Here is a 57,196-nt window from a genome sequence, read left to right as displayed (position 1 = left end):
CGACCGTGGTACCCGTGGTCGAACACGACCACGGCCTGCCTCCCGGTGTACGAACGGGCGGCCTTCACGGCGTTCTCCACCGCCTCGGCACCGCTGTTGAACAGGGCGGACTTCTTGGCGTGGTCACCCGGCGTGAGGTCCGCGAGTGCCTCGCAGACCTGCACATAGCCTTCGTACGGAGTGACGCTGAAGGCGGTGTGCGTGAACTGTGCCGCCTGCTCGGAGAGGCGGCGTACCACCGCTTCCGCGGCGTTGCCGACCACCGTGACCCCGAGACCTGAGCCGAGGTCGATCAGCCGGTTGCCGTCGACATCTTCGACGATCCCGCCACCCGCACGGGCCGCGAAAACCGGGAGGACCGTGGCGATGGCGTCCGCGACGGCGCCCTTCTTGCGCGTCATCAGTTCCTGCGACCTGGGGCCGGGGATCGCGGTGAGGAGACGGCGTTCCTGAGGAACGGCCGGACCTCCGGTCAGTACGGTCATGACGACTCCTGGAGAAGATGCACGGAAGTTTCTGTGTCGCCGCTGTGCGGCTGTCGCGCCGAGTCCGGCTCGGTCGGCGGGACTTCACGCACCCCGCGGGTACTGCCCGGTGCCCGGGACGGGTCGATCTTCGGTGCCCAGGCGGACAGCAGCTCGTAGCCGACATGGGCCGCGGCGACACCGGTGATCTCCGCGTGGTCGTACGCGGGGGCGACCTCGACGATGTCCGCACCGACCACGTTCAGACCGCTGGTGGCGCGCAGCATCATGAGCAGTTCACGAGACGTGAGTCCGCCGGACTCGGGTGTGCCGGTGCCCGGCGCGAACGCCGGGTCGAGAACGTCGATGTCGACCGAGACGTAGACGGGGCGCTCGCCGAGTCGGGCCCGCATGCGCTCGACGGTGCCGCGTACGCCGATGTCCTCGATCTCCTCGCAGCGCACGGGTACGAAGCCGAGTGCGCGGTCGTGGTCCATGTCGCCGGGCCCGTACAAGCCGCCGCGAATGCCGACGTGCATGCATCCTTCGAGGTCCAGCAGCCCTTCCTCGCTCGCGCGGCGGAAGGGTGTGCCGTGCAGGTAGGGGGAGTTGAAGTAGGTGTCCCAGGTGTCGAGGTGCGCGTCGAAGTGCAGGACGGATATCGGCCCGTGCCGGGCGTGCAGCGCGCGCAGCACCGGCAGGGCGATGGTGTGGTCGCCGCCGAGGACGAGCAGCTTGCCCGCGCGTTCCAGGATGCTGCGCGCGCCCTGCTCGATGGAGGTGATGGCGGCGGGGATGTCGTAGGGGTGGGCGGTGATGTCGCCGACGTCGACGACCTGCTGGCCGAGGAAGGGCCAGGCGTCGGCCTCGGGGTTGTAGGGGCGCAGCAGGCGGGAGGCGATACGGATGTGCTGGGGGCCGAAGCGGGCACCGGGCCGGTAGCTGACACCGGCGTCGAACGGGACACCGACTACGGCCACGTCGAGATCGCCGGTCTCGTGGGGACGCGGCAGCGAGGCGAAGGTGGTGGGTCCCGCGAAGCGGGGGACCTGGGTGAAGTCGGTCTGTCCGACCACCTGGTCGAGGCGGACCCGGGGCTGGGGAGGCAGGGGGGTGCCCATGACGGCGCCTTTCCTGGGGATGCGGAGGTGGTCACAGCAGACGGGCGAGTCCCTTGCGGACTCCTTCTGCCGGTTGATCTACAGCTCGATCACCGTGGTCTTGAGCTCGGTGTAGTGGTCGACGGCGGCCGAACCCAGCTCGCGGCCGAACCCGGACGCCTTCACACCGCCGAAGGGCAGGGTGGGGTGGAAGACCCCGTAGGTGTTGACCCACACGGTGCCCGCGCGAAGAGCCCGGGAGACGCGGTGTACGCGGGAGGCGTTCGTGGTCCACACGGAGGAGGCCAGCCCGTAGGCGGAACCGTTGGCCAGTCGGAGGGCCTCGCCCTCGTCGTCGAAGGGCAGCACGGTCAGGACCGGGCCGAAGACCTCTTCCTGTTCGATGCGCTGCCCCGGCCGGGCTCCGGTGACGACGGTCGGGGCGACGAAGTAGCCCTCCGCGTCGGGCAGTTGGGAGGTGGTCTCGACGGCGGCACCTTCCACGGCCGCCTGGTCGACTAGTGCGGTGACACGGTCGCGCTGTGCGGCCGAGACGAGCGGGCCCAGGCTGGTGGCCGGAGCCAGGCCGTGGCCGAGGGACAGCCGGCGGGTGCGGCTGACGAGTTCGGCGACGAACTCGTCATGGATACGACGGTCGATGACCAGGCGGCTGCCGGCGACGCACACCTGTCCTGCGTTGGTCCAGATGCCCCCCATCACGCCGTCGATCCCGGCGTCCAGGTCGGCGTCGGCGAAGACCAACTGGGGGCTCTTGCCGCCGAGTTCGAGGCTGACCTTGGTGAGGGTGCCGGCGGCGGCGCGCATCACGGCCTGGCCGGTGCGGGTCGATCCGGTGAACGCGATCTTGTCGATCCCCTGGACGGCCGTGAGCGCCGCGCCGGTCGCTCCGTCCCCGGGCAGGACGTTGACCACGCCGTCCGGGATGCCCGCCGTCGCGCACAGCTGCGCGAAGTACGCCGTCGACAGGACCGTCTGCTCCGACGGCTTGGCCACGAAGGTGTTGCCGAACGCGAGGGCGGGCGCCAGCTTGTACATCAGGATCGGCAGCGGGTAGTTCCACGGCGTGATGGCCGCGCACACTCCGATCGCCTCGCGCGTGCCGGTCGCGACGAAACGGCGTGGTGCGGGGATGACCGAGCCCTCGACCTTCGTGGCCCACCCCGCGTAGTAGCGCAGTACGGCAACCGCCTCTTCGATGTCGAGGCGGGCCTCGGACAGGGGCTTGCCGGTATCGAGGGCCTCCAGCTGGGCCACGACCTCGGCGTCCTTCTCCAGCAGGCCGGCGAGGTGGCGCAGCGTCTGCTCGCGTACCTCCGGGTCCAGCTCGCTCCAGCGACCGTCGTCGAAGGCCGTACGGGCGGCAGCCACGGCGTCGTTGACGTCCTCGGCCGACGAGGCGGCGTAGGCGGTGACGGGCAGGCCGGTGCCCGGGTCGATCACGTCGATGAGGGTGTCGGAGCGGGCCGTGCGCCAACTGCCGTCGATGTAGGGGCCCAGGGGCGGCTTGTCGAGCCAGCTGAGCACGCTGGACGACAGCAGGCCACGTACTCCGGGGGCCAGTTGTGCGGTCATGGGATGCTCGTTTCTGTACGTCTCTGTACGTCGCCGGTGCGGACGTGGTGCGGACGTCACCACTGGGTGGCGATGTACTTGGTCTCGAGGAACTCGTGGATGCCGTGCCGTCCGCCCTCGCGGCCGATGCCGCTCTGCTTGACGCCGCCGAACGGCGCGGCGGGGTCGGAGAACACCCCGGTGTTCAGGCCGACCATGCCGGACTCCAGTCGTTCGGCCACGCTCAGACCGCGCCGCAGGTCGCGCGTGAAGACGTAGGAGCCCAGGCCCATTTCGGTGCCGTTGGCCATCTCGATCACGGCGTCGTCGGAGTCGAAGGAGACCACCGGCGCGACGGGCCCGAACAGCTCGTGGTCGAGCACGGGGGCGGTGGGCGGGACGTCGTCGATCAGGGTGGGCGGGAAGTAGTAGCCCCTCCCCTTGAGGGGGCTGCCGCCCAGCAGCACCTTGCCGCCGGAGTCGACGGCCGACTGGACGGCCTCGGTGAGGGAGTCACGCGCGGAGGCCGAGGCCATCGGGCCGACCTGCACGGACCGCACATGGCCGGGGCCCACCTCGAGTTCGGAGAGGCCTTTGGCGAGCCGGGAGACGAACTCGTCGTGCACGGAGGCGTGGACGTAGAACCGGTTGGCGGCGGTGCACGCCTCGGCGTTGTGCCGCATCTTGGCCACCAGCGCGCCGGAGACGGCCGCGTCGAGGTCGGCGTCGGAGAAGACGATGAAGGGGGCGTTGCCGCCCAGTTCCATCGACGTCTTCAGCACCCGCGCGGCGGCCTGGCCGAGGAGGGCGCTGCCGACGCGGGTGGAGCCGGTGAAGGACAGCGCGCGTACCGGCCCGCGGGCGACGAGCTCGGCGGTGAGGGCGACATCGCGGGCCGTGGGCACCACGTTGACCACTCCGGCGGGGACGCCCGCCTCGGTGAGCAGACGGGCCAGGAACAGCGCGGTCAGTGGCGTCTGCAGGGACGGTTTGACGACGACCGTGCAGCCGGCGGCCAGCGCCGGCGCGACCTTCCGCGTGATCATCGCGGCGGGCAGGTTCCACGGGGTCAGCAGCAGGGACACCCCGACCGGCTGGGAGATCTCGATGATCCGCCGCTCGCCGGAAGGCGCCAGCCCGAGGTGGCCCGGAATGCGTACGGCTTCCTCGCTGTACCAGCGGAAGAACTCGGCCGCGTAGGCGACCTCGGCCTCGGCGTCCGTGCGCGCCTTGCCGTTCTCGGCGGTGATCAGAGCGGCGAGTTCGTCCTTCGCCGCGATGATGAGTTCGAAGGCACGGCGCAGGATCTCGGCGCGCTCCCGCGGCGCGCGCCGGCTCCATTCGGGCAGCGCGGCGGCAGCGGCAGCGGCAGCGTCCTTGCCGTCCTCGACGGTGGCGTCCGCCACGCTCGTGAGAATCTGCTCGGTGGCGGGGTCCTCCACGGGGAACGTGCCGCCGTCAGCGGCGGGACGGAAGGCGCCGTCGATGAACAGCTCGGTGGGGGCGGAGGGGATCACTGGGGCACCTCACTGGCGTTGGGCGTACGGAACTCGTCGTTGTCGGCGCCGAGCCGGGGAACGGGACCCGGTCGCGCGCCCCGGCCGTCGAACAGCAGAGGCAGGCGCGGCAGGCTGAGTGCGGTGCCGTCGGCGCGGCGGGCCCGCTCGTCGTCGATCGGCGCGAACAGGCCGCGGTGGGCCAGCTGTTCGCAGGCCCGGACGTCGGCGATGGTCTGCACGAGGCCGGCCGGCTGCCCTGTCTCGCGCAGCGCGGCGACCGCCTCGTGGCGGTCCTTGTCCTTGGCCCACTCCTCCAGGAGCGGCACGATCCGGTCCGCCATGTGCTCGGCACGCTTGAGGGTGGTGTCCAGCTCCGGGTCGTTCTCCAGTTCGGGCCGGCCCAGCGCGGCGCAGCAACGGCGCCACATCTCCTCGGTCGGGATCACGATGGACACCCAGCCTCCGTCGCCGGCCCGGAACGCGCCGACGGGGCTGAACCGGTCGATGCCCCGGGTGGGGATCTCGCCGGTGTACTCGTGCAGGGTCAGCGGGCGTTCCAGGAAGGCCGCGCCGATGTCGTACATGGCGGCGTCCACGTGGGAGCCCTGGCCGGTGGCGGCTCTGCCCACGAGCGCCGTGAGGATGCCGATGGTGGCGTAGACGCCCGCCATCAGGTCCATGGTCCCCATGGGGGCCAGCCCGGGCGGGCCGTCCTGCTCACCGATGAGGCTGGACAGGCCGCTCATGCCCTGGATGACGGAGTCGAACGCGGGCCACTTCGCGTAGGGGCCGCCGTTGGTCCCGAATCCGGAGATCTCGCAGATCACCAGGCGAGGGAAGCGTCGGCGCAGGTCCTCGGGGGCGAGACCCTGCCGTTCGAGAGAGCCGGGCCGCAGGTTGCTGACCAGGACGTCGGCCGTCGCGAGGAGTTCCTCGAAGACCCGGCGGTCGTCGTCGGTGGACAGGTTCAGCTCGACGGACTTCTTGCCTCGGTTGTACGAGGCGAAGCCGCCGCTGATGTAGTCGTCGTCGGGCCCGACCTTGGGGTCGTACCAGCGGCGCGGGTCGCCGGTGACGGGACGCTCCACCTTGATGATCTCGGCGCCGGCGTCGGCGAGCAGCTGGGTGCAGTAGGGCGCGGCGATGTACTGCTCCAGCGAGACGACACGGATGCCGTCGAGGAGTTCGAGGCCGTCAGCCATGGTCTTCTCCGATCGTTCCGGCAACCAGTGCCACGGGGCGGAAGTCGAGGACGTCGACCGGGTCGCTTCCCAGCCTGCGGGCCTGTCCGCGGATGCGGAAAGCGATCAGCGCCCCGTTGTCGACGGGCAGCAGCTCCTCGCAGGTGAGGCGGAAGGAGAGCAGGTCGTCCTCGAAGGACGGGGCCAGGTGGTCGCACGAGCGCCAGCCCACGACGGCGGCGAGACCGGGCACGAGCCGGGACAGGGACGCCTGGGCGAGCGCGACGACATGTCCGCCGTAGACCAGACGACGACCGTGCTGGCCGCGTGCGGGGTCGCGGTGGGCTGCGGCCTGGTTCTGGGTCAGCCGGACCAGGTCCAGGGCGCCGCTGATGGAGTCGCGCAGCGGATCGTCGGCCTGCCGGCCGACTTCGGGCAGGGGCGCCGTGGAGAGGCGGGCGAGGTCCCACCCCTTCGGTACGGCCGGCAGCAGTTCCGTCAGGCTCCGGCTGGAGTCGGCGTTGCCGATGTCCCCGGCCTCGATCAGGTTGTGCCGGCTCCGGACGGGCAGGAGGGCCAGGCGTTCCAGCGAGGCGACGAGTTCGCCGTCCTGGTCACGTGTCTCGATCGCCAGCAGCACCTTTGCCCGGCGGCCCGTGCCGTTGTCGCGGGTGAAGGCGCGGGCGACGGGGGTGACGGTCGAGGTCAGTGTCGTGCCCACCGGGATCTGCTGGTGGAGAGTCACATCGCGGTAGAACAGGTTGGCGATCACGATCCTGGTGGCGACGGTGGACTGGCCGATGGCGACCTGGAGGGCGAGGGCAGAGTTCACGACTCGGGCTGCCCGGCCGGTGGTGGCGTGCGACAGGGGAAGGCTCAGAGCCAGGCGGGCGGGGTCGCCGCTGATCGCCTGGTACTGGGCGGCGAGGCCCTCGTCGATGGTGATGGCCGGGGCGGCGGGCAGCGGCTCACCGATGGTGAAGTCGTCGCCGTAGGGGCCGTCGGAAAAGGTGGGGCTGCTCATCGGTCTGTCTCCGCGAGGATGTGCTGGGCCCGGTCGATGACGGGCCGGTCGACCATCGCCCCGTCCACGGTGATCGCGCCGGTGGCCGGGGCCTCCCGTACGGCGTCGACGACCTGGCGTGCCCAGGCGGCCATGTCCGGCGTAGGACCGAACGCGGTGGTCACGGCGTCTAGTTGGGCGGGGTGGATGCACAGCTTGCCGGTGAAGCCCAGCGCCGCCTGCAGCGTGCAGTCCGCGTGGAGCTGCTCGGGGTCGGCCACGGCTGCCGTGGGGCCGGCGATCGAGGCGATGGCGGCGCCGGCGGCGCTGTTGACGATGCGGGCCTGCGCCCAAGTGGTGTCCTGCGCGTGCAGGCCTCCGCTGCGGGCGAGTTCGCTCCGGTAGTCCAGCTCGCCGAACATCAGGGCGCGCACCGAGGGGTGGGCCGCGACGTCCCAGGCATGCTCGACGCCCTCGGCGGTCTCGATCAGCGCCACCAGAGGCAGCTCGCAGCGGCCGGCCAGGCTCTCCACTGTCGCCGGGGTGGCCTTGGGCAGCACCAGCGCCTCGATGTGTTCGGCCACCTCCTCGATCGCGGCGAGGTCCGCGTCCAGGTGGTCCGCGTCCAGGTGGGGTGAAGAGGCGGCGTTGACACGCAGCCACAGTCCGCGCGGCGCGGCGGCCAGCCCCTCCGCCGCCTGGACGAACAGCTTCCGGGCGGCGGCCTTCGCGGCCTCGGCGACCCCGTCTTCGAGATCGACCATCAGCGCGGAGGCCGTCGCCTGCCGCGCCTTGTCGAGGAACCGCTCGGAGGAGGCGGGAACCGCCAGCACGGTACGGGTGAAGGGAGTCGTCATGCCGGGGTGTACCTCACCGGGAGAGCGGCCAGCCCGTTGACGAAGTTGGAGTGCAGCCGCTCGGGATCACCGCTGACCTCGATGTCCGGCAGGCGGGCGAAGAGCTCCTCGAAGAAGACGGTCATCTCCTTGCGGGCGAGCACCGCACCCAGACAGAAGTGCGGACCGCCGCCACCGAAGGCCACATGCCGCTCCTCGGCGCGGGCGAAGTCGAGTTCCCCTGCCCGCTCGATGGCGCTCTCGTCGCGGTTGGCGGACGTGTACCACAGCACGACCTTGTCGCCCTTGGCGATGGGCCGGCCGGCGAGCACCGTGTCGCGGGTGGCGGTACGGCGGAAGTAGCGCACCGGCGTGACCCAGCGGACGATCTCCTCGACAGCGCGCGGCGCCAGCTGCTGGAAGTCGCTCTGCCAGCGGCGCCGCTGCTCGGGGTGGAGGGACAGCGCGTACATGCCCTGCCCGATGCTGGTCGCGGTGGTCTCGATGCCGGCGGTCGCCAGCAGGGCGAAGAAGACGGCGATCTCGTGGTCGCTCATGTGCTGCCCGTCGACCTGCGCGGTCAGCAGCTTGCGCAGGAACGACGCGGAGTCGGAGACCTGCGCGCGGGCCAACGCCACCAGGCCCTCGGCGTAGGCGATGATCTCCAGCATGGCGTTGTACGCCTCGGCGGTGCCGTACGCGGACAGCGCGATGCCGGTGAGGGCGACGAGGCGGGGGCGGTCGTCCACCGGGACGCCGAGCAGCTCGCAGATGATCTGCGCCGGGAAGTCGCCGACCATGTCCTGCATGAAGTCGCACCCGTCCTGAGCGGCGACCCGGTCGATACACCGGCGGGCGTGCAGGCGGATGGTGTCGCTGAGGGCTTCCACCGTCCTCGGGGTCAGGACCCGGTTGACGATGGCCCGGTGGTGGGCGTGCGCGGCACCGCTCATGTTGAGCATGCCGCCGAAGATGTGGACCATCTCCGGTGTCATGTCGACGATTTCGGTGCCGTGCTCGGAGGTGAAGGTCTCCTGGTCGCGGCTGACCTCGGCCACCTCCTCGAAGCGCACGACCGACCAGAATCCGCGGCCGCCCTCGGGGAACCAGTCGGACGGCGGCTCGTCGTGCCAGTGCACCGCCTTTTCGCGGCGCATCTCGGCGAACGCGGATTCGATGTCTGTGTCTTTCTGCAGCCAGAACTCCGGCAGGGCCGGGTTGTGGGCGTGAGCGTTGTCAACCATGGGTGCGGCCTGTTCCAGGAGTCAGAGGTCGAGGGTGAGCTTCCGGGACAGGCAGCGGCCGACGCAGATCATCATCGTCTCGTTGCTGTCCCGTTCTTCCGGGGTGAGGACCTGGTCCCGGTGATCGGGGGTGCCGTCCAGGACGCCGGTCTCACAGGAGCCGCAGTAGCCCTCCTCGCAGGAGAAGGGCACCTGGGGGACGACTTCGCGTACGACGTCGATCAGACGCCGGTCGGCCGGGACGGTCAGGGTGCGGCCCGAGCGGGCCAGTTCGACCTCGAACTCGGTGTCGGTCGCCGACTCGGCGTCGTCGGCGTCCTGCGGCTTGGCTCCGAACCGCTCCAGGTGCAGCGCCCCCGGCGGCAGCAGCAGCTCGCTGAGGGTCTCGGCCGCCTGGAGCATCGGCTCGGGGCCGCACGCGTACACCGCGGTCCCCTCGGGTGCGCCGGTGAACGCGGCAGCGAAGTCCGGGTGTCCCTGCTCGTCCTGTGCCACCAGCACCACGTCGCCGTGGGAGAGCGCGGCCAGTTCGACGAGTTCGTCGGTGTAGGCCATGGACGTGCGGGTCCGGCCTCCGTAGAGCAGCGTCCAGGGAGTGCCGGTCGCGGCGGCTTCCCGGACCATCGCCAGGATGGGAGTGACCCCGATGCCTCCCGCGAGGAAGAGATAGCGGTCGGCCGGGGCCAGCCGGAAGTGATTACGAGGCCCACGGACACCGACCGTCGTGCCTTCGGTCAGCCGGTCGTGCACTTCCGCCGACCCACCGCGCCCTTCGGGCTCGCGGAGCACGGCGACCGTGTACTCCAAGGGCCGTTCCGGATGTCCGCACAGGGAGTACTGCCGGACGGTGCCGGAAGGAAGGACGAGGTCGATGTGGGCGCCCGGCTCCCAGTCCCCGAGAAAACGGTCAGCGGGATGAACAGTCGGACGGTCAGCGGGATGAGCGGCGGCGAGGGTCAGTTCCACGACGCCTTCCGCCACCTCACGGCGCCGGGTGATCGTGACCTGCCGCTCCTCGGCCGACACCAGCTGCTCGCGCGGGGGGTCCTGTTCCGCCGCGGCCATGTTCGCTCCGGCTGTCTGAGTGCTCATGAGCCGTGCCTCGCTCTCCTTCGTGTACGGATGGGGTGTGCGTGAGTCCGAAACCGCTGCGGCGACCTCAGAAGACGTGCAGGGCGTCGAGAACATCGGCCGCCAGCCTTTCGTCGCCTCTGATGTCGAGATCCGCCTCCCGCCAGGACTGCCGGTGCGTTCCCCACAGGTGGAAGGAGTCGGCGGATGCGGTGATCCGGGCTTCGGACGCCGAAGACGCCCCCTCCTCGACGGAGATGCGTTGCCCCGCGGTCGCGGGCACGAGGGACCAGCTCCCGCCCCCGGGCCCGCTCAGCGACAGGACGACCGGGCGCGTCAATGAGGCAGCCAGTCGCGCTGGGGACATCTGCGGCAGCCCGGCAAGCAACCACGTCAGGCTGGACGACATGACCGTCTCGTCCGCCGTGACCTCCAGGGCCTCGACGGTCCCTCGTGGAGCGGCGAGATCGTGGCGGAGATGGCAGTAGTGATCGAATACGAGCGAGTCCGCGATCAGGTGAGCCGGGTAGAGCCCCGCGTCATCGAAGTCGACCACGCCGGACGCGGCCGGTTCCTTCTGCATCTCGGCGAGAGCGTCCAGGGCAGGCGGGAGCAGCCGGGCGTAGTTCTCGAGGGTGTGACCGGGCTGTTCGCTTCGGAAAGCGGCGACCGCCACATCGTTGCCGCGCTCGATACTGCCGGGGAACGGAGCGGGCAGCGAGGCCGGATCGGCGATCTCCCGGAGAGTGCATACGAGGTGCACCAGCAGATCGTGATTGCTCCAGCCCGGGCACGCGCTGGGCTGCGCCCAGCCGCTGCCGTCGAGAATTCCGCCGAGCGCGAGAACGGACCGGGACAAGCGTTCCAACGCACTGACCCCATGAGATGTCATGATTCCTCTCCCGACATCCGACATCCGACATCGACTGATACCCGCGCCCTGCGGTCAGACCGGCAGGGACTGCCCCAGCTCGAACGCCATCTCCGCACCCGCGTCGACGACGACATCCGTACCGTTGATCCAGCTGGATTCGGGCCCGGCGAGGAAGCCGACGACCGAGGCGATCTCCTCCGGGCATCCGTTGCGGCCCCCGGCCAGCTCGGTCAGGGGGTCGAGCTCCTCGTGGCCCATCGAGTCGTAGAACTCGGGCAGGAGCGGGGTCTCCACCGGACCCGGGCTCACCGTGTTGAGGCGCACATGACCGCGGTATCGCTGGGCCGCGTAGGAGGTCCACACGATGAGGGCTTCTTTGCTGCGGGTGTAGGCGTCCTTGCCGTTCGTCAGGGCCTCGGTGCCGGCCCGCACCCCCGCCTCGAAGGTCGGCGCCTGCACGAGCCGCGTGACTTCCTCAAGGTGGTCGCGCCAGTACCAGCCGGCGGTGGAAGCCACGCTGACCACGGCGCCCCCGGCGTTCATCCTGGGCGCGAGCCGGTCCGTGAGGTGCCGGAGCCCGAAGAAGTTCACACCCAGGACCAGCGGGACCGGTGAGGTCCCCGAGACTCCCGCGACGTTGCACAACACATCCACCGGTCGGCGGAGGGCTTCGACGGCGGCATCGATCGAGGAACAGTCGTTGAGGTCGGTCTCGATGTACTGAGCCGGGGCGCTGCCCGGCTTGCGGTCGAGCACGAAGATCTCGTCCCCCTGCGCCGCGAAACGCCGGACGACGGCGTCACCTATCCCCGACGCCCCACCAGTGACCACCACGGTGCGAGACCTGGTCATCTTCGGTTCCCTTCGAACACCTGCGGGCTGTTGCCGCACGACCATCGCCAGGGCAACTTCGGATGCACTCACGATGACACGGAGACCCACCTAAGACAAGGGAAAGTTTCAGAAATACGAATCTCCAGGAGATTCATTTGCATGACACGGGCCAGTCAGCGCCATTTCTGTTCATCACACACTTGCTCAGGCGTGTCCCGCGTGGAAGCCTGGAGCACATGGCTCGACGGGCTCCTGGACGCCGCAGGGGAGAAGGACATGGCCTGGATCGTTCTGGTGATCTCAGGGGTGCTGGAAGCCGTATGGGCCACGGCGCCGGGTAAGTCGGAGGGCTTCAGCCGGCCGGTGCCGACCACTGTCTTCGTGGTCGGTGGGCACGGGGTACGCCGTGTGGGTGGGCATCGGCGCGGTACTGACCGCGAGCTACGCGATGGCCTTCGACGGGGAGCCTGTCAACCTGATGAAGGTCCTCCTGCTCACCGGCATCATCGGCTGCGTGGCGGGCTTGAAGGCGGCGCACTGATCGAGCATCGAGCATCCGGGGTGCGCAGTTCGGTGAAGGAATACGGAGGCCAGGGGCCCAAAAAGCGGATACGCACGGCGGGTTGGCGTGCCTGGAGTTCGCTCAGGACTCCACCCACGGTGTCGATGTTCTCCTGCCGGGTGAGGAGGGCCGCCGACAGCACGTGTGTCTCGTCCGGGGATTGCTGGGTGCGGCCGCGGTCACGCAGGTCTTCCGCGATGGCGAGCAGTCTGCCGCGGACTTCCGCGTGCACCTCGTCGGCCAGCCGCTCGGCCGTCTGCCTGGCGGTCTGTTCCTCCTGTTTGGCGAGGAGCCGGCGCATTCCCGCCGAGCGGTGCGTCGAGGCCGCGTCTGAGTGCGGGGCCGGTGTGGCGCCGAGGGCTCCGCGGTCCAGGGCGATCTCCACGCGCAGTTCGCACCGGTCAGCCAGGGTGCGGAGCTGTTCGTCGATCTCGGCTGCCCGTTCGGTGATCCATTCCGTCAGTCGCAGGGCCGCCTTCCGCCCGCCCGCCGACCCGCCCGCCGGGGACGGCTCATCGGACGACTCAACGGACAACTCATCGGCGACCAGGACATTGAAGGTCATGGGCAGGACACTGCCGGTTCGTTCCCACACGGTGGTGACGACCTCGCTCTGCTGCCTCACCCAGCGGCGGACCTGGTCGTCACTGCCCTGGTACGGGGTGGCGGGGGCGTCGTGCACCAGGGCCGCGATGCCTGTGCCCGGGGCGTGCAAGAGCCGTGTGGGACACCCGTCGAGACCGGTGAGACCGTCGAGGCCGGTGGTGCCGGTGACCTCACAGGTGGTTGCTGTCTCCGCACGGAGTAGTGCGTACACGTACAGGGCGTGTTCCCCGCTCATGCGTCGGCCTCCTCGGCCCAGCGCCGGGGGTTGACGAGTTTGTCGACCACGTCGTCGACCACCTCGTCCAGGCCCCGGTGCAGGTCCGCGACGGAGGAAGTGATGCCGTGGTCGTCCTTGATCTGGTCCATCGCCTCATCCAGTTCCAGCAGGGCGTCGGCCAGGCGCTCGCTCTCCTCCAACGTCAGGTCGCCTCCGTTGATACGGCGCAGAGCCTGGCGTTCGAGCGCCTCCTGGATGACCTCCACCAGCGTGACCACCAGAGACAACACGCCGTGCTTGAGGCTTTTCTCGTCGACGGTCAGGGGCATGCCTGCCACCTTTCTGTGTCGCGGTTCGCCGCACGGTCGTACGACGGTCATGCGGCCGGTGGTATGGACCCCGCCGTGGTCAGCGCCCGCGTCCACGGCACCGAGTCGTCTGCGGCCAGCAGCACTTCGCCCCGCCCCAGGGCACGCAGAACGAGCACTTCGCCGTCCCCGGCGGGGCTGGTCCCGTACGCCGTACGGCGCACTCCGGTGATCTCCGCGGTGGGTACGACCAGGGCGGGCCGGGAATCCATGGGCGACTTCCAGGTCAGGGCCTCACCGGTGAGCCGTCCCTGACCGCAGCGCCACAACGGACCGCCGCGGCGCGGCTCGTGGAACCACAGCCGCCCCTCCGCCAGCGGCCGCTCCTCGACGACGGCCGGCGACGTGTGCCAGAACGCGTCGTCCAGACGGCCCGCGCACGCGTCGGTGAGATGGCCGTGCAGCCGCTCGGGGTCCTGGGCCGACAGCAGTTCCTCCGTACCGTCGGCCAACGCCACCCGCACCCGCAGGCGTTCCTCGCCGCCCACCGTGGGCTCCGGGGCGAGTCGGACACCCCGGACCACGCCGAGATCGCTCTCCCACAGGACTTCCCGGGGCTCGTCCCGCACCACGGCCAGCCGCTGGTCGGTCAACCAGACGACGCCGGGCCGCCACGTGCGGCTCGGCCCCTCTGTCAGCAGGTGTCCGCCGCTCATGCGGCTGATGACTCTTTCGCCGTCCCGCAGGTCGATCGTGCGGCGTGCGGCGGACCGTTCGGCCCAGGCCCGGGTCGCCTCGTCCCAGTTCCGCATCATGCCGTACTCGAGCATCGTCTCCATACCCGCGACGGCCGCCCGAAGACTGACCCCGATCAACGGGACGTCCGACACGGCGACAATGAGGTCCAGGTGCAGGACCGCGCCCTTGTTCAGCAGGACCTCCACCAGGTCGTCCAGCGTCACCCGGGGGTCACGCGTCGGACGCAGGGGCGATGGCTCAACCGTCACGCCGGGCCGCCTCGTCCCCGGCCTCCACGCTCGCGCGGTCGTCACCGGCTGCGGAGCCGTCGGGAGGGACGGCACCCGAGGCGGCTTGCTCCGTCATGCGGGCCTGGGCACTGCGCCAGCCGCACCAAGGGCAGTACTCCCGCAGCAGTTGCTCGACGGGAGCACGCTTGTCGCACTGGGGGCAGGTCTCCTTCGCCACCCGCGCCTGCCGCCAGGCGGCCGTATCCGTGTCCGTACCGGAGGGGAACTCCAGCCCGTAGTGGGCGGCTGTCTCGAACGAGGCCAGGGCGGCGCGCAGCCGGATACCGAGCAGTTCCACCCCCGCCACCGAGACCATGATGTCGGCGTTGAGGACAAGTCCCTTGTCCAGCAGGGTCTCCACGACATGAGCCAGACCGCCGTCGCCGTCCCGTCTGGGCTGCAGCGGAACGGCTGCCGCGCCTCGCGTTCCGGCGATCGCCCCATCGCGGCGTGTGCTCGCGGGCGGAAAGGCGGCCCGGTTGCCCACGTTGTTGTCCGGATAGCTGCTCATGCCTGTGCGCGTAACCGCCCGCACGCCGCTTACACACCCGACAGGGCGGAGATCGCCCGTCCTGCCGGGGGTATGCGGCCTGCGTGCCCTTACCGTCCTTACCGAAACAATGCCCTCGCATCCGCGCCCTGATCCCGCTCCTCGGCCGTCCCGGCCGCCGGCGCCTCGCCCACGGCCGGGCGTGAAACCGTGCCACCGCCCTGCTCTGTGGAGGGCGGTCACCGGAGCCGGTGACCTGCGCCGGCCGGCAGGTGGACAGGTGGTCGCGGCGGTTCGCACGGGACATGCGGGCGACGGCGTGCAACCGGGAGCAGGACCGGTTGTTCCTCGCGGAGCAGCGGGTTTCCGTGCGGCCGCGGTGGCCGGGCGGCGTGGGTCAGGAGGCGATCCAGATGCCGAAGTCCCGCCAGGCCGTGCCGAAGTCCTGGAAACCGATACGGGAACCCCCGCTGCGGGTCACCGTGCCCTTGGCGATGGTGCCGCCGCTCGCGGAGCCCGCGTAGAGGGGGCCGCCGCTGTCGCCGCTGCGGGCGGCTTCCTGGCCGTCCATCTGCTCGCCCTCCACCAGGTCCTCGGAGTCGTTCCAGTAGAAGAGCACCTTGATGTTGCAGACCGGGCCGCCGGTTGCCCCGGCGCTGGTGAACCCGGACTGGCAGAGGTACTCACCGGGGTACGTCCAGTCCCAGCCGTCGACCCGGACACCGACGTTGCTGCCCTGGTTCCCGGTGTACGTGTAGTTCTGCACGTCGGACGTCTGGATGAGCATGACGTCGTGGTCGTCGCGGGCCTTGACCGGCGTACCGATGTAGGCCCCCGATCCGGTGCTGAAACGTTCGCCGGCCGTGCCGCAGTGCTCCGCGGTGAGGATGTACTCCGCCCCGGAGGAGTCGGTCACACCGAAGCCCGACGTGCAGTAGACCCCGTTGTCCTTCAGGATGATCGACCCGCCCCACCAGGGCGGCGAGTCGCTCTGGCGGGAGGCTTCCTGAAGCGGCTCCTCGACGACCGTACTGACCGGGACGCCCGCGGCGTCGGAGGCGATCGCCCGGCTCTGGACGGCGCTGCGCGCGATGCTCGTCCCCTCCCTGGCCAGGACGAGACCGCTGCCGTCGGTGGGGATCTTCACCGTGTGCCCGAGCGACGGGTCCTCGGCAAGCTGCTCCTGAAGGCGCGCGGAGGCGGTCTTCAGCTCGCCGAAGGAGTAGTCGGCCTCGACGACCCGCACGGGAGCGATCCGGCGGGCCTCGCCGATCGCCTTCCGCATCGTCGCGGGTATCGCGCCCTTCCACCACAGCGCGACCCGGCCCTCTTCCAGCCCGATGCCCGTGAAGCCCGCGAACCCGGCGTTCTCCTGCGCCCATCTGATCTTGTCGGCCGCGGCCACCAGGGGCTGCTGCTCGGTCATCCTCGCCAGGTCGTCGTCGGGTACGACCTCGGAGACCGGTACGGTGTTCCGCTCCTGCTGCTCCTGCTGCTGGGCCGTTGCCCCCGTCGTGGTGCTTCCGACGAGCGCCGTCGCCGCCAAGGCCGCGGCAGCGGCCAGCACAGCTGTCCTGTTTCGCATCGATCCGCCTTCCGTCTGCGTGCGTCACGGCGGTACGCGCACCGCCGGATCAGCAGGAAACTAGGCGGTCGTGATCAGTACGTGATCAATGTGAGATCAACGCGCAGGCAACCCCGCCTGCCCCCGTCCCGTGTGGAGGAGAAGGGGGGCGAAGTACGAGCGAGCCGAACTGCCGTACACCGCAAGCGAGTTAAGGGATGCATGGCAGAGGGGATGAGGGTGGATGCCGAACCGTTTTCGCTTCGTCGTACTGGGCACGATGCACGCGTACCGGGACGGCGCCGAGGTCAGAGTGGGCCCGCCGCAGCAACAGGCCATGCTGGCGGTGCTGTTACTCCGGTCGGGACACACGGTGTCGGCCGCCCAGCTGATCGACGCCCTGTGGGGGAACGCGTCACCGCCCCGGGCGGTCACCGCGATCCGCACCTATGCCTGGCAGTTACGAAGACTCCTGGAGCAGGATCCTTCGGCGCCGGTTGTGCTGGTCTCCGCCGGGGACGGCTACCGGCTGACGGTCTCCCCGTCCACGCTGGATTCCCGGCAGGCCGAGACCCTGATCGACGAGGCGGCCCGCGCGCGCGAGGCCGGACAGTTGGCGCGGGCGAGCCGGCTGCTGGCCGACGCCCTGGCCCTGTGGCGGGGAGACTCGCTGACCGGCGTGCCGGGTCCCTTCGCCCAGCGGCAACGGGACCGGCTGGAGGAGCTGCGCACCGCGGCGCTCGAGGAGCGGTTCGATCTCGAACTGTCCCTGGGCAACCACCACTTCGCCATTCCGGGGCTGACCGAGCTCACCGCGGCGTACCCGCTGCGTGAGCGCCCCTACGGTCTGCTGATGCGCGCGCTGCAGGCGGCGGGCAGACAGGCCGACGCACTCGCGGTGTTCGCCGGTTACCGCACCCGCCTGGCACGGGAGCAGGGCATCGAACCGGGGTACGAGTTGAGCGCCGCGCACCGCAGGGTTCTCGAGGGCGACTCCGTCTCGGCGACGGCGACCGACGAGGAGTCCACGGCGCACGGATCGAAGAGGGCGTGCGACGGCGACGGGATGTGCGGCGGACGGGAGAAGCGGTGTGCGCCCCTGGCCCCCACGGCCGCGGCCACGGCGAACGCAGCGGCGGAGACGAGTGCGAGGACGAGGACGAGTGCCACGGGGACGGCGACAGCCGTACGGGAGCCCGCTCCACGGCTGTCGATTCCGGCGCAACTACCCTCCGACACCCCCGACTTCACGGGGCGTTCGGCTCAGTTGGACCAGCTGAGCGCCCTGCTGACGGCGACCGGCCGCCGGGCGCCGGCCGTCGTGGCGGTGACCGGGATGGGCGGGGTCGGCAAGACGTCCCTGGCTCTGTACGTCGCCCACCGCGTCCGGTCCGCGTACCCCGACGGACAGCTCTACGCCGACCTGCGCGGGACCGAGCGGGACCCCGCCGAGCCGGGCGCGGTTCTCGCGGGGTTCCTCACCGCGCTGGGCGTCCCGCCCGAGTCGATGCCGGAGCGGCCGGCGGAGCGCGGCGGGCTGCTGCGCTCCGTGCTGGACGGCCGACGGGTGCTGCTGGTCCTGGACGACGCGCGGGGCGCCGCCCAGATCAGGGAGCTGATCCCCGGTTCCGCCGGGTGCGGGGTCGTCATCACCAGCAGATCGCCCCTGACCGGGCTGCCGCTGACCGCCCAGATCCGCCTGGGCTCCTTCCTCCCCGACGAGGCACTCGCCCTGCTCGCCACGGTCGCCGGCCAGGAACGGCTCGCCGGAGAGCGGGCCGGCGCCCTGCGGCTGGTGGCGGCCTGCGGGTTCCTGCCGCTGGCCGTACGGATCGTGGCGGGCCGACTGGCGTCCCGCCCCGCCTGGACCATCGAGTCGATGGCCTCCCGGCTCACCGACGAGCAGCGCCTTCTCGACGAGTTACGGATGGGCGACCTGGCCGTCCAGACCACCTTCGAAGCCGGCTACCACCAGCTGACACCTCACCAGGCACACGCGTTCCGCCGGCTCGCGACCACCAGCGGCCCGGACATCGACCCGACCGGCGCCGCCACCCTGCTCACGATGGACGAGGCAACGGCGGAAACCCTGCTCGAGTCACTGGTGGACGCGGCCCTGCTGGAATCCCCCGAGCCGGGCCGCTACCAGTACCACGACCTGGTACGCGTCTTCGCCGCGCAGCCGCCCAAACATCCTGACAACGATGCCACAGGGGTCCTCACGAAGCACCCGGACCGCTCCGGCTGAACCGAAGCCGGTGGCCGTGCCCACGATCGGCACCCTCTCCAGACCTTGCCGACGCCGCGACGGAAGCCGTCTCCCTCTCTACAGCTGACGCGACCCCGCTCCCCTCGAGAGGCGGGACCGCTTTCGTGCGCCCAAGAATCAGCGGAGGCGAACTCACCCTCAGCGGATTCAGTCCCCTCAGGCGAAGTTGACGCCCCAACACCCAGAAATGAACGTTTCCGCAGCTCAAGGGGCTGCCGAAGTGGGGCGGGTGGGACTCGAACCCACGGCCGACGGATTATGAGTCCTTTGAGGATCTTGGTGGCCCTTGCCGATCAGCGCCGATTCACGCCGTTCTTGCAGGTCAGACGTGCTGATCCATGTCAGTCCCGTGCAGTGCTTGTCGGTCTGTTCCTGTCCTTGTGGCCCCTCAATGGCCCCTGGGGGTCGCCGAGTTGAACGCGTACCACAGCAGCAGCCGCGTCCGCCCAGCACAGCCGAAGGGCTGGACCCTTCGCGCAGCGGAGTCTCTCACCGACGCGGTGATGCTCCATCCCAGACCCGGGGTGGAGCATCACCCCTGACGTCAGATGCGATCCCGTCCACCTGGCTGCGCATCGACCTGGGTAGCAGCGCGTCGATCGGGTCAGCCGAGTACGTAGCTCTCATCGCCGAAGTCAGCTTCGGCAACCTGGACCTGTGTGGTGTTTTGCCGCTTCCGCAACTCGGCGAGGCGGTGCACACGGGAGGCCAGGACCATCGCCTGCGCCCCCCCCTCTGGATCTGATCCTTTTCGGCATCGGTGAAGGCGAACTCATCGGCCAGGTCTCCCCAGGAGACGGCCTGCGGGTCCTTGAGGTGATCAGTCATCGTGCCCCGCCCTCTCCATCGATTCGCTTCAGATGCTCCGCGTACGCCTGCTCCGCCTGGGGCACCGCGACGCGGTACCAGCCGGACCAGTTGCCTGCCTCGTCACCGCCGACCAGGATCACAGCCTGGCGGTCCGGGTCGAACACGAACAGCAACCGCACTTCCGAGGCCCCTGCCGAGCCGGGGCGGAGCTCCTTGAGGTCGCAGTCCGTGAAGCCACGAAAGAGCTGGCTCAACCACGACGATCTTCCGGGACGCGGTTCTCGCAGTCACCTGCGTGCTCGACGACACACCACGACGGCAGGAGTCGTCCCCGACGTTTGGCTGGGCAGTGCTGCGGTCCGGCGCGAGGGCCCTCGCGGAGACGTCGCGGGCGCGGCCGGTCAGCCGCGTTGCCGGCGGGCGCGCAGCGCCGCCCAGTGGCGCAGGCGCTCGGTGATCTGGGCTTCGTAGCCGTTGCGGGTGGGCCGGTAGTACGTCTCGCGGTCCATGTCGTCGGGGAAGTAGTCGTCACCGGAGAAGCCGTCGGCCGTGTCCGGGTCGTACTGGTAGTCCCTGCCGTAGCCAAGGTCTTTCATCAGCCGGGTCGGGGCGTTGAGGATGTGGGCGGGTGGCATGAGTGAACCGGTGTGCCGGGCTGATCGGTGTGCGGCGTTGAAGCCGCGGTAGACGGCGATGGACTTGGGGGCGGTGGCGAGGTGGACGACGGCCTGGGCGATCGCCAACTCGCCCTCGGGGGAGCCGAGTCGCTCGTACACGTCCCAGGCGGCGAGGGCCTGCTGGACGGCGTGCGGGTCGGCCGTGCCGATGTCCTCGTTCGCGAAGCGGACCAGGCGGCGGGCGACGAACAGCGGGTCTTCGCCGCCGTCGAGCATGCGGGCGAGCCAGTACAGGGCCGCGTCCGGGTCAGAGCCGCGCATCGACTTGTGCAGCGCGGAGATCAGGTTGTAGTGGCCCTCCTGCGCCTTGTCGTACAGCGGGGCGCGCCGCTGGATGTGATGAGCGAGCCCGGCGGTGTCCAGGGTGGTTTCGGTGTCCGGGAGGGCTTGGAGCTGTTCGGCCATATTGAGGAGGTAGCGGCCGTCGCCGTCGGCCATGGCGATCAGTGCTCGGCGGGCGTCGTCGTCCAGGGGCAGATGGTGGCCAGTGAGCTGTTCGGCGCGGTCGAGGAGTGTGGACAGTGCGGCTTCGTCGAGGCGTTTGAGGACGAGGACCTGGGTGCGGGAGAGAAGGGCTCCGTTGAGTTCGAAGCTCGGGTTCTCCGTGGTGGCGCCGATCAGGGTGACTGTGCCGTCCTCGACGTAGGGCAGGAAGCTGTCCTGCTGGGCGCGGTTGAAGCGGTGGATCTCGTCGACGAACAGCAGGGTGCCCTGGCCGATGCCGCGTCGTCTTCGTGCGGTGGCGAAGACCTTGCGCAGATCGGCGACGCCGGAGAAGGTGGCCGACACCGGTTCGAAGGCGAGGTTGCCGGCGTCCGCGAGGAGCCGGGCGATGGTCGTTTTCCCGACGCCGGGCGGGCCCCACAGGATGGCGGAGCCGAGGCGCTGCTGGGCGACCATGCGGCCCAGCGGGGCGTCCCGGGCAAGGAGGTGGTCCTGCCCGACGACATCTTCCAGCTGGGTGGGGCGCAGGCGGTCGGCGAGGGGCCGGGAGGGCTCCTCGCCGAAGAGCGGCAGGGTCGCTTCGGTCGGTTCCATGGGTCTCTCGGGTCGCAGGGTGACGTGTGCGGACAAGTGCGTACGTGTGCGGACATGACGAGCCTTGCACGGGGCACTGACAGGCGTCGGCTCAGCCACTAGTGGGGAAGGTCGCGGCGCTCATCGGGCACCGGGGCGGTCGCGTCGCGGCAGCCGCTCGGCGACCAGGTCGTACGAATCCTCGACCGCGTCGGTGATCAGCCGCTCGGTGATGCCGGGTCCCGGTCCCAGTGAGATCCAGTGGCGTTTGTCGAGGTAGCGGCCCGGGGTGATCGATGCGTGGCCGCGCTCCAGTGCCCGCGCGTGCTCGGGTTCGCACTTGACCGTGATGATCTGGTCGTCCGGGTCGTCGGTGACGATCAGGAACACCTTGCCCGCGACCTTGTACACGTCGAGCTCTGGGGTGAAGGGGTAGCCGTGACTGACGCCGGGGAGGGCCAGGGCCACCTGTCGGGCGGTGTCCTGGAGCCGGTCGTCGGCCGCGCTCACCGGGCCGCCCGCGTGCCGGTGCCGTAGGTGTGCGGGTCGACAGGCCGCTCGACCTTGGGCAAGTGAGCGACGACGAGCCGGTAGGAGTCGGTGACGAGCTCCCTGACGAGCTCCTCGTCGACGCCTTCTCCGCTCTCCGGCGTGATCCAGTGCCTCTTGTTCATGTGGTAGCCGGGGGTGATGTGGCTGTACTGCTCCCGCAGAGCGTGGGCCTCACCGGGGTCCGCCTTGAGGATCACCACGGGCCGCCCGGGGACGTCGGTCATCAGCGCGAACACCTTGCCGCGCACCTTGAAGACCTCCCAGTCGGGGCCGAAGGGGTGTTTCCAGCTGAGCTCCGGGGAGCTCCTCAGCGCAGTCGGCGGCGATCTTGTGCAGGGCCGATCCGTTCATGGGCGTTCCCTTCCTCAAGTGGTGACGGACTGTGGCACCGAAAGACGTGGGGGGCGCGCCGCGCGGGCGCGGCGGCACGTCCCATCCTTCCGCCGCAGCCGACCGGAAGGGCGGTAGGCTGCGGACACGTGATGGTCGACAGGCGACACCCTGACCCGAGCGGAAGCGCGGCCGGTCCGGCTGCGGTACCGCTGTTCGGTTTTCAGCCCCCGGTCGGTACCCCGTACGGCCTTGAGGTGAGTACCGTCGAGGACTTCTTCACCCACCACGACGACTGGCCGTGGAACCCACCCCGGCCGGGCCGCGCCACCTTCCATTACCTCATCGCGGTCACCGAAGGCGAACTGCGGCACGACGTCGACCACATCACGCGGTCCGTCGCCCCCGGCCAGTGGCTGTGGGTGCGTCCCGGGCACGCGCAGTGCTGGCATCCGCCCGGCGCGGCCCGCGGCCCGTTCATCCTGTTCGAACCGGACGTGCTGCGGCCCGACCTGGCCCGACTCCTGGCCCCGCTCACCGCGCACGCGGCCCCTGCCGTGCTCACTCCGCACCCCGACGACGCCGCCTGGCTCCAGCAGACGGCACTCCAACTCCTGGACGAACACCGCTCCCTGGGGCGCCGCCCCCTCGACATCCACCACGCCCTGCGCCGCAGCCTGCTCGAATCACTGCTGCTGCGCCTGGCCAACTCCCCAGGCATCGCCCTCGACGGCACGGCCGCGGCCGGCACCGGCCGCGCCGACAGCTACGGACGCTTCCTCGACGCCCTGGAGCTGCACTTTCGCGAACTGCACCACGCCGCGGACTACGCCGAGTTGCTCGGCTGCTCGGTCCGCACCCTCAGCCGTGCCGCCCGGGACGTCACCGGCAAGGGAGTACGTGAACTCATCGACGAGCGGCGCCTCCTGGAAGCCCGGCGCCTGCTGGGGGCTGCCCGGTGGGACGCCCGGACCGTGGCCGTCCACCTCGGCTTCACCGACCCCGCGAACTTCGGCCGCTTCTTCCGCGACCGCACCGGCCTCACCCCGGCCGTCTACGCGGCCCGCGAAGCGAGGACCGACGCTTGACGGAAACGCGGCGAACGCCGGGCTTGCCCGTGAGGAAGCAATGGCTGTCTTCGCAGTCTGCGCGTTGTCACACCGCTCACCTGTCAAGGGCCCGCCGGATGAACTCCTCACGGGTCGCGCTGGAAGCGCGCGACACAGCCGCATGATCCACCGTCATGTCGAACCCGTGGAAGCTCCCGCCCCACATGTGCGGATCGACGCTCACTCCCGCCTCGGACAGGCGGCCGGCGTAGCTCAGGATCTCGTCGCGGAACCCCTCGGCCGAGCCGGTGTCGATGTAGGTGCGCGGCAGCCGGCTGAGGTCCTCGGCGCGGGCCGGCGCGGCGTACTGCGACACGTCCGGGCCGCCGCACCGCTCGCCCAGTACGGAGGTCCACGCATACAGGTTGCTGTGGCGGTCCCATACGCCTTCGCGGTCCACCATGCGACTGCCGTGCGTCTCGAAGGTCGTCGAGCATAGGGCAGATCAGAATTGGTGGCTGAGCGAGGGAAAGGCGCGGTCCCGGGCGAGCAGCGCGGTCCCCGCCGCGAGGCCGCCGCCGCCACTGACTCCGGCGATCATGCGGCGCTCGGGGTCGATACCGAGCTCCGCCGCGTTCTTCGCCATCCACACCAGGCCCGCGTAACAGTCCTCGACCGGCGCGGGATCCGGGTGATCCGGCGCCAGTCGGTACTTGACCGACACGACGACCGCACTCCCCTCGATCACATGGGGAAGGAGATGACTCACGTGGTCCCGGCGTCCCCCCATGCTCATCCCGCCCCCGTGGAGGCTGAGGATGCCTCCCTTGGGGCCTCGGTCCTCGGCGGGGCTGAGGATCAGCACAGTGATGTCCGGCTCGCCTTCCGGCCCGGGTGCTTGGCGCTCCTCCACCCGCACTCTGCCGCCCGCCGTCAGAGCCTCCGAATCCAACCCGGGGGAACCGCGAGTTCCGGGTCCAACGGGGGCCGGATGGTCGTGGCACCGAAAGAGTCTGCTGCTGTCTGGTCCGTCATCTGTTCTCTCCTTCGGAAACAACGACGGGGAGCGGAGGCGCTCTCAGTCGTCCAGGACGACGACGTGCTTGCCCGGCGTGGTGCCGGACTCGATGTCGGCCTGGGCGTCACGGACCTGTTCCAGGCCCTGGTAGACCTTCGCGACCGGGACCTTGAGCCGTCCCTCCGCAATGGCCTGGAGTTGATGGGCGAAGACGTCGGCCGGGAGGTCGGCGGCCTCGCCCGCGTAACTGGTCAGCCGCACCCCGCTGGGGATCATGAACGGGGTGAAGTCGGGGATCGTCCACGCGCCGCCCAGGGCGCCGGTGAAGCAGACGGTGCCGTGCACGCGCACGCATCCGAAGGTGTCCGGCAGGGCTGTGCAGCCCACCAGTTCCAGCGCGGCGTCCACGCCCTGCGGTGCGAGGTCCCGGACCTTCTCGGCGATGTGTCCGTCGTCCACGATCGGATGGTCGACACCCATGGCCCGCAGTTCGTCGGCACGCCCGGCGTGACGCGTGGTGGAGATGACGGTGGCGCCGATGTCCTTGGCCATCGCCGCCGCGCTCAGCCCGACCGTGGAGGTGCCGCCGCGGATCAGCAGCGTCTGTCCGGCCTTGAGGTCCAGGCCACGGGTCAGGGATCCGTAGGCGGTCTGGAACATCTCGGGCAGGGCGCCGACGACGTCCCACGGAAGGGTGGTCTCGAACGGGATGACCTGTGCCGCGGGGACGGTCACGTACTGGGCGTACGCGCCGTCGTACGAGCGGCCCATGTTGCCCATCATGGTGGCCACCTGCCGGCCCGGGCGCAGCTCGCTGGTCTCGTCCGCCTCATCGACCACGCCGACTCCTTCGATGCCGGGAACCCGCGGGTAGGTGACCTCCGCGTCTGACTCTCCCTTGCGGGTGGTGACCTCGGACTCGTTGACGCCGAACGCCTTCACCTTGATCCGCACCCAGCCGGGCTTGCGTACCGGCACCGGCACGTCCTTGATCTCCAGTGCGTCGAGGCCGCCCGGCCGGGTGACGACGACGGCCCGCATCGTCGCCGGTGCGGTACCGCTGGCTGCTGTCGGTTTGCTCATACCGAGTTCCTCACTCCGTTCGTCCCCCTTGGCGTGCTGCTCCGTATCCCCCGCCGGCCGTCAGGGGCGATCGATGCCCTCCCACAGGTCGAGGGCCTGCTGGTAGTGGGCGGTGGCCTCGAAGGGAGGTTTGCCGAGGCTTGCGGAGGTGGGTCTGTCCGTGACGGCGGGCCACAGACGGGACTGCTCGCCGGTGGCAAAGTCGAGGATGATGTCGCGGATACGCGTGTCACGCTCGGCCTGCTCGGCGCTGCGGCCCGGCTGTTCCTGGCCGACCAGGGCGTACATCTCGGTGCCGTGCACCGCGGGCGCGCCCTCGGCGGGCCCGATCATCAGGAGATGGGCGTTGCCGCCCGCGGCGGCGTGCGCCAGGGCGCCGCGGGCGGCCGGGAGCGCGAAGAGGTAGTCCGCCATGACCGCGGCGCGGACCTCGGCCGGGGTACGGCGGCCCTGGTCGTAGGCGTCGACGATCTTCTTCGCGCGGGAGCGGGAAATACGCCACCCCGCGACCTCGTCGACGACGCGGTCGAGGGTGTGCGGGTCGAAACGGTCGAGGTCGTTCGCCACCCACCACCCCATGTCGTCGCTCGCCATGCTCAGCAGCACGTCGACATCGCGGTGCGCCCCCGAGGCCAGGACGTCCATGGGATGGGCGTGCACCACCCCACCGGGCTGCCCGATGTCCAGGACCACGCCGGTCGCCTTGTTGTCCACCCCGCCGCGGACTCCGAGGTCCGTCGGGGCAACCCTGCGCAGGGCGTCCCTCAGGGAGACCGCGTCGAGGTCGAGCAGCTTCTCCGGGTTGTCCGCCACGCCGAGTTCGGTGACGAACAGGTGCGCGAGCTCCTCGGCCCACCAGGCCGGGACGCTACGAGCGGGCCCCCCGGAGAACCCGGCCAGTCGCCGGTACAGGCCGTCGGCGGAGGAGGCGCCGAGCAGACCGAAGGTGGAGTAGGCGCCGGCGCTGTGGCCGTAGACCGTGACCTGGTCGGGGTCGCCGCCGAAGTGGGCGATGTTCCGCTTGACCCAGGTCAGCGCGGCGATGATGTCCTGGAGGAAAAGGTTGCCGGCCTCGGCGAGCCGTCCGCCGTACTGCGAGAGCGAGAGCGCGCCCAGGGCGCCGAGCCGGTAGTTGACCGACACACTCACCACGCGCCCCGACGCGGCGAGACCGGAGGCATTGGAGGTGATCTGGGTGTTCGCGCCGTACTCGAATCCACCGCCGTGGATGTACACGGTCACCGGGAGCGCCTTGTCGGCCGGCTGCTCAGGGGCCCACACGTTCAGGTTCAGGCAGTCCTCGCCCATCCCGCTGTCCGCTTCGAGCCAGTCACCGCTGTCGGGCTGGACAGAGACGACGCCCTTGCGGTCATAGGGTCGGTCCGGAGCGAAGTCCGCGACCACGGGGCGGCGATACCGCTCGGCGGTGGCGTACGGGATTCCCCACCAGGACCGCACCCCTGGTGCAGTCGGAGCCTTGGGCGCGGTCGTAGTCATGGCGCGAGATTCCTTCCGGAGCTTTCGGGTGTTTTGCGCGGCGCGTCGGCAGCTGATCGCTCGCGGTGGCGCTCCCCAAGCATTCCCTGGACTCCGGTAAATCGCCGGGCGGACAGCGGTCACCTGATGGTCATCAGGCGACATCTGTCTGCTCGTCCTCTTCTCCTGGCCCGTCGCCAAGCAGGCGAGGGCGACCTGAGACGCTGCCGTCAGCGGGTCCCCTGACTCGACACGCCGACTTGCCCAGGTAAGCCGGTGCAGCTCGCGGGCCCGAGCATGCCCGCTGATCATGCTGCTGCATCGGACGGTGCTCTTCCTGGCCTCGCCCAGGGATGCGAGTCGGCTACAGAAGGCGACGGGCGTGGTGGGACATGACGGGGGGGAGGGCTTCGTTGATCTTCTGAGGTTCGTTCTCGGGGGACCGGCTCTACCCAAGAGGGGCGAGCAACCCGTCCGGACGGTTTCCTCTTGGGGCAGTTTCCCCACCCCTGGACGTCATCGCAGAGGGAACACAGCGAGGGCGACAGTGTCTACACAGCGCGATGGCAGCCCTGCCGCACACCGACCAATGGGACAACGAATCGCCCCGTAGACACCGTCGACCGGACACGACCGCGCCGCCCCGGCCCCTGTACGGCCCCTGGGGCTTGGCATCGCCCCTCAGAGCGGCGGCCCGAACGACGATCGGTAACCGCGAGCACCTACTCCGCCGCAGGTCAGAGGGGTTGAAACTCCCCCGACCTCCGCCGGACTCCAAACCCACGCGCAGCGGATTCAGTCCGTTCAAGCAAAGTTGACGATCCAACACCCGAAAAAATGAACGTTTCCGCAGGTCAGGTGCTGCCGAAGTGGGGCGGGTGGGACTCGAACCCACGGCCGACGGATTATGAGTCCGCTGCTCTAACCGGCTGAGCTACCGCCCCATTACGGCGCGTCGCGCACATTTGTGCGCGCCGTCTGCCGCAGCATAGCCGCTCATACGATCTCCTGCTTCGGATGGTCGGCTTCGCATGACCATGAGGACCTCGGTGCGGCTCGCACGGTTCCGCCGGGCATGAAAAAGGACCCCAACGGGGTCCTCGTTCAAGCGCTCTCCCGACTGGACTCGAACCAGTAACCTGCCGGTTAACAGCCGGCTGCTCTGCCAATTGAGCTACGGAAGATCGAAGCTCCCCCGACTGGACTCGAACCAGTAACCTGCCGGTTAACAGCCGGCTGCTCTGCCAATTGAGCTACGGAGGATTGCCTCGTTTGCATCGAACGCACCTCCCTGGGTAGTCGCCAGGGGGCGTGTGCTCGCTGCGACACATACATTAGCGCAAGCAGGGGGGTGCTCCGCCAATCGGTTCGCCGCGTCCCTGCCCGCCACGCACCTGCAGTCCCCCACTCACGAGTACTCATCAAGGAAAGGTGGCCGTCATGCGCTACCGGCTCACGTTCGTCGCCGGACTGGCCCTGGGTTACGTGCTGGGCACACGGGCCGGGCGCGAGCGCTACGAACAGTTGAAGAAGTCCGGGCAGCGGATCGCCCAGAATCCGGCAGTCCGCAACACCGCCGAATCGGCCGCGCTGCAGGGGCGCGAGTTCGCCGGCAAGGCGTTCCACACCATGAGCGAGAAGGTCGGTGACCACGTGCCCGACTCCGTGTCCGACCGGGTGCGTTCCCTGCGTGAGCGCAACGGCTCCGGGGGCGCCTCAGACGACTGGGGCACCAGCAATACCTGAGCCAGGCCCGGGTCAGGCCCGGTCCAGGGCCGAGCGGGCGGGTGTTGGCATGACCACATCTGGCACGCCGACACGCCGCTGGGCACCGACAACGCAAGGGCTGTGTCCAACGGATGGCCGACCCGGCGCGTTCACCTCTCCGCGTACGGCAGAATTTTCGCCATGGGGATAGTCGCCGGGTTGGACAGTTCGCCCGATTTCACTCGTATCGTCGTCTGCGACGCGGACACGGGAACCGTGTTGCGGCAGGGCTATGCGCCACATCCGGTGGAAGGCCCCGAGGGCGGGGGCGGCGGGCGGCCCTCCGATGTCGATCCGCAGGCCTGGCTGCTCTCCCTCGGTGAGGCGGCCGGCGGTGGGCTGCTCGAAGGCGTGCAGGCCATCGGGGTGTCCGCGCAGCAGAACGCGCTGGTGCCGGTGGACGCGCAGGGCAACACCGTACGACCGGCGCTGGTCGGCGGGGACAAGCGGGCACAGGTCGCCGCCGCCGATCTGATCGACGCGCTCGGCGGGCGCGAGGCGTGGGCGCAGGCCGTGGGCTGTGTGCCGCAGGCCGGGCAGCCGGTCACCAAGCTGCGATGGCTGGCGAGGAACGAGCCGGAGGCCGCGCAGCGGACCGCCGTGCTGATGCAGGCGCACGACTGGCTGGTGTGGCAGCTCCTCGGGCGGCCGGTGCGCCGGACCACCGACCGGGGCGGGGCCTCCGGAACCGGGTACTGGTCGGCCGCGATGGGCGCCTATCGCGGTGATCTTGTCGAACTCGCGCTCGGACGGCAGGCGATGCTGCCCGAGGTGCTCGGGCCTTCCGACGCCGCCGGTACGACGCCCGAGGGGCTGCTCATCTCCGCCGGGACCGGGGAGACCATGGCCGCCGCCTTCGGGCTCGGGCTGGGGCTCGGGGACGTCGTGGTGTCGCTCGGGGCCTCCGGGTCCGTGATGGCCGTACACCCCGAGGCGCTCTTCGACTCCTCCGGGATGATCACCTCGCTGGCCGACGCGACCGGGCTGCACCTGCCCGTCGTCACGACGCTGAACGCCGTACGGACCCTGCGTGGGACCGCCGAGCTGCTGGGACTCGGGGATCTGGAGACCCTGTCCGACCTCGCCATGAAGTCGACGCCGGGTGCGCACGGGCTGGTCCTGCTGCCCTATCTGGAGGGTGAGCGGACACCCGCTCTGCCGCACACCGCCGGGACGCTCGCTGGGCTGCGGCGGGAGTCCATGAAGGCCGAGCATCTGGCGCGGGCCGCCTTCGAGGGGATGCTGTGCGGGCTCGCGGACGCCTTGGACGTGCTGCGGGGGCGAGGGGTCGACGTACAGCGTGTCTTCCTGCTCGGGTCGGCCGCCGAGCTGCCCGCCGTGCAGGCCGCGGCTCCGCCGCTGTTCGGGGCGCAGGTCGTCGTACCGCAGCCCGCCGACTACGCGGCGATCGGTGCCGCGCGGCAGGCCGCGTGGGCGCTCGGGGTGTCGCAGGGCACGCTCGACCCGCGTACCCCGCCGGCCTGGCAGGGGGCGTCCGCGCAGGTGCTGGAGCCCGGTGAGGAGTTGGCGGTGGGGCAGGCGGTGCGGCAGCAGTACGTGTCCGTGCGGGAGCAGACGCATCCCGGGGCATTCCGTAGCTGAGGGGGGCGTTTCATGGCTGAGGGGGAGCGAAGAGCTTCCCCCGCGCGGCGGGTTCTTAATCCGCTCTTGGATTAATCGGTTGAAGTAACACGGGTGGAGTGTCGGACGATGGGTGCGTGGGGCACTCCCCATCGTCCGTAACGGACAAACATCCGTCACGGACAAACCGCCGACTCCGAGAGATTCAGCGTGCTCATACGACTTCTGCGCACTTACCTGAAGCCCTACAAGAAACCCATCGTGCTGCTCGTGCTGCTGCAGTTCCTGCAGACCTGCGCCAGCCTGTACCTGCCCACACTCAACGCGGACATCATCGACAAAGGTGTGGTGAAGGGGGACACCGGCTACATCCTGCTCTTCGGGGCCGTGATGATCGGCATCTCGCTGGTGCAGGTCTTCTGCAACATCGGCGCCGTGTACTACGGCGCCCGTACGGCGTCGGCGCTCGGCCGGGACGTACGCGCCGCCGTCTTCGACCGCGTGCAGTCGTTCTCCGCGCGCGAGGTCGGGCAGTTCGGGGCGCCCTCGCTGATCACCCGTACGACCAATGACGTCCAGCAGGTGCAGATGCTCGCGCTGATGACGTTCACGCTGATGGTGTCGGCGCCGATCATGTGCGTGGGCGGGATCGTGCTCGCGCTGGGGCTGGATGTGCCGCTGTCGAGCATCCTGGTCGCCGTCGTGCCGGTGCTGGGCATCTGTGTGACGTTGATCGTGCGGCGGCTGCGGCCGCTGTTCCGGACGATGCAGGAGCGGCTCGACACGGTCAACCGGGTGCTGCGCGAGCAGATCACCGGCAACCGGGTGATCCGCGCCTTCGTGCGGGACGAGTACGAGAAGGACCGGTTCGGGACGGCGAACCAGGAGCTGACCGATGTGTCGCTGGGCACCGGGCGGCTGCTCGCGCTGATGTTCCCGATCGTCATGACCGTCGTCAACGTGTCGTCGATCGCCGTGGTGTGGTTCGGCGCTCATCGCATCGACAGCGGTGGGATGGAGATCGGCGCGCTGACCGCGTTCCTCGCCTATCTGATGCAGATCGTCATGTCCGTGATGATGGCCACCTTCATGTTCATGATGGTGCCGCGCGCGGAGGTGTGCGCCGAGCGCATCGAGGAGGTCCTCGGTACGTCGTCGAGCGTCGTACCGCCGACCTCGCCGGTGGTCGAGCTGCGGCGGCACGGGCATCTGGAGATCCGGGGGGCCGGGTTCCGCTATCCGGGCGCCGAGGAGCCGGTGCTGAAGGGCGTCGACCTGGTGGCGCGGCCCGGTGAGGTGACCGCGGTGATCGGGTCCACGGGCAGTGGGAAGTCGACGCTGCTGGGGCTCGTACCGCGACTGTTCGACGCGACCGACGGGGAGGTGCTCGTCGACGGCGTGGACGTGGCCACCGTGGAGCCGAAACTGCTGGCCAGGACGGTGGGGCTGGTGCCGCAGAAGCCGTATCTGTTCGCGGGGACCGTGGCGACCAATCTGCGGTACGGAAATCCCGACGCCACCGACGAGGAGCTGTGGCGCGCATTGGAGGTCGCGCAGGGCAAGGAGTTCGTGGAGCGGCTGGAGGGCGGGCTCGACGCGCCGATCGCGCAGGGCGGTACGAATGTGTCGGGCGGTCAGCGGCAGCGGCTCGCGATCGCGCGGACGCTCGTCCAGCGGCCCGAGATCTATCTCTTCGACGACTCCTTCTCGGCGCTCGACTACGCCACGGACGCGGCCCTGCGTTCGGCGCTCGCGCGCGAGACCGCCGAGGCGACCGTCGTGATCGTCGCCCAGCGCGTCGCCACGATCAGGGATGCCGACCGGATCATCGTCCTCGACGAGGGCCGGGTCGTCGGCACCGGCCGCCACCACGAGCTGATGGCGGACAACGAGACCTACCGGGAGATCGTCCTGTCCCAGCTCACGGAAGCGGAGGCCGCCTGATGGCCGGGCCCATGGGGCGCATGATGGCCGGAGGCGGCCCCGATCAGCACTCGCTGGACTTCAAGGAGTCCGGCAAACGCCTCCTCTCCCAGTTCAGGCCCGAACGGGCCACGATGTACGTGATGCTCTGCGCGGTGTTCGTGAGCGTGGGCCTGTCGGTGGTGGGCCCCAAGATCCTGGGGCGGGCGACCGACCTGGTCTTCTCCGGCATCGTCGGACGGCAGTTCGAGAGCGGCAGTACGAAGGCCGAGGTTCTCGCCTCCATGCGGGAGCACGGCCAGGGCGGTATGGCCGACATGCTCTCCGGTACGGACTTCACACCGGGCAAGGGCATCGACTTCGACGCCGTGGGTGAGGTGCTGGGGATCGCGCTCGTCGTGTTCGTCTTCGCCGGGCTGCTGATGCTGGTGGCCACGCGGCTGGTGAACCGGGCCGTCAACCGGACCGTGTCCCGGATGCGTGTGGACATGCAGGCGAAGCTGTCGCGGCTGCCGCTGTCCTACTTCGACAAGCGGCAGCGTGGGGAGGTCCTGTCCCGCGCGACGAACGACATCGACAACATCGGGCAGACCCTTCAGCAGTCGATGGGGCAGCTCATCAACTCGCTCCTCACAATCATCGGCGTGCTGGCGATGATGTTCTGGGTGTCCTGGCTGCTGGCGCTGGTCGCACTGCTGACCGTACCGCTGTCGTTCTACGTCGCCACGCGCGTGGGCAAGCGGTCGCAGCCGCACTTCGTGCAGCAGTGGCGGACCACCGGCAAGCTGAACGCCCACATCGAGGAGATGTACACCGGGCACACCCTGGTGAAGGTGTTCGGGCGGCAGGACGAGTCGGCGCAGCAGTTCGCCGAGCAGAACGACGCGCTGTACGAGGCCGGGTTCAAGGCCCAGTTCAACAGCGGGGTCATGCAGCCGCTGATGATGTTCATCTCGAACATCAACTATGTGCTGGTGGCCGTGGTGGGCGGGCTGCGGGTCGCCTCGGGCGCGTTGTCGATCGGTGACGTGCAGGCCTTCATCCAGTACTCGCGCCAGTTCTCCATGCCGCTGACGCAGGTCGCCTCGATGGCGAACCTGGTGCAGTCCGGTGTGGCGTCGGCCGAGCGGATCTTCGAACTGCTGGACGCGGAGGAGCAGCAGGCCGATCCGGTGCCGGGCGTACGGCCGGAGGAACTGCGCGGGCTGGTCTCGCTGGAGCATGTGTCGTTCCGGTACGAGCCGGAGAAGCCGCTGATCGAGGATCTGTCGCTGGCGGTGGAGCCCGGGCACACGGTCGCGATCGTCGGGCCCACGGGGGCCGGCAAGACGACCCTGGTGAATCTGCTCATGCGGTTCTACGAGGTCTCCGGCGGCCGGATCACCCTCGACGGGGTCGACATCGCGTCGATGTCCCGGGACGAACTCCGGGCCGGAATCGGCATGGTGCTCCAGGACACCTGGCTCTTCGGCGGGTCCATCGCGGACAACATCGCGTACGGGGCCGCGCGTTCGCGCAAGGTGACGCGCGGGGAGGTCGAGGAGGCGGCGCGGGCCGCGCACGCGGACCGGTTCATCCGTACGTTGCCCGACGGGTACGACACCGTGATCGACGACGAGGGGACGGGGGTGAGCGCGGGTGAGAAGCAGCTCATCACCATCGCGCGGGCGTTCCTGTCGGATCCGGTGATCCTGGTGCTGGACGAGGCGACGAGTTCCGTGGACACGCGGACCGAGGTGCTCATCCAGAAGGCGATGGCCAAACTGGCGCACGGGCGGACGTCGTTCGTGATCGCGCATCGGCTGTCGACGATTCGGGACGCTGACACGATTCTGGTAATGGAGAACGGGGCGATTGTGGAACAGGGGGCGCATGAGGAGTTGTTGGGGGCGGATGGGGCTTATGCGCGGTTGTACAAGGCGCAGTTCGCTGAGGCTGTGACCGAGGTGGATTGAGTTCGCCCCCGCCGCCCCTACCCGTCCCTCCCCCAGAGGGGGGACCCCCATCGGGGGCTCCGCCCCCGAACCCCCGCTCCTCAAACGCCGGAGGGGCTGAAATGCCAGCCCCTCCGGCGTTTGAGGCGTTCAGTCCAAGTAGCCCCTCAGCTGGTCCGCGAAGGCGTGGTCCCTCAGTTTGTTCAGGGTTTTGGATTCGATCTGGCGGATGCGTTCGCGGGTGACGCCGAAGATGCGGCCGATCTCCTCCAGGGTGCGTGGGCGGCCGTCCGCCAGGCCGTAGCGGAGTTGGACGACCTTGCGTTCCCGCTCCCCCAGCGTCGACAGGACCGCCTCGAGGTGTTCCCGCAGCAGCAGGAACGCCGCCGACTCGACCGGCGACGCCGCGTCCCCGTCCTCGATGAGGTCGCCCAGCGCGACATCGTCCTCCTCGCCCACCGGCGCGTGCAGCGACACCGGCTCCTGGGCCAGGCGCAGCACCTCGCTGACCCTCTCGGGCAGGAGTTCGAGGTGGGCGGCGACCTCCTCGGGCGTCGGCTCGTAGCCGCGTTCCTGGAGCATCCGGCGCTGGACGCGGACGACCCGGTTGATCAGTTCGACCACGTGTACGGGCACCCGGATCGTCCTGGCCTGGTCGGCGAGGGCGCGGGACATGGCCTGGCGGATCCACCAGGTCGCGTACGTGGAGAACTTGTAGCCGCGCGCGTAGTCGAACTTCTCGACGGCGCGGATCAGGCCCAGGTTTCCCTCCTGGACCAGGTCGAGCATCGTCAGCCCACGGCCCACGTACCGTTTCGCCACCGACACCACCAGGCGCAGGTTCGCCTCGATCAGCCGGCGCTTGGCCATCCGGCCCATGACGACCAACCGGTCCAGGTCCAGGGCCAGTTGACTGTCCAGGTCGGAGGCGAGCCGGAGTTTCTCCTCGGCGAACAGGCCGGCCTCGACCCGGCGGGCGAGTTCGACCTCCTCGGCGGCGGTGAGCAGCGGGATGCGACCGATCTCGCGCAGGTACTGGCGGAACAGGTCGGAGGATGGCCCGCTGGTGTCGGCGCGGGCGGGGGCACGGGCACGGAGCCGTTCGGCCGGCTCGCCGGGATCGGTGGGATCAGTGGGATCGGTGGAGTCGGCGGTGTCCATCGGTTCGAGGGGCTCGACCTGTTCTGCCGCGTCGAGCGCGTCCGGTGGGGGTTCGTCCAGGTCGGGCGGGCTGTCAGGTCCGGTCGTCTCGGGGTGGTGTGCGGCGCGGCTCTGCGGCGGCACGGCCGCGATGACCTCGGAGACGTCCGTGGCGTCCGTGACGTCCGCGTTCTCGGTGTCGGGCTGCGGCGTCGGTGCGGTAGTGCTGTCGGTCTGGGTGAGGGTCTGGGTCTGCACGGGGGCGACCTCCAGGATGATCGCTGCTGAGGCGTACGGCAGCGGTACTCGGGGGGCGGATTGGGCGGCCTCACCGCTGTCCGTCCCGTACGCGTTGAGCGGAACCGCGGGGGTGTCGGACCCGTAGGGGACGGGTCGGCCGCGCTCCGAGGACTCAGGCACCGGAACCCAGTGTGGAGTACGACACATCGCCGCCACGAGGGGCGTGCGACGACTTTTTGGGTCCGGTCCGTGACCACGTGGTTACCGTCGCGTCAGGTGCGGGGGCCTGCCCCGGGTGTTGTTCGTGGTCCGACCTGGCACGATCGGTCCGACGCCGGCCTCAGAGAGCCGCCGCGCCCTTCTCCCGCAGAGCCTGGTCGTACTGCTGGAGTACCCACAGTTCGTTCTGTACGGCGGCCAGTTCGGCCGGGTCGCCGTGGGTGGCCAGGCGGGTGTGGGTTACCTGGACCTGCTGGATGCGGCGTTCCACCGCTCTGCGGCGGACCATGACCAGCTGGTCGCTCGCGTACACGTCGTCGACCGTTCTGCGCATGATCGCCTCTACCGCCAGCTCCGTCACCATGGAGCGGACCGTGTTGTCGGGGGCCACCTCGCGGACGCGGACCAGGTACTCCTGGGGGTCCTGGACGCCGTACTCCGCGCCGCCCGCTTCCATGATCGCCTGGCGGACCGCGGCGTAGGGGGCGGCCGTGAACTCGTCGATGCCGTAGGCGTCGAAGGCCGGGGAGACCAACTCGGGGCGCTGGAGGGCGAGTTTGAGGAGTTCGCGTTCGGTGGCGTAGACCGGGTTGCGGAGGTTCAGGGCCGGGCCCGCGGGGCCCGCGGGGCGTGCGGAGGTCTGCTCGTACTGGTGGGGCTGGTGTTGCCGGCCGCCGGTGGGGGCCGGGCCCTTGCCGCCTCGGTCGCGGGCCCAACGGGCCAGCTGGGCCACCCTCTTGACGACGAACTGGGTGTCCAGGATGCCGAGCATGCCGGCGAGCTGGACGGCCACCTCGTGCTGTGCGCCGCTGTTCTTGATGCGGGCCACGATCGGTGCCGCCTCGTCCAGGGCGGCGGCGCGGCCCGCCGGGGTTTCGAGGTCGTAGCGGGCGGCGATCTGGCGCAGGGCGAACTCGAAGAGGGGGGTGCGGGGTTCGGCCAGGTCGGCGACGGCCTGGTCGCCCTTGGCGAGGCGCAGGTCGCAGGGGTCCATGCCGTCGGGCGCGATCGCGATGTAGGTCTCGGCGGCGAACTTCTGGTCGTCCTCGAAGGCGCGCAGCGCCGCCTTCTGGCCGGCCGCGTCGCCGTCGAAGGTGAAGATCACCCGGGCCGAGCCGTTGTCCATGAGCAGGCGGCGGAGGATCTTGATGTGTTCCGTGCCGAAGGCCGTGCCGCACGTCGCGATCGCCGTCGTCACGCCGGCCAGATGGCAGGCCATGACGTCCGTGTAGCCCTCGACGACGACCGCGCGGCTCGACTTCGCGATGTCCTTCTTGGCGAGGTCGATGCCGTACAGGACCTGGGACTTCTTGTAGATCGCCGTGTCGGGGGTGTTGAGGTACTTGGGGCCCGTGTCCGCCTCGTACAGTTTTCGGGCTCCAAAGCCGACTACCTCGCCGCCGATGTCGCGGATCGGCCACATGAGGCGGCCCCGGAAGCGGTCGATGGGGCCTCGGCGGCCCTCCTGGGCGATGCCGGAGAGCAGGAGTTCCTTGTCGGAGAAGCCCTTGCCGCGGAGGTAGCGGGTGAGGTGGTCCCAGCCCTGGGGGCTGTAGCCCACGGAGAAGTGCTCGGCGGCCGACTGGTCGAAGCCCCGCTCGGCCAGGAACTTGCGGCCCGCGTCCGCCTCCGGGCTGGTCGCGAGCTGCTCCGCGTACCACTGCGCGGCGATCTTGTGGGCCTCGACCAGGCGGATCCGCTCGCCGCGCTGGTGGGCGGGGTTGTAGCCGCCCTCCTCGTACCGCAGGGTGATGCCGGCCTGACCGGCCAGGCGTTCGACCGCCTCGGAGAAGGAGAGGTGGTCGACCTTCATCACGAACGTGATGGTGTCGCCGCCTTCCTGGCAGCCGAAGCAGTGGAACAGTCCCTTGCTCGGGCTGACCTGGAAGGACGGTGACTTCTCGTCGTGGAAGGGGCACAGGCCCTTGAGGTTGCCGCCGCCCGCGTTGCGCAACTGGAGGTACTCGGACACGACGGCGTCGATCGGGACCGCGTCCCGAACCGCCTTCACGTCCTCGTCGTTGATCCTTCCGGCCACGCAGTGATTCTACGGGGGCGGTACGACAGTGCTGTGACAGTCGCGGGCGGTGGGAGGGGCGGTCGGGGGCGCGGTCAGGGGCGTGGCCTCGGTTACGGGACCAGGCTTTCCAGCGGTACGTGCGGGGCCGCCAGAGCCTCCGTGTCCACCTGGGCCCGGGCGCGGATGAGCTGCTGGATGGGCTCTGTGACGTCCCACACGTTCACGTTCATCCCGGCCAGCACCCTGCCCTCCTTCACCCAGAAGGCGATGAACTCGCGCTTGCCCGCGTCCCCCCGGATCACCACCTGGTCGTACGAGCCGGGGGGCGCCCAGCCCGAGTACTCCATACCCATGTCGTACTGGTCGGAGAAGAAATAGGGGACGCGGTCGTACGTCGATTCGCGGCCCAGCATCGCGCGGGCCGCCGCCGGGCCGCCGTTGAGGGCGTTGGCCCAGTGCTCGACGCGCAGCCTGGTGTCGAACAGGGCGTGGTGGAAGGCGGCCACGTCACCGGCCGCGTAGATGTCGGGGTCGGAGGTGCGCAGCCGTTCGTCGACCGCGATGCCGCCGCCGTACGCGCGGTCCGCGAGGGTCAGTCCGGCCGCCTCCGCGAGGGCGGTGCGCGGGGCGGCGCCGATGGCCGCCAGGACGTCGTGGGCCGGGTGCTCCTCGCCGTCGTCCGTACGGGCCGCGAGGACCATGCCGTCCTGGCCGACGATCTCGGTGAGGCGGGCCCCGAAGTGGAAGCGGACGCCGTGCTCGCGGTGCAGCTCGGCGAAGAGGTTGCCCAGCTCGGGGCCGAGGACGGAGTGCAGGGGGGTCGACGCCGGCTCCACGACAGTCACCTCGGCTCCGTACTCCCGGGCCGCAGCCGCGACCTCCAGGCCGATCCAGCCGGCGCCGGCGATCACCAGGTGGCCGTTGTCCCGGCCCAGGGCGGCCAGGACACCCTTGAGGCGCTCGGCGTGCGCGAGGCGGCGCAGATGGTGGACGCCGGCCAGGCCGGTGCCGGGGATGTCGAGGCGGCGCGGCTCGGCGCCCGTGGCGATGAGCAGTTTGTCGTAGTTGACGAGGGTGCCGTCGTCGCCGAAGCGGACCGTCTTCGCCGTACGGTCGATGGCGTCGACGGTCTGGCCGAGGTGGAGTTCGATGTCGTTGCGCGCGTACCACGCGGGTTGGTGGACGAAGACGCTGTCGCGCTCCGCCTTGCCGAGGAGGTAGCCCTTGGAGAGCGGGGGCCGCTCGTACGGGTGGTCGCGTTCGTCGCAGATCAGTATCACGCGGCCGGTGAAGCCCTCCGTCCGGAGCGTCTCGGCCGCCTTGGCGCCGGCCAGTCCGCCTCCGACGATGACGAATGTCTGATCCGCGTCGACCACTTCATGCCTCCTCGTAATAACGGGTGCCACGTGTCGCCCGTGTCGCGTGATGCTGGTGCCCTGTGTGCGGGTGCCCCCTGGCGAGCGTCCCGCACGGAGTGTGATGGGGGAAGAGGGTGTGGCCCGATCAGGCCACGCAGGGTCACATCTGTGTCATATGCGGCTGGTCAGGCGCGCGTGCAGCGAACGCGCCGACGCGTCGGTGAGGGACGCGATCTGGTCGACGATCACCCGCTTGCGTGCCCGGTCGTCGGCCGCCGCGTCGAACAGCGCGCGGAACTGGGGGTCCAGGCCCTCCGGGGCGCGAGCGGTGAGGGCCTCGGCGAGTTCGGCGACGACGACGCGCTGGTCCGCGCGCAGCAGTTCCTGTTCGGCGCGCTGCATCACGTACCGGTCGGCCACCGCCTTGAGGACCGCGCACTCCAGGCGGGCCGCGCGCGGGACGACCAGTTCCGCCGCGTACCGGGTGAGCCGGCCGCTGCCGTACGCCGCGCGCGTGGCGCCCTCGGCGGCCAGGCAGAAGCGGCCGATGAGCTGGCTGGTGGCGTCCTTGAGGCGGGCCTGGGCGACGGCCGTGCCGTCGTAGCCGTGCGGCCACCACTCCTGGTCGAGGAGGCGGTCGAGGGCCTCGGCGAGTTCGGCGGGGTCGGTGTCCGCGGCCACGTACCGGCCCGTGGCGACGCGGAAGATCTCCTGGCGCTCGGGCTCCGCGTGCAGGCAGTTGGGGTCGATGTGACCTGCGTGCAGGCCGTCCTCGACGTCGTGCACCGAGTACGCCACGTCGTCCGACCAGTCCATGACCTGGGCCTCGAACGTCGTCCGCGTCCCGGGGGCGCCCTGGCGGACCCAGTCGAAGACCGGCCGGTCGTCTTCGTATACGCCGAACTTCGGGGAGGCCGGGTCGGTGGGGTGCGCGCCGCGCGGCCAGGGGTACTTGGTGGCGGCGTCGAGGGTGGCCCGGGTCAGGTTGAGGCCGACGCTGACGAGGTCGCCGGAGGAGCCGGCGTGGGCGCCGGTGGTACCGGTGCCGGTGGCCGCGGCGCGTGCGAAGCGTTTGGGTTCGATGCGGGTGAGGAGTCTGAGGGACTGGGCGTTGCCCTCGAAGCCTCCGCAGTCCGCCGCGAACTCGTTGAGCGCCTGTTCGCCGTTGTGCCCGAAGGGCGGGTGGCCGAGGTCGTGGGAGAGGCAGGCCGCCTCCACGAGGTCGGGGTCGCAGCCGAGGGCGGCGCCGAGTTCGCGGCCGACCTGGGCGCATTCCAGGGAGTGCGTGAGGCGGGTGCGCGGGCTGGCGTCCCAGACCTGGATGGGGGTCCCCCCGCTCGAACGAAGCTGAGAGTGGGGGAGGGCGCCCGGTGTCACCACCTGTGTCTTTCCGGCGAGGCGGCGCAGGGCGGAGGAGTGCAGTACGCGGGCGCGGTCGCGCTGGAAGGCGGTGCGGCCCGGACGTTTGTCCGGCTCGGCCGCCCAGCGGGCGACCGCCGTCGGGGCGTAGGGGGTGGGGGTGTTGTCGTTCTCGGGGGGCTGGGCGGTGGGGGTCGTGTTGGTGCGTGTGCCTTCCATGGTTCGACAGTAAGGGCAGGTACTGACAATTGGGGTGGGTGTGTACGTGCGGCGCGTTGTGGGCTGATCGCGCGGTTCCCCGCGCCCCTACAGGGCTGAGGCCAACTCTCTGGTCGCGGATGTCTCGGGGGCCGCTATCGCCTGGTCGTAACGGTGGAGGATCAGGCGGGCCATCGCCGGGTGGGCGCCCAGGGGGGCCGCGGCGATCCAGGGCGCGGCCTCTGCGCACTCCGTGGCGAAGCGGCCGGGGGCGGTGAAGTACGAGGCCACGGCGACCCGGTGGCGGCCCTGGGCGGCCAGGGCGCGTACCGCGGCGGGGACGGTCGGCGCGGCGGTGGTGGCGTACGCGGGGACCACGGGCACGCCCAGGTGCTCGGCGAGGAGCTGGGCCGTACGGCGGGTGTCGACGTCCGACTCCGGGTCGCGGGAACCCGCGGCGGCGAGGACGACCGCGCTCGAGCGGCGCTGCGCGTCGGTCATCCGGGTGCGCCAGCCGGCCTCGACGAGGCGGGCGTACAGGGTTTCGACGAGCAGGGGGTGCGGGCCGAGCGGGGGCGCCACGCGCGTGCGTGCCGATGACGCCGTGGCCATCTCGGGAATGTCCTGCTTGATGTGGTAGCCGCGGCTCAGCAGCAGCGGTACGAGGACGGCCTCGGCGGTGCCGAGTTCCGCGAGCGTGTCCGGGAGCAGGGGCGCGTTCAGCTCGATGTGCCCCAGGCGCACGGGCAGGTCGGGGCGCAGTTCGCGGACGCGCTCGGCGAGCGCGCTCACGGTGCTCAGGGCTCGCGGGTCGCGGCTGCCGTGGCCGACGAGGACGAGTGCGGGCGGGATCGGCGGAGTGGGGCGACGGCTGCCGTCGCGCGGGAGGCGGCTGAGCTGACTGCCGAGCTGGCTGGTGATCCGGTCCATGATTTGCGCCGTACTGTCGAGGTGGGCGCCTCCGGGCGGCCGGGGGCTCTGCTGGGGCTGCGTGGACTCGTCGTGCTGAAAGGGCGACGCCGTCATGTATCGATCGTGACGGTACGAGGTTGCCGCGCCGTTGCGCGTTGGTCACGGGTCTTTTCCGGGGGTTCACGGTGGGGTGAGGCGCGCGGTGAGGTGTGCTGTGAGGCGGCTTGACCTGGGATTATGGGCCTTGGAGTGAGGCTGGTCACGCTGGGGGCGGTGAACCGGGGCGGGGCTGGGGGCGTCTTTCCTGATCTAGGGCCGCGCAGGTCGCAGAGGGCTGCGGGTCGCTGCGAGGGCCAGCTGGGAGGGGCGCCGTCCGATGAGCAGTCCTGAGGTGCGTGAGGCGGGGGTGCCCTTGCGGTCGCGGGATCGGTTGTGGCTGCGGTTGCGGGCGTGGGTGCGGGTGCGGGTGCGGGTGCCTCGTACTCGGGCCGGGCAGCGGCGGGCCGTGCAGGTCGTGATGGCGCTGTGCGTGGTGGCGTTGTTGCCGGCCACATGGATGTTCGTCGCCGCGAGTGGCCGGTTGCGCGATGTGTCGGACGCGCCGCGTACCGACGTCGCCGTGGTGTTCGGGGCAGGGCTGTGGGGCGGGGAGCCGTCTCCTTATCTCGCGCACCGGTTGGACGCGGCGGCGGAGCTGTACCGGGCGGGGCGGATCAAGGTGGTGCTTGTCACCGGGGACAACAGCCGCGAGGACTATGACGAGCCGGATGCGATGCGGGCGTATCTGACGCGGCACGGGGTGCCGGACGGGCGGATCGTGAGTGACTATGCCGGGTTCGACACGTGGGACTCGTGTGTGCGGGCGAAGAAGATATTCGGGGTGGACCGGGCGTTGCTGATCAGTCAGGGGTTCCATATTCGTCGGGCTGTCGCGTTGTGCGAGGCGGCGGGGGTGGAGTCGTACGGGGTCGGGGTTGAGGCTCGGCATGATGTGACGTGGTACTACGGCGGGGCGCGGGAGATTGTCGCGGCGGGGAAGGCGGTGTTGGACGCGGTGTTCAAGCCGGATCCTCGGTTTTTGGGGCCGGTGGAGGTGGGGGTGCGGCGGGCTTTGGGTGGGTGAGCTCGCCCCCGCCGCCCCTACCCGTCCCATCCCTGGGGGCTGCGCCCCCAGACCCCCCTTTCGGCCCTGAAGGGGCCTCGTCCTCAAACGCCGGACGGGCTAAAAGAAGCAACCTCACCGGCGGACGCGTGTCCCGGGGAGGTCGTCGTGTCTGGTGTGTAACGGGGGGCGTTTCGGGGTGTAACACGGGCGTCGCACGCTGGCGGTATGGAGACCTCCGTGACGCCCACGCACTGCCCGTACTGCGCCCTGCAGTGCGGAATGAACCTCACGCCGGCAGCGGACGGGGGCGTCACGGTCGCCGAGCGCGTCGACTTTCCGGTCAATCGGGGTGCGCTGTGCGGCAAGGGCCGCACCGCACCCACGCTGCTGTCGTCGGCCCTGCGCCTCACCGAGCCGCTCGTCCGCCGGGACGGCGTACTCGTACCCGCCTCCTGGGAGGAGGCGCTGGACCGGATCGCCGAGGGACTGACCCGCACGCGTACGGAGCATGGCCCGGACGCGTGCGGTGTCTTCGGCGGAGGCGGGCTGACGAACGAGAAGGCCTACGCGCTGGGCAAGTTCGCTCGGGTCGTCCTCGGCACGTCCCAGATCGACTACAACGGGCGTTTCTGCATGTCGTCGGCCGCCGCCGCCGGGAACAAGGCCTTCGGGATCGACCGGGGCCTGCCCTTCCCGATGGAGGACATTCCGAAGACCGGCTGCGTCATCCTCGTCGGTTCCAATCCCGCCGAGACCATGCCGCCCGCCCTCCGCTACTTCACCGAACTGAAGCAGAACGGGGGGACGTTGATCGTCATCGATCCGCGTCGGACCCGTACCGCCGAGCAGGCCGATCTGCATCTCGCGCCGCGTCCCGGTACCGATCTCGCCCTCGCCCTGGGCCTGTTGCACTTGGTCGTGTCCCAGGGGCGCACCGACGAGGCGTTCATCGAGGAGCGGACCAGCGGGTGGGAGGAGACGCGGGCGGCGGCGATGGCCCACTGGCCGGAGTACGTCGAGCGCATCACCGGCGTGCCCGTGCCCCAACTCCGGGAAGTCGTACGGATGTTCTGCGAGCCGTCCGACGCCATGGTGCTCACGGCTCGCGGACCCGAGCAGCAGTCCAAGGGTACGGACACCGTGGGCGCGTGGATCAACCTGTGCCTGGCCACGGGGCGTTCGGGGCGGCCGTACTCCGGATACGGGTGTCTCACCGGGCAGGGCAACGGGCAGGGCGGGCGTGAACACGGGCAGAAGGCCGACCAGTTGCCCGGCTACCGCAAGCTGACCGACCCGGAGGCGCGGCGCCATGTGGCCGGCGTGTGGGGTGTCGACCCGGACTCGTTGCCCGGGCCCGGGCTGAGCGCGTACGAACTGCTCGACGCGCTCGGCACCAGCATCCGCTCCCTGCTGCTCATGGGGTCCAACCCGGTGGTGTCCGCACCCCGGGCCGCGCACATCCAACAGCGCCTGGAGTCCCTGGACTTCCTCGCCGTCGCGGATGTCGTGCTGTCCGAGACCGCCGCGCTCGCCGATGTCGTCCTGCCCGTGACGCAGTGGGCGGAGGAGACCGGCACGACCACCAACCTGGAGGGGCGGGTACTGCTGCGCCGGCAGGCCGTCGCTCCCCCGGAGGGTGTGCGAAGCGATCTGTACGTGCTGCACCAACTCGCCGCGCGGGCAGGGGTGGAGAAGGGGTTCCCGGTGGACCCCGAGGAGGTCTTCGAGGAGTTGCGCCGGGCCAGCGCGGGCGGGATCGCCGACTACTCGGGGATCACCTACCAGCGGCTCGCCGAGGAGAACGGCGTCTTCTGGCCGTGCCCCGCACAGGACGGCGACCTGTCGGACGATGCTCGTCCTGAGGCCGCCACCGTGCATCCCGGTTCCCCTCGTCTCTTCCTCGACCGGTACGCCACCGAGGACGGGCGGGCCCGGTTCGCCCCCGTGACCTACCGGCCGCTCGCGGAGGAGCCGGACGCCGAGTACCCGGTGCTGCTGACCACCGGGCGGGTCGTGTCGCAGTACCAGTCCGGGGCGCAGACCCGGCGTGTCGACGAGCTGAACGCCGCCGCGCCCGGCCCGTTCGTCGAGCTGCACCCCCGGCTGGCCGCGCGGCTCGGCGCCGGGGAGGGCGACGCCATCGCCGTCGTGTCGCGGCGCGGGCGGGCCGTGGCGCCGGCGCGGATCACCACCTCGATCCGCCCCGACACCGTCTTCATGCCCTTCCACTGGCCGGGCGAGGGCCGGGCCAACACACTGACCAATCCCGCCCTCGACCCGACCTCCCGCATGCCGGAGTTCAAGGCGTGCGCGGTACGGCTGGAGGTCGCCGTCCAGGGGTGAGGTGGCCGCGTTGGCCAGGGGTGAGGTCGCCGCGTTGTTCAGGGGTGAGGTGACCGCTTTACCGCTGGCTCACCGTCAGAACCGTGGCCGCGTCCCTCTCGTACGCCGCGACTTCGGCCTCGGTGAAGTCGCGGCGTTCCGTGAAGCCCAGGCCGACGACTGCGACGAGTTGTGTGTCGTCGCCGGTGGCGAAGACCGGGATGGCGAGCGAGCCTCTTGCCCGCACGGGGCGGCCTCCGACGGCCGCGACGCCGGTGGTGTCGGCCTGGAAGTCGGGGATGACGACGGTCTCCCGGCGCTGCGCGGCGGTGCCGGCCATGCCCTTGCCGAAGGGGATGACCGTGGTGATGTTCTGCACGGACACCGGCAGGTTGTGGGCGGCGACGAGCACGAGCTCGCGTTCCGGCCCGGCCGGATCGGCAGAGTCGGCCAGGTGGACCGAGCCGCACCAGCCGCCGTTGCGCTCGACGAACTCGGTGAGCCAGGCGGCCACTTGAGGGCGGGTGTTCTTCAGGACGGTTTCGTTGAGGTCGGGGGCGATGACAGTGGTCTGTCGGTGGGTCGTGTCGGTCATGGAGGGCTGAGCTCCTCTGCGTACGAGGTGAGGGGAATGGCTGCTGCTACCAGGTGACCGGGAGGGTTCGTACGCCGTGGACCGCGCGTCCCTCGTGGGCGTCCACCTCTGCCGGGGCTGTCAGTCGTAGGCCCGGCAGGCGGTGGAACAGGGTGGGCAGGGCGATCTGGAGTTCGGCGCGGGCGAGGGACTGGCCGAGGCAGTTGTGGAGGCCGTGGCTGAACGTCAGGTGGTGCTGGGTGTCCCGCGTGATGTCGAAGGTGTCCGGGTCCGCGAAGGCGCGGCGGTCACGGTTGGCCGCCTGGAGCGAGACGACTACGCCTTCCCCGGCCCGGACCGTGACTCCGCCGATCTCCACGTCCTCGGTGGCGATGCGCCGGATGCCGATGTGAACGATGGTGAGATAGCGCAGGAGTTCCTCGACGGCGCCCGGCACGAGGTCCGGATCGGCGTGCAGCGCGGCCAGTTGGGCCGGGTGGGAGAGCAGCGTCACCACGCCGAGGGACAGCATGCTCGCCGTCGTCTCGTGGCCCGCGATGAGCAGCATCACGGCAAGTCCGGCCGCCTCGGCGGCGGTTGCCTCGCCGGTGGCCACCCGTTCCGTCGCGAGCCTGCTCAGCAGGTCGTCGCCGGGTTCGGCGGTCTTGGCGGCGAGCAGCTCCATGAGGTAACCGAACAGCGCGCCCCAGCCCGCGCGCATCGCCTCCGGGCCGTCGGTCACGGTGGCGAACGCGGCTGCGTGGCGGTGGATGAACTCCCGGTCGGCGTACGGCACTCCGAGGAGTTCGCAGATGACGAGCAGCGGCAGCGGGAGGGTGAAGTTCTCCACCAGATCGACGGTGGGGCCCTTGGCCACGAGGTCGTCGATGAGCCGGTCGGTCAACTGCTGGATGGACGGCCGTAGTTCCTCGGCCCGGCGGAACGTGAAGTCGGGGATCAGCATCCGGCGCAGCCGGGTGTGGTCGGGCGCGTCCATGGCGAAGAGCTGGCCAGGGGTGCGGGGCGGCGGGGTCGGCTGGAGGCCGGGGAACCCGTCCCGGTGGTTCTCCGCGCTGAAACGGGCGTCCGAGAGGACAGCCCGGGCGTCCTCGTGCCGGGTGACCAGCCAGGGGGTGTTGCCGCCCCAGAGGGCGATACGGCTGATGCGGCTCTGCTCACGCAGGAGGGCGTACTCGGCGGGCGGGTGGAGGAGGGCGGTGCGGTGCATGGGGAGCGGGGGGAAGGTGGCGGTTTCGGACATGGGTGGGGCCTCCGCGTTGTGGTGGGGGGGGTGTGGGGGCGGGGATGAGCGGATGCGGGGTGTGGGGCGGGGGTGTGCGTGAAGGTGGGGGGTGCGTGCTTGGCAGTGGGCCCCGGGTGTCAGGCGTGGTCCGGCGGTGTGGTCGCGGGCAGGCCGGCCAGCTTCAGGAGTAGGCCCTTGACCTCTGTCGCGGTGATGGCCTCGCTGCTGTGTTCCGGTGTGGAGCACAGCAGTACGGGACCGTGTTCGGGGTCGCTCGGGACGCGACCGTGGCTGCCGCGGATCGACGAGGGGTCCAGCGGGACCGTCTGCATGCGGTAGCGAAACCCGAGTTTCTTGCGGGCCAGTTGGCCTGCCGCGCGCAGTTTCACCGACGGGTCGGTGTCGTCCCACAGGAGTTCCGCCGGGTCGTAGCCGGGCTTGCGGTGGATCTCGACCTGGCGGGCGAAGTCGGGGGCGCGGTCGTCGTCGAGCCAGTAGTAGTACGTGAACCAGGCGTCCTCGTCCGCCACCACGACCAGCTCTCCCGAGCGTTCGTGGTCCAGGCCCTGGGCCGCCTTGCTCACCGGGCCCAACACCTGATCCACGCCGTCGAGTTCACCGAGGATCTTGGCGACCTCGCGTACGTCGTCGGGGTCCCGTACGTAGACGTGCGCCACCTGGTGGTCTGCTACGGCGAAGGCGCGGGAGGTCCAGGGGTCGAGATACTCCATGCCGTCCTGGGTGTACACCTCGAGGAACCCGGCCCGGCGCAGCTCACGGTTGATGTCCACGGGGCGGGAGACCGGGGTGATGCCGTACTCGCTCAGCGCGACCACCGTGGCGCCCGCTGCGAGAAAGTGGTCGATCAACGGGCGCAGGGCGTCGTCGAGTTGGCGGGCCGCGCGGAGGGACGCCTCCGACTGGGGGCCGGAGCGCTGGGGCTCGTAGTCCATCTGCGGGATGTAGACGAGGGTCAGGTCCGGGTCGTGTTCGTCGAAGATCTGGCGGGCGGCGCCCAGGATCCACTGCGTGGAGGGCATGCCGGCGTTCGGGCCCCAGTAGGTGAACAGGGGGAACGGGCCCAGTCGGTCGGTTAGTTCGTCGTGCAGGGAGGGTGGCCAGGTGTAGCAGTCGGGTTCCTTGCGGCCGTCGGAGTAGTAGACCGGGCGCGGGGTCACCGTCCAGTCGACGTCGGCTCCCATGGCGTACCACCAGCAGATGTTGGCGACCTTGTAGCCGGGTGCGTGCTTTCGGGCGGTGTCCCAGATCTTCTCGCCGCCGACGAGGGCGTTGTGCTGTCTCCAGAGGAGCACCTCACCGAGGTCGCGGAAGTACCAGCCGTTGGCCACCGCGCCGTGGGTGGAGGGGAGTTCGCCGGTGAGGAAGGTGGACTGAGCGGTGCAGGTGACAGCGGGGAACGTGGTGCCGAGGCGGGCCTTGAAGCCCCGGTCGCCGAGCGCTGCCACGGCGGGCATGTGGCGCAGGAGGGCGGGGGTGAGGCCGACGATGTCCAGGACGACGAGTCGGTTGGTGTTCGGGATGTCGGTCATGAGTGCTTCCTTGCGGCCGGTCATGAGTGGTCCTGTACAAGGCCCAGACCGGTCAACCGGTCGCGGGCCCAGGCGAGTTCGGCGGCGATGCCGTCGGCGAGGTCGGCGGGTGGGCGGGGCAGGACGGACCAGGTGTAGGTCTCGACCTCGATGTGGTCGCAGCCGGCGTTCGGGCCGCCGAGCAATCCGGTGAGGACGGTGGTGAGTTGGTCGGCGGTGGTGCGGAGGGGCGGTTCGGGGTCGGCGTGCAACGGGGCGTGGAAGTGCGTGCGCCAGGGGGTGCGGATGCCGTCGCCGGTCGCTGCCGGAAGCCCTTCGCCGTCCAGTGCGTCCGGCAGGTCGTCTACGCCGACCACCCTGCCCTCGCTGATCGTTCGGGTCTGGTGCAGGAAGCGGCGTTCGGCCAGTTCGCGCAGGGCCGCGCGCGCTCTCGGGTCGGTCGGGTCGGGGGCCTCGACCGCGCAGGACGCCTGGAGCTTGACGACCGGCAGTCCGGCGTCGGCGAGCCGCCCGAGGGCTTCTTCGGGTTCCTCGAACTGGACGGCGAGATGGCAGGCGTCCAGGCAGACGCCGAGATGGTCGCGGTCGACGTCGGCGAACTCCCGTACCGCCTGCGTGGTGGTCTCCACGACGCATCCCGGTTCCGGTTCGAAGCCGACCCGAATACGTCGGCCTGTCTCCGACTCCAACTTACGTAGGCCCAGCGCCAGTTCGTCCAGGGCCCGGTGGGCCGCTTCCGCGCGTTCGTCCGGCCAGGGGGTGCGCCAGCCGAGCGGGAGGGTGGAGACGCTGCCGCGTCGGGCGTCGTCGGGGAGGAGGGCGGCGAGGACCCGGGCGCAGTCGAGGGTGTAGGCGAGGCGGGCCGGGTCGGCCCAGTCGGGGAGGTAGACGTCCTTCTTGACGACCTCGCGGTGGAACCCCTCGTACGGGAAGGCGTTGAGGGTGACGGTCTCCAGGCCGCGCACCGCGAGTTCGACCTTGAGGGACTCCAACGCACGCTTGTCCGCAGCGAGTTCGGTGACGGCTGGGCGGGCCAGCCAGAGACCGATGCCGAGTCGGCCGACGCCGAGGCGTTTCCGTACGGGTTCGGCGTGGGCGGCGAGTTGGGCGACGACCCCGGCGAGGTCCTCGGCCTGGTGGACGTTGCTGCAGTATGCGAGGTGGACGGGGGTGCCGTCGGGGTGGCGGAAGCGCACGGGCGGGTCACTCTCCCCCGCGTCGGATGGAGTTGCCCTCGAACGACGAGGTCTCGTCGGGCTTCGGCTCACCGTCGGTGTCGTCGAGGTCGAGGCGTCCGCTCTGGCCGTAGAAGGCGACCGGGTTGCGCCACAGGACGCGGTCGACGTCGTCGTCCGTGAAGCCGTCGGCGAGCATCGCGTCACCGGTCTTGCGGGTCTTCAACGGGTCGGAACTGCCCCAGTCGGCAGCCGAGTTGACGAGGACGCGGTCAAGTCCGTGTTCCCGCAGGATGCGGACCATGCGGTCCTCGCTCATCTTCGTTTTCGGGTAGACCGAGAAGCCGGCCCAGCAGCCGCTGTCGAGGACCATGCCGACCGTCAGTTCGTTCAGGTGGTCCAGGACGACGAGTTCGGGGGCGATGCCCGACTCCCGTACGACGTCCAGGGTCCGTCTGGTCCCGGCGGCCTTGTCGCGGTGCGGGGTGTGGACGAGGGCGGGCAGGCCGTGTTCCAGGGCGAGTTGGAGCTGTCTGGCCAGGACCTCGTCCTCCTCCTTCGTCATCGAGTCGTAGCCGATCTCGCCGACGGCGACGACCCGGTCCTTGGCGAGGTAGCGGGGCAGTTCGTCGAGGACGGGGAGGCAGCGCGGGTCGTTGGCCTCCTTCGGGTTGAGGGCGATCGTGCAGAAGTGCTGGATGCCGAACTGGGCTGCGCGGTAGGGCTCCCAGCCGAGCAGCGAGTCGAAGTAGTCGTAGAAGGTGTCGGGCGAGGTACGGGGCTGGCCGAGCCAGAAGGAGGGCTCGACGACGGCTCGTACCCCGGCCGCGTGCATCGCCTCGTAGTCGTCGGTGGTGCGGGAGGACATGTGGATGTGGGGGTCGAGGATGCGCATGGTCACACGGCTCCGTGGGGGGTGGTGGCGGGGTGCACGTGGTGCAGGAAGGGGAAGATGTCGTCGGGTACGGGGCGTCCGGCCGCCGCTCGTTCGCGGGCGAAGTCGGCGAGCATGCGGGCGAGTTCGGTGTCCGCCCGGTCCTCGAGGCCGGCGATCCGGGCGAGCGGGATCTCCTGGAAGACGCACTTCAGTACGGCCTGGCGGTATTCGTCCGCCGGGAGGTGGGCCGCCGCGTAGGGGCCGAGGGCGGCCTCGATGAGCGTGTTGTCGTTGCCGCGCAGGGTCTGCCGTACGAGGTCCAGGAACCGGCCGGTCCCGTCGCGGTCGACCTGTGGCAACGCCCGTAGGACGGCCCGTTGTTCGGCGGGGTCGCCATGGCGGTGGAGGGCTGACACCTCGTCGACGAGAGGCTGGTCGCGCAGCGGCAGCGCGGCCAGGAGCAGGGCTCGGGCTGCCTCGTCGACGGTCCGGCCGTCGGGCAGCGGGGCGCGCCCGCAGTGGCGGCGGACGGCGGGGAAGAGGGTACGGATGGCAGCGGGGTCGGCGGCGACTTCGGCCTGGGCGGTGTCGAGCCAGGCGCGGGCTTCGGGGGTGAGGGGAAGGGGAGACGGGAAAGGGGCACGGTCGGAAATCGGCATGGGGGTTTCCAGAACGGAAGTCGGAGAAGAAATGGGGTCCGGGAATGCCGGGTGGAGTGATGTGAGCAGCACGTCAGGTGCAGCTGGTCCAGCCGGTCGAACAGATCCAGCAGGGTCAGCGGGGAGGGCAATCCGGCATGGCTCGAGAAAGGCCTGAATAGGGGCAGGGAAATGGGCGTGGGTGGGTGAATGGCAAGGACGCCGGCGGAATGCGGCTCAGGAGGTGAGCAGGCTTCGGGCCTCGGCTCGACGCAGGAACTCCAGGGAGCTGCGGGCGAGTTCGGGGGCGTCCAGGGCGCCGCCCTGGATCTCGACGGACACCAGACCGCGGTGACCGAGGTCGGTCAGCGCCGCCAGTACCGGCGGGAAGTCGATCTCGCCCGCGCCGAACTCCAGGTGCCGGTGGACTCCGCGCACCATGTCCTCGATCTGGACGTTCTGGAGGTGCGGCGCGGCCAGGCTGACGCAGTCGAGCAGCGAGGCCGCCTCCACGCAGTGGGCGTGTCCGATGTCCAGCGTGATACCCAACAGCGGGTGTCCGTCGAGGAGTTCGCGCAGCCGCAGGCACTTCGCGACGGTGTCGACGAACATGTGCGGCTCGGGTTCGAAGGCGAGCGCGACCCCGTATGCCTCCGCTGTCTCCAGTGCCGCCCCGACGTTGGCGGCCAGTCGCCGCCAGGCCTCTGCCTCCGGGATGTCGTCCGGCGCGGGCCCGCTGCACAACTGAACGGTGGGAGAACCGAGTTCGGCGGCGATGCGGACGGCGCGCCGCAGCAGGTCGACCCGGCGCTCCGGTTCGCCGGTCATCAGCGTCGGCTGGTGCTTGCCCCAGGGGTCGAGGAAGTAGGGCGCCCCGGTCTCGACCGTGACGGTCAGCCCGAGTCGCGTCAACTGGGAGCGTAGGCGGGCGACTTGGTGGGCGAGGTCGTCGGCGTACGGGTCGAGGTGGTTGTGGTCGAGGGTGAGGGCGACGCCGTCGTAACCCAGGTCGGCGAGGATGCCGAGGACGTCGGAGAGGCGGTGGTGGGTGAACCCGTTGGTGCCGTAGCCGAATCTCAGGCCCATGGTCCGCCCTTCGTCACATGGCTCATGTCGGGGACACCCGTCTCGCGAGGCGCTGAGCCACCGGGTGCAGCACGCCCAGGAGCGCGGCGGCTACGGGCGCCCCCGCGCGCGCCGTGAGCGCCGTCTGGAGGGGGACGAGAGCGAGGATGCCCGCTCCCACCGCACGCCGGACGGAACCGGCGCTCGGATCGCGCACGGCACGCACCTGGGCCCGGCCGTACGTGCCCAGGTAGGCGAGAACTCCCGCGGAGGCGACGGCTGTTCGGGCGACCGTGGGACGGGGCAGGGCGCGCCGGGGTGGCAGCACGGCGGGGAGCAGGGAGGGCAGCACCGTCGACAGCGCCGTGGCCGACGACACGGCCAGCGTGGTGGCGGGCAGCCGCGCCGGCGCGCCGGAGATCTCGTGGCGGCTGAGGACGGTGAGCGTGTAGGTGTGCACGCCGGTGAGGAGTGCGGGTGCGGCACCGCGAGCGAGCGCGCCGGCCCCACGGGTCCCACCGGCCCCACGGATCCCATGGGTCCCACGGATCCCATGGGTCCCGTACGGCGGGGGGTTGCCGCCGCCCGCCACCGCACCCACCAGCACGTCGAGCGCACGCGCGCCCGCCATCGCCGCCGGGCCGGCCGGAGTCGACTTCAACTTCAGGTCGTACGCCCATATCAGCGCCGTCAGCGGCAGGGCGACCCCGAGTCCGCGTCGACCGCCCGACAGTGCGGCGAGGCCCAGGCCTGCGCCGGTCAGACCGGTGGCGACAGCCAGCGCGGTCCGGCGCGGTACCCGGCCGGAGGGCACCGGGCGGGCGGGCCGCTCGACCGCGTCGACGGCCGCGTCGGCGTAGTCGTTGAGGGCCATGCCGGCCCAGTAGAGACAGACGGAGGAGGCCATCGCGCCGGCGGTCCGGGGGCCCAGGGGGCGGCCTGCCGCAGTCGCGCCCGCCAGGATGTCGCCGGGGACGCTGAGCGCGGCGGGGGCGCGAACAAGGCTCAACAGGTCTGAAAATGCGGGGCGTTGAGACGTGACACGCGGTAAGGGTTGTCGAAAAACGGTTGGGGGAAGCGCTTTCCGGTCACTCATGGCCCCATGATTACCGAAAATATTTGAAAACGAATGCCCTCGACGGATATTGCCTGTTGTGAGGAAACTGACAAGAATTTGATATTGACATGTCTCAACCAGAAGCGTCGCGGCGCGGTTCGCGGCTGAGCCAATCCCCGCCCGCGATACGTCTGCCGCGCGCCCGCAGCCGGGCGGCGACGACCGGGCCGGCGACGTACACCCAGGCGAGTTCGGCGGTCCCGTCGGCATCAAGGGTCACCTGACGGGCCACGCGCTCGTACAGGCTGTGCGGGTCGCCCGGGACGCACTCCTCCAACTCGTCGAGGGCGGAGAGCAGTTCGTCGTACGCCTCCGGCAACGCGCTGACCAGGTCGCCGTGCACCACGCCGCCGGGTTCCGCCACGGCGTACGGGTAGCCCGGGCCGTCGTACAGCGCCGCGTCCGCGAGCCGCGCCGGGCGCGCCGGGCACGCCGGGCGGATACGGCCGTACAGGTACCGGTTGTGGTTGACCTCGCCGGGGCGGAGGGTGCCGTAGACGAAGAACGGGAGTCGCACCGGACGGCCTCTCACTCGTGAGGATGGGGAAACGATTCTCGCCATAAGTCGGGGTGAAGCCGCGAACCCTATGGACACGACATGTCATGAACCCTTAAATCTGACCGATCCCCACCGCCGTCACGACCACCGTCACCACCGTCACCACCGTCGTCACGGCCATCGTCACGACCGTCTTCACCCCATAGGAGACCGATGACCTCCCGTCTTGCCGCGGCCGGTGTGGCCGCGACCACCGCCGCTCTGCTCGCCGCCGCACTCTCCCCCACCGCCGACGCGGCCGACACGGCCGAGAAGCCGACGAGGGCCACCGCGATCAAGAACGCCGTCGCGGTCCTCGTGGACCAGGCCGCGCACCTGGGCCTGACCTCCGTACAGAGCACCGCAGTTCGGGACGTCGTCATCGACAAGGACGGCAGCCAGCACGTCCGCTATGACCGCACCTACCGCCAACTCCCGGTGCTGGGCGGGGACTTCGTGGTCCACCTGGCGCCCGACGGCGCCTACCGCAGCGCGAGCCGCGCCACGGCCCGCCCGATATCCCTCGCCACGATCAGCCCGGCGGTGTCCGCCCCCAAGGCCGCCGATCTGGCGGCGTCTGCGCTGCGCGCGGCCAACCTCGGCGAGGCGCTGAAGAAGGTAACCTCCAAGCCCCGCCTGGTGGTTGACGCCCTGCACGGCGCCCCGAAGCTCGCCTGGCAGACGGACGCGGTGGCGCTGGACTCGCTGGGCAACCCGGTCGCCCGTACGGTCGTGACCGACGCCCGGACCGGCGCCCAGATCGACGCCTGGGACAGCATCGAGACGGCGACGGGCGACGGCCAGTCCCTGTACGGCGGCACGGTCCCGCTGGAGACGACGGTGTCCGGATCGACGAACCAGCTCAAGGACCCGACGCGCGGCAACACGTACACGGGCGACGCCGCGAACGGCACCGACCTGTGCATCTTCGGCATCTGCATCCGCCGCGCCCCCGCCACGCTCTTCACCGACGCGGACAACCACTGGGGCACGGGTACAACGGCGGACCGGGCCTCGGCGGCGGTGGACGCGCAGTACGGCACCGACGAGACCTGGGACTACTACAAGGACACGTTCGGGCGCAACGGGATCAAGGGCAACGGGGTCGGCTCGTACAACCGCGTGCACTACGGGAGCAACTACAACAACGCGTTCTGGGACAACACCTGCTTCTGCATGACGTACGGCGACGGTGACGGGACGACGTTCGGCCCGCTGGTCTCGCTGGACGTGGCCGGGCACGAGATGACGCACGGCGTGACGTCGGCGACGGCCAACCTGACGTACTCGGGCGAGTCGGGCGGCCTCAACGAGGCGACGTCGGACATCTTCGGCACGCTGGTGGAGTTCAACGCGGCCAACTCCACTGACGTCGGGGACTACTTGATCGGCGAGAAGATCGTGAAGGCGGGCTTCGGACGGTCGGCCCTGCGCTACATGGACCAGCCCTCGAAGGACGGGAACTCGGCCAACTGCTGGAGTTCGGGCGTCGGGAACCTGGACGTCCACTACTCCTCGGGCGTCGCGAACCACTTCGCGTACCTGCTGGCGGAGGGCAGCGGCGCGAAGACGGTGAACGGCGTCAGCTACAACTCCCCCACGTGCAACGGCTCCACGGTCGCGGGCATCGGCCGGGACAAGCTCGGCGCGATCTGGTACAAGGCGCTGACCACGTACATGACGTCGTCCACGAACTACGCGGGCGCGCGCACGGCCACGCTGAACGCGGCGCGTGACCTGTACGGGACGGGCAGCGCGGAGTACGCGGCTGTGGCGGCCGCGTGGAGCGCGGTGTCGGTGGGCTGAGGCGGCGACGCGGTTTCGGTCGTCACTCCGGCGGGGCGGTGGGCAGGTTCGCCGGGGTGACCACCGAGTTGTTGTTCGATAGTTCGGCGGCTCTCACCAGCGGTGGAGCTCTTACCAGCGGTCGAGCTTTCACCAGCGGTCGAGGTGGAAGCGCGCGTTCAACGGCTGGAGGGCGAGCGCCGGTCGCGGGCGCACGGCGTCGGGATCCGTGAGGCGCAGTCGGTGGGCGGACCAGATGGCGGCCAGCAGCAGAACGCTCTCCACCGTCGACAGCGCGGCGCCCACACATACGCGCGGGCCGAGCCCGAAGGGAAAATACGAACCGCGGGGAATTGCCGACGCCTCTTTCCCGAGCCAGCGTTCCGGCACGAATTCGTCGGCATCGCGCCAGTAGCGGGGGTCGCGGTGATTCACCCACTGGCTCACCGTGACCGTCGTACCCGCCGGAATGAGATGGCCGCCGATTTCCACATCCACCCGGGCGTCTCGGCTGGTCACCCAGACAGGCGAGTACAGGCGCAGTGCTTCTCGCAGCACCGCGTCCGTGAAGGGCAATGCCTGCAACAGCTCCATTCCGTCGGATCCGTCGGATCCGTCGGAGTTCCGCACGAATGCCTTTTCAGCCTCGCTGTGCACGCGTTCCGCCGCGTCAGGGTGCCGGGCCAGTAATACGCTCGCCCACACCACGGCGTCATTGGTGGTTTCGAATCCGGCCATCAGCAGAGTGGCCAGTTCGTCACGGATCTCAGCTTCGCTCGGGGCCGGGGTGCTGTACAGCAGCGCGTGCAGAACGGGAGCCGCCTTGGGGTCGACGGCTTTCGGCGAGGACGAGACCTGCTCGAGGGTCCTGATGACCCGCTTGAGATGGCGGCGAATCCGCAGCTTGGGAGGAGTGGGCACCCACTCGGGCAGGACCACCGGCGAGGCCGACAGATCCATGATGGGGGCGACGAGGCCGGCGACGTCCGCGATCTGCTCGTCCGTGTACTCGTCGCCGAACAGCAGCCGTGTGACCAGCCGCAATGTGACCACGGAGACGTCCTGTTGCAGGTCGCGCACCTGGCCCGGGCGCCAGGACGCGAGCATTCGCCGCGCCTGCTCCCCCATCGTGGCGGCGGCGGTGGCGGACAGTTCACGGTCGAAGGCACCGTGGATGCGCCCGCGTCTGACACGCCACTCCTCGCCGTCGCTGCTCATGGTCGACAGCGGCAGCGACTGCCGGCGGCCGGCGCGCCGGGTCCCCGGACCCTGCTTGACGAAGTCCGAGTTCCTGTCGACGAGCATGCGCACGGCGTCCTCGGGTGACGCCAGCAGAACATTCTTGGGGCTGAGCCTTACCGCGTCTCCGTACTCGCCGGCGCAATGAGTGAGAAAACCCAGCGGGTCCGCCGAGAAGTCCGTCAGATTCCCGAGCACTCTTCCACCGTCGGGCCCTGGCATCTCGGTCAGCGCACGCACCGTCATAAGACTCCTGTCCGATCCGCAGAATCAGCCGCAGCGCATCGCGAACGCCGGGGTGCGGAATTCACACCCCGGCTTCGCGTATTGCCTCGCCGGTCAGTAGTACATGTACGGAGCCGTGAGCCGGTCCTTGCGAACCAGTCGCGCGAACAGCGCGCCGGTCAGAAGCATCTTGCGCATGGCAATGCACCCCCTGGGCATTTCGACGGGTGTACCCGGTCATTGGACATGTTGACGCTATGTATAACCTCGATTCTTCAGCGGGTTTCGGTCGCTGATCAGTGCGGCTGTTCGCCCGTAATGTCCTCCGCCGTTGGAGGACGGGCCGTCGCGTGACGCC

The 57,196-nt window shown here is 70.2% G+C and carries 46 protein-coding genes, 3 tRNA genes and 3 pseudogenes (1 of these 52 cut by a window edge); 10 read left to right on the top strand and 42 right to left on the bottom strand.

Annotation, left to right across the window (positions count from 1 at the left end):
* From gabT to ABZ855_RS03915, 11 genes are all read right to left on the bottom strand, one after another.
* Window positions 1-485: the 5' end (the start) of a 4-aminobutyrate--2-oxoglutarate transaminase gene (gene gabT / locus ABZ855_RS03965; protein ID WP_360800434.1), read on the bottom strand. The gene continues 871 nt to the left of window position 1, outside the view; 485 of the gene's 1,356 nt are visible here — the first part of the coding sequence; the start codon lies at window positions 483-485; its stop codon lies beyond the left edge, outside the window.
* Window positions 482-1,585, bottom strand: a complete 1,104-nt coding sequence (gene speB / locus ABZ855_RS03960) for an agmatinase (protein ID WP_360800431.1) — start codon at window positions 1,583-1,585, stop codon at window positions 482-484. Before speB ends, gabT begins: the two co-directional genes overlap by 4 nt.
* Before the next feature lie 78 nt (window positions 1,586-1,663).
* Complete coding sequence (locus ABZ855_RS03955; protein ID WP_360800428.1) at window positions 1,664-3,157, bottom strand: aldehyde dehydrogenase family protein; 1,494 nt, start codon at window positions 3,155-3,157, stop codon at window positions 1,664-1,666.
* A gap of 56 nt (window positions 3,158-3,213) precedes the next feature.
* Window positions 3,214-4,650, bottom strand: a complete 1,437-nt coding sequence (locus tag ABZ855_RS03950; RefSeq protein WP_360801124.1) for an NAD-dependent succinate-semialdehyde dehydrogenase — start codon at window positions 4,648-4,650, stop codon at window positions 3,214-3,216.
* Window positions 4,650-5,837: a CoA transferase gene (locus ABZ855_RS03945; protein ID WP_360800425.1), complete on the bottom strand. Its 1,188-nt coding sequence runs from the start codon at window positions 5,835-5,837 to the stop codon at window positions 4,650-4,652. Before ABZ855_RS03945 ends, ABZ855_RS03950 begins: the two co-directional genes overlap by 1 nt.
* Entirely contained in the window at window positions 5,830-6,840 is a 1,011-nt protein-coding gene (locus tag ABZ855_RS03940; RefSeq protein ID WP_360800422.1) for a hypothetical protein, read from the bottom strand. The genes ABZ855_RS03945 and ABZ855_RS03940 overlap by 8 nt, the downstream gene beginning before the upstream one ends.
* Window positions 6,837-7,676 carry an aldolase/citrate lyase family protein gene (locus ABZ855_RS03935; RefSeq protein ID WP_360800419.1) on the bottom strand — a complete coding sequence of 280 codons (840 nt, stop codon included), beginning with the start codon at window positions 7,674-7,676 and terminating at the stop codon, window positions 6,837-6,839. Before ABZ855_RS03935 ends, ABZ855_RS03940 begins: the two co-directional genes overlap by 4 nt.
* Window positions 7,673-8,899 carry a cytochrome P450 gene (locus ABZ855_RS03930; protein ID WP_360800416.1) on the bottom strand — a complete coding sequence of 409 codons (1,227 nt, stop codon included), beginning with the start codon at window positions 8,897-8,899 and terminating at the stop codon, window positions 7,673-7,675. Before ABZ855_RS03930 ends, ABZ855_RS03935 begins: the two co-directional genes overlap by 4 nt.
* A gap of 21 nt (window positions 8,900-8,920) precedes the next feature.
* On the bottom strand, window positions 8,921-9,925 hold the full coding sequence (locus ABZ855_RS03925) for a PDR/VanB family oxidoreductase (protein ID WP_360801121.1): 1,005 nt from the start codon (window positions 9,923-9,925) through the stop codon (window positions 8,921-8,923).
* Between the two features lie 133 nt (window positions 9,926-10,058).
* Window positions 10,059-10,862, bottom strand: a complete 804-nt coding sequence (locus tag ABZ855_RS03920; RefSeq protein WP_360800413.1) for a maleylpyruvate isomerase N-terminal domain-containing protein — start codon at window positions 10,860-10,862, stop codon at window positions 10,059-10,061.
* Window positions 10,863-10,916: 54 nt separating this feature from the next.
* Entirely contained in the window at window positions 10,917-11,696 is a 780-nt protein-coding gene (locus ABZ855_RS03915; protein WP_360800410.1) for a coniferyl-alcohol dehydrogenase, read from the bottom strand.
* Window positions 11,697-12,066: 370 nt separating this feature from the next.
* Between ABZ855_RS03915 and ABZ855_RS03910 the strand changes: the two genes are divergently transcribed.
* Window positions 12,067-12,219 carry an SMR family transporter gene (locus tag ABZ855_RS03910; protein ID WP_360800407.1) on the top strand — a complete coding sequence of 51 codons (153 nt, stop codon included), beginning with the start codon at window positions 12,067-12,069 and terminating at the stop codon, window positions 12,217-12,219.
* On the opposite strand, the gene ABZ855_RS03905 is transcribed toward ABZ855_RS03910, so the two are convergent.
* The 5 genes and pseudogenes from ABZ855_RS03905 to ABZ855_RS03885 all read right to left on the bottom strand — a co-directional run bounded on the left by ABZ855_RS03905 (window position 12,182) and on the right by ABZ855_RS03885 (window position 16,474).
* A complete protein-coding gene (locus ABZ855_RS03905) occupies window positions 12,182-13,081 on the bottom strand; it encodes a GvpL/GvpF family gas vesicle protein (protein ID WP_360800404.1) in 900 nt (299 codons plus the stop codon). The two genes, ABZ855_RS03910 and ABZ855_RS03905, sit on opposite strands and share 38 nt — an antisense overlap.
* Complete coding sequence (locus ABZ855_RS03900; RefSeq protein ID WP_045557382.1) at window positions 13,078-13,392, bottom strand: gas vesicle protein K; 315 nt, start codon at window positions 13,390-13,392, stop codon at window positions 13,078-13,080. The genes ABZ855_RS03905 and ABZ855_RS03900 overlap by 4 nt, the downstream gene beginning before the upstream one ends.
* Before the next feature lie 47 nt (window positions 13,393-13,439).
* Window positions 13,440-14,378 carry a gas vesicle protein gene (locus ABZ855_RS03895; RefSeq protein ID WP_360800400.1) on the bottom strand — a complete coding sequence of 313 codons (939 nt, stop codon included), beginning with the start codon at window positions 14,376-14,378 and terminating at the stop codon, window positions 13,440-13,442.
* 268 nt (window positions 14,379-14,646) lie between these two features.
* Window positions 14,647-14,802, bottom strand: a pseudogene (locus tag ABZ855_RS03890) (gas vesicle protein); the annotation flags it as partial.
* Window positions 14,803-15,286: 484 nt separating this feature from the next.
* On the bottom strand, window positions 15,287-16,474 hold the full coding sequence (locus ABZ855_RS03885) for a hypothetical protein (RefSeq protein WP_360800397.1): 1,188 nt from the start codon (window positions 16,472-16,474) through the stop codon (window positions 15,287-15,289).
* Window positions 16,475-16,697: 223 nt separating this feature from the next.
* On the opposite strand from ABZ855_RS03885, the gene ABZ855_RS03880 reads away from it, so the two are divergent.
* Complete coding sequence (locus ABZ855_RS03880) at window positions 16,698-18,701, top strand: BTAD domain-containing putative transcriptional regulator (RefSeq protein ID WP_360800394.1); 2,004 nt, start codon at window positions 16,698-16,700, stop codon at window positions 18,699-18,701.
* A gap of 845 nt (window positions 18,702-19,546) precedes the next feature.
* Here ABZ855_RS03880 and ABZ855_RS03875 read toward each other — a convergent pair.
* From ABZ855_RS03875 to ABZ855_RS03860, 4 genes and pseudogenes are all read right to left on the bottom strand, one after another.
* On the bottom strand, window positions 19,547-19,786 hold the full coding sequence (locus ABZ855_RS03875; protein WP_360800391.1) for a type II toxin-antitoxin system RelE/ParE family toxin: 240 nt from the start codon (window positions 19,784-19,786) through the stop codon (window positions 19,547-19,549).
* Between the two features lie 147 nt (window positions 19,787-19,933).
* The gene (locus ABZ855_RS03870; protein WP_360800388.1) at window positions 19,934-21,247 is read right to left on the bottom strand and encodes a replication-associated recombination protein A; all 1,314 of its coding nucleotides are present in this window, start codon (window positions 21,245-21,247) and stop codon (window positions 19,934-19,936) included.
* A gap of 120 nt (window positions 21,248-21,367) precedes the next feature.
* The gene (locus ABZ855_RS03865; RefSeq protein WP_360800385.1) at window positions 21,368-21,736 is read right to left on the bottom strand and encodes an MmcQ/YjbR family DNA-binding protein; all 369 of its coding nucleotides are present in this window, start codon (window positions 21,734-21,736) and stop codon (window positions 21,368-21,370) included.
* Window positions 21,733-22,129: pseudogene (locus tag ABZ855_RS03860) on the bottom strand (MmcQ/YjbR family DNA-binding protein). Before ABZ855_RS03860 ends, ABZ855_RS03865 begins: the two are co-directional and overlap by 4 nt.
* Window positions 22,130-22,365: 236 nt before the next feature.
* Between ABZ855_RS03860 and ABZ855_RS03855 the strand changes: the two are divergent.
* The gene (locus tag ABZ855_RS03855; protein ID WP_360800382.1) at window positions 22,366-23,196 is read left to right on the top strand and encodes an AraC family transcriptional regulator; all 831 of its coding nucleotides are present in this window, start codon (window positions 22,366-22,368) and stop codon (window positions 23,194-23,196) included.
* A gap of 76 nt (window positions 23,197-23,272) precedes the next feature.
* On the opposite strand, the pseudogene ABZ855_RS03850 reads toward ABZ855_RS03855, so the two are convergent.
* The 6 genes and pseudogenes from ABZ855_RS03850 to ABZ855_RS03825 form a co-directional block, all read right to left on the bottom strand.
* Window positions 23,273-24,022, bottom strand: a pseudogene (locus tag ABZ855_RS03850) (alpha/beta hydrolase fold domain-containing protein).
* Between the two features lie 213 nt (window positions 24,023-24,235).
* Window positions 24,236-25,258, bottom strand: a complete 1,023-nt coding sequence (locus tag ABZ855_RS03845; RefSeq protein WP_360800379.1) for a zinc-binding dehydrogenase — start codon at window positions 25,256-25,258, stop codon at window positions 24,236-24,238.
* Window positions 25,259-25,318: 60 nt separating this feature from the next.
* Window positions 25,319-26,755, bottom strand: a complete 1,437-nt coding sequence (locus ABZ855_RS03840) for a carboxylesterase family protein (RefSeq protein ID WP_360800376.1) — start codon at window positions 26,753-26,755, stop codon at window positions 25,319-25,321.
* A gap of 849 nt (window positions 26,756-27,604) precedes the next feature.
* Window positions 27,605-27,678: transfer RNA gene (locus tag ABZ855_RS03835), tRNA-Ile, on the bottom strand.
* Window positions 27,679-27,845: 167 nt separating this feature from the next.
* Window positions 27,846-27,918: transfer RNA gene (locus ABZ855_RS03830), tRNA-Asn, on the bottom strand.
* 6 nt (window positions 27,919-27,924) lie between these two features.
* Window positions 27,925-27,997 (bottom strand) — tRNA-Asn (locus ABZ855_RS03825).
* Between the two features lie 177 nt (window positions 27,998-28,174).
* Here ABZ855_RS03825 and ABZ855_RS03820 point away from each other — a divergent pair.
* From ABZ855_RS03820 to ABZ855_RS03805, 4 genes are all read left to right on the top strand, one after another.
* The gene (locus ABZ855_RS03820) at window positions 28,175-28,480 is read left to right on the top strand and encodes a YtxH domain-containing protein (protein WP_319204821.1); all 306 of its coding nucleotides are present in this window, start codon (window positions 28,175-28,177) and stop codon (window positions 28,478-28,480) included.
* Between the two features lie 162 nt (window positions 28,481-28,642).
* Complete coding sequence (locus ABZ855_RS03815; protein WP_360800372.1) at window positions 28,643-30,103, top strand: FGGY family carbohydrate kinase; 1,461 nt, start codon at window positions 28,643-28,645, stop codon at window positions 30,101-30,103.
* Window positions 30,104-30,292: 189 nt separating this feature from the next.
* Window positions 30,293-32,026, top strand: coding sequence for an ABC transporter ATP-binding protein (locus ABZ855_RS03810; protein ID WP_360800369.1), 1,734 nt, complete (start codon window positions 30,293-30,295; stop codon window positions 32,024-32,026).
* Window positions 32,026-33,960: an ABC transporter ATP-binding protein gene (locus ABZ855_RS03805; protein WP_360800366.1), complete on the top strand. Its 1,935-nt coding sequence runs from the start codon at window positions 32,026-32,028 to the stop codon at window positions 33,958-33,960. The genes ABZ855_RS03810 and ABZ855_RS03805 overlap by 1 nt, the downstream gene beginning before the upstream one ends.
* Before the next feature lie 129 nt (window positions 33,961-34,089).
* Here ABZ855_RS03805 and ABZ855_RS03800 read toward each other — a convergent pair whose 3' ends face one another.
* From ABZ855_RS03800 to ABZ855_RS03780, 5 genes are all read right to left on the bottom strand, one after another.
* A complete protein-coding gene (locus ABZ855_RS03800) occupies window positions 34,090-35,499 on the bottom strand; it encodes an RNA polymerase sigma factor (protein WP_360800363.1) in 1,410 nt (469 codons plus the stop codon).
* Window positions 35,500-35,659: 160 nt separating this feature from the next.
* Complete coding sequence (gene dnaG / locus ABZ855_RS03795) at window positions 35,660-37,576, bottom strand: DNA primase (RefSeq protein WP_360800360.1); 1,917 nt, start codon at window positions 37,574-37,576, stop codon at window positions 35,660-35,662.
* A gap of 92 nt (window positions 37,577-37,668) precedes the next feature.
* Entirely contained in the window at window positions 37,669-38,934 is a 1,266-nt protein-coding gene (locus tag ABZ855_RS03790; protein ID WP_360800357.1) for an FAD-dependent oxidoreductase, read from the bottom strand.
* A gap of 153 nt (window positions 38,935-39,087) precedes the next feature.
* Window positions 39,088-40,494 carry a deoxyguanosinetriphosphate triphosphohydrolase gene (locus ABZ855_RS03785; protein WP_360800354.1) on the bottom strand — a complete coding sequence of 469 codons (1,407 nt, stop codon included), beginning with the start codon at window positions 40,492-40,494 and terminating at the stop codon, window positions 39,088-39,090.
* Between the two features lie 87 nt (window positions 40,495-40,581).
* Window positions 40,582-41,499 (bottom strand): sirohydrochlorin chelatase, encoded by a 918-nt coding sequence (locus tag ABZ855_RS03780; RefSeq protein WP_360800351.1) that lies wholly within the window; start codon window positions 41,497-41,499, stop codon window positions 40,582-40,584.
* Between the two features lie 262 nt (window positions 41,500-41,761).
* Here ABZ855_RS03780 and ABZ855_RS03775 point away from each other — a divergent pair, with 262 nt between their 5' ends.
* The gene (locus ABZ855_RS03775; RefSeq protein WP_360800348.1) at window positions 41,762-42,508 is read left to right on the top strand and encodes an ElyC/SanA/YdcF family protein; all 747 of its coding nucleotides are present in this window, start codon (window positions 41,762-41,764) and stop codon (window positions 42,506-42,508) included.
* A 207-nt stretch (window positions 42,509-42,715) separates the two neighbouring features.
* Window positions 42,716-44,833, top strand: coding sequence for a molybdopterin oxidoreductase family protein (locus ABZ855_RS03770; protein ID WP_360800345.1), 2,118 nt, complete (start codon window positions 42,716-42,718; stop codon window positions 44,831-44,833).
* A gap of 58 nt (window positions 44,834-44,891) precedes the next feature.
* On the opposite strand, the gene ABZ855_RS03765 is transcribed toward ABZ855_RS03770, so the two are convergent.
* From ABZ855_RS03765 to ABZ855_RS03725, 9 genes are all read right to left on the bottom strand, one after another.
* Entirely contained in the window at window positions 44,892-45,407 is a 516-nt protein-coding gene (locus ABZ855_RS03765; protein WP_360800342.1) for a GAF domain-containing protein, read from the bottom strand.
* Between the two features lie 46 nt (window positions 45,408-45,453).
* Window positions 45,454-46,647, bottom strand: coding sequence for a cytochrome P450 (locus ABZ855_RS03760; RefSeq protein WP_360800339.1), 1,194 nt, complete (start codon window positions 46,645-46,647; stop codon window positions 45,454-45,456).
* Window positions 46,648-46,766: 119 nt separating this feature from the next.
* Window positions 46,767-48,179 (bottom strand): nucleotide pyrophosphatase/phosphodiesterase family protein, encoded by a 1,413-nt coding sequence (locus tag ABZ855_RS03755; protein ID WP_360800336.1) that lies wholly within the window; start codon window positions 48,177-48,179, stop codon window positions 46,767-46,769.
* A gap of 20 nt (window positions 48,180-48,199) precedes the next feature.
* Window positions 48,200-49,375: a metabolite traffic protein EboE gene (gene eboE, locus ABZ855_RS03750; RefSeq protein WP_360800333.1), complete on the bottom strand. Its 1,176-nt coding sequence runs from the start codon at window positions 49,373-49,375 to the stop codon at window positions 48,200-48,202.
* A gap of 7 nt (window positions 49,376-49,382) precedes the next feature.
* On the bottom strand, window positions 49,383-50,249 hold the full coding sequence (locus ABZ855_RS03745) for a TatD family hydrolase (protein ID WP_360801117.1): 867 nt from the start codon (window positions 50,247-50,249) through the stop codon (window positions 49,383-49,385).
* A gap of 2 nt (window positions 50,250-50,251) precedes the next feature.
* Complete coding sequence (locus ABZ855_RS03740; protein ID WP_360800330.1) at window positions 50,252-50,890, bottom strand: EboA domain-containing protein; 639 nt, start codon at window positions 50,888-50,890, stop codon at window positions 50,252-50,254.
* A gap of 216 nt (window positions 50,891-51,106) precedes the next feature.
* Complete coding sequence (locus ABZ855_RS03735; protein ID WP_360800327.1) at window positions 51,107-51,955, bottom strand: sugar phosphate isomerase/epimerase family protein; 849 nt, start codon at window positions 51,953-51,955, stop codon at window positions 51,107-51,109.
* 22 nt (window positions 51,956-51,977) lie between these two features.
* On the bottom strand, window positions 51,978-52,943 hold the full coding sequence (locus tag ABZ855_RS03730; RefSeq protein ID WP_360800324.1) for an SCO3242 family prenyltransferase: 966 nt from the start codon (window positions 52,941-52,943) through the stop codon (window positions 51,978-51,980).
* A gap of 181 nt (window positions 52,944-53,124) precedes the next feature.
* Window positions 53,125-53,568 carry a gamma-glutamylcyclotransferase family protein gene (locus ABZ855_RS03725; RefSeq protein ID WP_360800321.1) on the bottom strand — a complete coding sequence of 148 codons (444 nt, stop codon included), beginning with the start codon at window positions 53,566-53,568 and terminating at the stop codon, window positions 53,125-53,127.
* A gap of 195 nt (window positions 53,569-53,763) precedes the next feature.
* Here ABZ855_RS03725 and ABZ855_RS03720 point away from each other — a divergent pair, with 195 nt between their 5' ends.
* On the top strand, window positions 53,764-55,395 hold the full coding sequence (locus tag ABZ855_RS03720; RefSeq protein WP_360800318.1) for a M4 family metallopeptidase: 1,632 nt from the start codon (window positions 53,764-53,766) through the stop codon (window positions 55,393-55,395).
* 129 nt (window positions 55,396-55,524) lie between these two features.
* Here ABZ855_RS03720 and ABZ855_RS03715 read toward each other — a convergent pair whose 3' ends face one another.
* Together ABZ855_RS03715 and ABZ855_RS03710 are read right to left on the bottom strand one after the other, a co-directional pair.
* Window positions 55,525-56,859, bottom strand: a complete 1,335-nt coding sequence (locus ABZ855_RS03715) for a cytochrome P450 (protein WP_360800315.1) — start codon at window positions 56,857-56,859, stop codon at window positions 55,525-55,527.
* A 93-nt stretch (window positions 56,860-56,952) separates the two neighbouring features.
* Window positions 56,953-57,027 (bottom strand): cittilin family RiPP precursor, encoded by a 75-nt coding sequence (locus ABZ855_RS03710; protein WP_360801114.1) that lies wholly within the window; start codon window positions 57,025-57,027, stop codon window positions 56,953-56,955.
* Window positions 57,028-57,196 lie beyond the last annotated feature (169 nt).

Origin of the sequence: Streptomyces sp. NPDC047042, assembly GCF_040644035.1 — a bacterium.
Taxonomy (GTDB): Bacteria; Actinomycetota; Actinomycetes; order Streptomycetales; family Streptomycetaceae; genus Streptomyces.
The sequence above is the reverse complement of the archived record's forward strand: the minus strand, read 5'-3'. Positions and strand labels throughout refer to the sequence as shown.

Coding starts and splice junctions, on each gene's coding strand:
- speB (WP_360800431.1), bottom strand. CDS start 1,585: ATGGGCACCCCCCTGCCTCCCCAGCCCCGGGTCCGCCTCGACCAGGTG.
- ABZ855_RS03955 (WP_360800428.1), bottom strand. CDS start 3,157: ATGACCGCACAACTGGCCCCCGGAGTACGTGGCCTGCTGTCGTCCAGC.
- ABZ855_RS03945 (WP_360800425.1), bottom strand. CDS start 5,837: ATGGCTGACGGCCTCGAACTCCTCGACGGCATCCGTGTCGTCTCGCTG.
- ABZ855_RS03940 (WP_360800422.1), bottom strand. CDS start 6,840: ATGAGCAGCCCCACCTTTTCCGACGGCCCCTACGGCGACGACTTCACC.
- ABZ855_RS03935 (WP_360800419.1), bottom strand. CDS start 7,676: ATGACGACTCCCTTCACCCGTACCGTGCTGGCGGTTCCCGCCTCCTCC.
- ABZ855_RS03930 (WP_360800416.1), bottom strand. CDS start 8,899: ATGGTTGACAACGCTCACGCCCACAACCCGGCCCTGCCGGAGTTCTGG.
- ABZ855_RS03920 (WP_360800413.1), bottom strand. CDS start 10,862: ATGACATCTCATGGGGTCAGTGCGTTGGAACGCTTGTCCCGGTCCGTT.
- ABZ855_RS03915 (WP_360800410.1), bottom strand. CDS start 11,696: ATGACCAGGTCTCGCACCGTGGTGGTCACTGGTGGGGCGTCGGGGATA.
- ABZ855_RS03905 (WP_360800404.1), bottom strand. CDS start 13,081: ATGAGCGGGGAACACGCCCTGTACGTGTACGCACTACTCCGTGCGGAG.
- ABZ855_RS03900 (WP_045557382.1), bottom strand. CDS start 13,392: ATGCCCCTGACCGTCGACGAGAAAAGCCTCAAGCACGGCGTGTTGTCT.
- ABZ855_RS03885 (WP_360800397.1), bottom strand. CDS start 16,474: ATGCGAAACAGGACAGCTGTGCTGGCCGCTGCCGCGGCCTTGGCGGCG.
- ABZ855_RS03880 (WP_360800394.1), top strand. CDS start 16,698: ATGCCGAACCGTTTTCGCTTCGTCGTACTGGGCACGATGCACGCGTAC.
- ABZ855_RS03870 (WP_360800388.1), bottom strand. CDS start 21,247: ATGGAACCGACCGAAGCGACCCTGCCGCTCTTCGGCGAGGAGCCCTCC.
- ABZ855_RS03845 (WP_360800379.1), bottom strand. CDS start 25,258: ATGAGCAAACCGACAGCAGCCAGCGGTACCGCACCGGCGACGATGCGG.
- ABZ855_RS03840 (WP_360800376.1), bottom strand. CDS start 26,755: ATGACTACGACCGCGCCCAAGGCTCCGACTGCACCAGGGGTGCGGTCC.
- ABZ855_RS03820 (WP_319204821.1), top strand. CDS start 28,175: ATGCGCTACCGGCTCACGTTCGTCGCCGGACTGGCCCTGGGTTACGTG.
- ABZ855_RS03815 (WP_360800372.1), top strand. CDS start 28,643: ATGGGGATAGTCGCCGGGTTGGACAGTTCGCCCGATTTCACTCGTATC.
- ABZ855_RS03805 (WP_360800366.1), top strand. CDS start 32,026: ATGGCCGGGCCCATGGGGCGCATGATGGCCGGAGGCGGCCCCGATCAG.
- ABZ855_RS03785 (WP_360800354.1), bottom strand. CDS start 40,494: ATGGAAGGCACACGCACCAACACGACCCCCACCGCCCAGCCCCCCGAG.
- ABZ855_RS03780 (WP_360800351.1), bottom strand. CDS start 41,499: ATGACGGCGTCGCCCTTTCAGCACGACGAGTCCACGCAGCCCCAGCAG.
- ABZ855_RS03775 (WP_360800348.1), top strand. CDS start 41,762: ATGAGCAGTCCTGAGGTGCGTGAGGCGGGGGTGCCCTTGCGGTCGCGG.
- ABZ855_RS03770 (WP_360800345.1), top strand. CDS start 42,716: ATGGAGACCTCCGTGACGCCCACGCACTGCCCGTACTGCGCCCTGCAG.
- ABZ855_RS03765 (WP_360800342.1), bottom strand. CDS start 45,407: ATGACCGACACGACCCACCGACAGACCACTGTCATCGCCCCCGACCTC.
- ABZ855_RS03760 (WP_360800339.1), bottom strand. CDS start 46,647: ATGTCCGAAACCGCCACCTTCCCCCCGCTCCCCATGCACCGCACCGCC.
- ABZ855_RS03755 (WP_360800336.1), bottom strand. CDS start 48,179: ATGACCGACATCCCGAACACCAACCGACTCGTCGTCCTGGACATCGTC.
- ABZ855_RS03745 (WP_360801117.1), bottom strand. CDS start 50,249: ATGCGCATCCTCGACCCCCACATCCACATGTCCTCCCGCACCACCGAC.
- ABZ855_RS03740 (WP_360800330.1), bottom strand. CDS start 50,890: ATGCCGATTTCCGACCGTGCCCCTTTCCCGTCTCCCCTTCCCCTCACC.
- ABZ855_RS03735 (WP_360800327.1), bottom strand. CDS start 51,955: ATGGGCCTGAGATTCGGCTACGGCACCAACGGGTTCACCCACCACCGC.
- ABZ855_RS03720 (WP_360800318.1), top strand. CDS start 53,764: ATGACCTCCCGTCTTGCCGCGGCCGGTGTGGCCGCGACCACCGCCGCT.
- ABZ855_RS03715 (WP_360800315.1), bottom strand. CDS start 56,859: ATGACGGTGCGTGCGCTGACCGAGATGCCAGGGCCCGACGGTGGAAGA.